The sequence below is a fragment of the Xenococcus sp. PCC 7305 genome (assembly GCF_000332055.1).
In the GTDB taxonomy this organism is placed as follows: Bacteria; Cyanobacteriota; Cyanobacteriia; order Cyanobacteriales; family Xenococcaceae; genus Xenococcus.
Genome location: NZ_ALVZ01000230.1, coordinates 1 through 57,671 on the forward strand (window position 1 = coordinate 1; position 57,671 = coordinate 57,671).

The window sequence follows — 57,671 nt, forward strand, 5'->3', positions numbered from 1 at the left end:
AAGTTCTGGCGTTGCTGATTTAAAACATGAAAGAATTTTGGACTAATCTTCTTTGCTTCTTTCTTTGCGTCTTTGCGCCTTTGCGCGAAACGAATTCATATCTGGATTCAGCAACGCCCTTAGTTTAAGGCGATCGCATTAAAATGGTAAGAGAAAGTTAAATTTGATACAAAATTCCCTTTTATTGTTATCCTGGTGTTGGAGATTAATCATTAGCTATTGCTAATCCAACCTGTAAGACAAAAGACAAAGACAGATTGAGTGCAATGACTGCTAATAGGGAACTAATCGCTATAGTTGTCTTGAACATTGGTGTTGGCTAGTATTTTCATCAAGTAGGGTAAATACCAGGGCCTTGAAGAATAAATACTAACCCCCCATCATTAAAATACTCACTACCCATACCCGTCAAAAAAATCTTCTCTTCATTCTCCAACAGTTCTAGGGTTTGAGTACGTCCTAAGGAATTCAATGAAACTAATCGAGTGCAGGTTTTCCCTCCAGCAAAAATCCGGATGGTATAACTTTCATAACGTCATCAAACAGCTAGATTTTACTCAAGTTCAATCGGAGAAATTTAGAGTTTGATTATCACAGTATTTTTTCAATTTCTGTCTCAGTCAACATCTATCATTTGCGGAATTCAATTAAATGTCACCATCTACCAGCACCGTCTTGGCACCAGAATCTAAGACCAAAGCGAAAAAGTCTTCTAAAGGATGCGGTTGTAGTTCTACTTCTGCTAAGACCCAAACGATCGATCCTAAAATTCAAGAAAGAATTGAAAAACATCCTTGTTATAGTGAGGAAGCACATCATCATTATGCACGGATGCATGTAGCAGTAGCCCCAGCTTGTAATATTCAGTGTAATTTCTGCAATCGCAAGTATGACTGCGCTAACGAAAGTCGTCCTGGAGTAGTTAGCGAACTACTAACTCCTGAAGAAGCAGCGCATAAAGTTTTAGTCATTGCAGGTAAAATTCCTCAAATGACGGTTCTCGGTATTGCTGGCCCTGGAGATCCTTTAGCAAATCCCAAACAAACCTTCCGTACCTTTGAATTAATTGCCGACAAAGCACCAGACATTAAGTTGTGCTTATCGACTAATGGGTTAATGCTTCCGGATCACGTGCAAAAAATCAAAGATCTAAATGTAGATCACGTCACCATGACCATTAATATGGTTGACCCTGAAGTAGGCACTAAAATCTATCCTTGGGTACGTTATAATCGCAAACGTTGGAAAGGACTAGAAGCAGCTCAGATCCTCCACGAACGTCAAATGGAAGGTATCCAAGCACTACAAGAAGCTGATATCCTCTGTAAGGTCAACTCGGTAATGATTCCAGGGATTAATGACGAACATTTGGTAGAAGTGGATGAAGTGATTCGTTCTAAGGGTGCATTCTTACATAATATTATGCCCCTAATTTCTGCCCCCGAGCATGGTACTTACTTTGGTTTAACTGGACAAAGAGGCCCCACCCCGAAAGAGCTCAAAGCTTTGCAAGATAACTGTTCAGGCAATATGAAAATGATGCGTCACTGTCGTCAATGTCGCGCTGATGCAGTGGGTTTGTTGGGAGAGGATCGTTCTCAAGAATTTACCAAAGAGAAATTCCTAGAGATGACTCCCGAATATGATCTCGGAAAACGCCAAGAAGTTCATGCAGGTATCAAACAGATTAAAGATGCTATGCAAGCGGCCAAAGCAGAGCGAGCAGCTAAAAAGCAAAAACAAGCTGGCAAGAAGATCTTAGTTGCCGTAGCAACCAAAGGTGGTGGTGTAGTTAATCAACATTTTGGTCATGCCAAAGAGTTCCAAATCTTTGAAGTTGATGGGGTAGAAGCCAAATTTGTGGGACACCGCAAAGTAGATCATTACTGTCAGGGTGGTTACGGTGAAGAAGCAACCTTAGACAATATTATTGGTGCTATCAAAGATTGCAAAGCTGTACTTGCTTCGAAGATTGGGGATTGTCCTCAAGGGATGCTGCGAGAAGCTGGCGTAGAACCAGTTCAAGGTTACGACACAATTGACAAGATTGCCTTGGATTACTACGAACAACAGTTTGCAGTTAGCGTTTAACTGATCAAGATATTAGCTATTAGTTGTTGGTCACTAGATACAAAACTAATAGCTGGCAACCAAGGACAAACAACAAGGGATAAAATTATGATTAATACTTTCGAGACAAGATCACAAGGCGATCGCTATAATTTTAAAGATTACCAAGAAGTCATAAAGCAAGAATATAGCACTATTTCCCCCACTCACAGTCTTTGTACTAATTGTTCCGACTATTACCCGGAACCTCCCTGTCAAAATGATTTAAATTCCCATAGTGGTTGTTTTCCCAGCCTCATTAGCCCAGACCTAAATTAAGCAGGAACAAGACCATGAATTATAATATTTCTTCTCAATGTATCGCTTGTGAGAATTGTGTGCCTTCTTGTCCTACCGGGGCAATTACCAAGAACGATTACGGCAAATTCTCCATTGATTCTAATCTCTGCAACGGTTGTGTCGGCTCTTATGCAGTCGCTCAATGCGTAGCCAGCTGTCCTACCGCTAATGGTTGCACCCCTAGCATTTCTAGTTTGATTCAATCGGCTCAAACAGCTAAAGCCAACTATTGGGATAACTGGTATTCAACTCATAATAAACTAAAATCTCGACTTAAAGCCAAAAGAGAAACTCAATATTGGCAGCATTGGTTTAATACTTATTCTCAAAAGTTAGATCTTTTGCTAAATACCTAAAAACCCCGAATTGATCATAAAAGTTACGGAATATTTAATGAGAAAAGAGCAATGAACGACTGCATTTATCTCGATAACAACGCCACAACCAAAATAGATGATGATGTTTTAGCAGCAATGCTACCCTATCTCAGTATCTATTACGGCAATCCTTCTAGCATGCATACTTTTGGCGGACAAGTTGGTCGCGCTGTTCGCCAAGCTAGATCCCAAGTTGCTTCTCTTTTAGGAGCAGAAGATTCAGAAATTATCTTTACCAGTTGCGGAACCGAAGGAGATAATGCAGCTATTCTTGCTGCGCTGAAGGCTCAACCCAAGAGAAAACATATTATCACTACAGAAGTTGAGCACCCAGCTATTTTGAATCTGTGCCGTAAACTAGAACGAGATGGTTACACGGTCACTTATCTCTCGGTTAATGAGCAAGGACAACTAGATTTAGATGAGTTGGAAGCTTCGCTAACCGGCAATACCGCAGTAGTTTCGGTAATGTATGCCAACAACGAAACAGGTGTGATTTTCCCTATCGAGCAGATTGGGCAAATAGTCAAGGAATATGGGGCTCTGTTTCATGTTGACGCGGTACAAGCTGTGGGTAAAATTCCCCTGGATATGAAAACTAGCACTATCGATATGCTGACTCTTTCTGGACATAAGATTCATGCTCCTAAAGGAATTGGTGCTTTATATGTGCGTAAAGGTGTCAGATTCCGTCCCCTACTCGTTGGTGGCCATCAAGAAAGAGGACGCCGAGGTGGCACAGAAAATGTTGCAGGGATAGTTGCGTTGGGGGAAGCCGCCAAGCTAGCAGAGCAGCATTTGGCAGGAGTAGCCTGGGAACAACAGTTACGAGACAAATTGGAGCGAGGTATTCTCAGCAGCATTCCCAATACTGTCATTAATGGCGACCCAGTTAATCGTCTGCCTAATACGACTAATATTGGCTTCAAATATATCGAGGGTGAGGCAATCTTACTTTCTCTTGACCAATATGATATCTGCGCTTCTTCCGGTTCTGCTTGTACCTCTGGTTCTCTAGAACCTTCTCATGTCCTAAGAGCTTTAGGACTGCCCTATAGCGTACTGCACGGTTCAATTCGCTTTAGTCTATCTCGCTATACTACCGAAGCAGAGATAGATCGCGTTTTAGAAGTTTTACCTAGTATAATCAATCGTCTCCGCGAACTTTCTCCCTTCAACAGTGATGATGCAGATTGGCTCAAGGAACAGGAAGAAGCCGTGCTCGCTAGATAAGCGGTGAGACCCCGCGCCGCCGAAAGGCGCAAGGGAATGTCTACCAAGAGACGCTCACCAAGAGAGAAAAACTGATAACTGTTCACTGTTAACTGATTAAGGTGGTAACTACAAATGTGGGACTATACAGATAAGGTAATGGAACATTTCCATAATCCTCGCAATCAAGGCAAGATTACGGAAAAGCAGGAAGGAGAAGAAATTGTCACAGGAGAAGTCGGCAGTATCGCCTGTGGGGATGCCCTTAAACTTCACCTCAAAATAGACGAAGACACTCAAACCATTAAGGATGCTACTTTTCAAACCTTTGGTTGTGCCAGCGCGATCGCCTCTTCTTCGGCCCTCACTGAATTACTTAAAGGGAGAAATGTCGAAGATGCGCTAAAGTTGACCAACAAGGAAATTGCCGAGTCTCTCGGCGGCCTACCCGAAGAGAAAATGCATTGTTCAGTCATGGGACAAGAAGCTTTAGAAGCTGCTATTTATAGCTACAAAGGTATTCCCCTCGACACTCACGAAGAAGATGAAGGAAATCTTATATGTCGTTGTTTTGGCGTCTCTGATACAAAAATCCGCAGGATTATTCGCGAGAATAACCTTAATACCGCAGAACAAGTAACTAACTATGTCAAGGCTGGTGGCGGATGCAGCTCTTGTTTACCCGATATCGACGATCTTATCTATGAAGTCACCCTAGAAAAAGAGAAAAGTGTCGAGGTAGCAGCAGCAATTGCCACGGCTAGTCAACCTGCCCCTAGCCCAACAGCCAAATCCCTAACTAATCTGCAAAAAATTACCTTAATCCAAAGGGTAATCGACGAAGAAATCAGACCAATCCTAGCCGAAGACGGCGGAGACATGGAACTATTTGACGTAGAAGGAGATATTGTTAAAGTCGTTCTCAAAGGCGCTTGTAGCGGTTGTGCCTCTTCTACCGAAACTTTGAAGCTCGCGATCGAAGCCACGCTCAAAGACAGAGTCTTACCTAGTTTAATTGTTGAATCAGTCTAGAACATTATCAAACAATGTATATAGCTAACCCCCATAGTCATGGAGAGCGATCTCCCCCAGAGTGCGCCTTAGGAACTAGATTTTATTAACTTTTCTACTCCATAATACCCAGTAAAGATCTCCTCCAGACTTGACTAATCTCGAATATTTTAGATGACCGCAACAGATAAGAATCGAGAATTCGCAGGGACGAAATTCCCCAGACTAAATATTACTAGACTTCACAAGTTCTTACTTTGTGGCATCTGAAATTCTTTCATTCACCTAATTTCCATTGACCTCTAACAAATTAAAGAGAGATAACCATGAGACAAATTGCATTTTACGGTAAAGGCGGAATCGGTAAATCCACAACTTCTCAAAACACTATCGCAGCACTATCAGAAACTCAAAGAGTCATGATTGTAGGCTGTGACCCCAAAGCAGACTCCACTCGTTTGATGCTGCACACTAAAGCCCAAACTACTATTCTTTCTCTTGCAGCAGAAAGAGGTTCTGTCGAAGACCTTGAACTCGAAGAAGTATTACTCACTGGCTATAACAACGTTCGCTGCGTTGAATCTGGTGGTCCCGAACCTGGTGTAGGTTGTGCTGGTCGCGGTATTATTACAGCAATTAACTTCCTAGAAGAAGAAGGTGCTTACGAAGATCTAGACTTAGTATCCTACGATGTATTGGGTGACGTTGTTTGCGGTGGTTTTGCGATGCCAATTCGTGAAGGTAAAGCCCAAGAAATCTACATTGTCACTTCTGGGGAAATGATGGCGATGTATGCAGCGAATAACATTGCTCGCGGTATTCTTAAATACGCTCAGTCTGGTGGTGTACGCTTAGGTGGTTTAATCTGTAACAGCCGTAAAGTTGATCGTGAAATTGAATTAATCGAAGCTCTAGCTGACAAACTAGGCACTAAAATGATTCACTATGTTCCTCGCGATAACGTGGTTCAAAGAGCAGAATTACGTCGGATGACTGTTATTGAATATGAGCCCGAGCATCCTCAAGCCCATGAATATCGTGCCTTAGCTCGCAAAATCGAGCATAACAAAGATTTGGTCATTCCTACTCCCATCACCATGGATGAACTTGAAGAACTTCTAGTTCAATACGGATTCATGGATTCTGATGCCGAATACCAAAAAGCACTTGCAGCAGATAAAGCTGCGGCTGTTGTTTAATTTCAGGAGATAGTGACCAGTTACGACAAAAGCTGGTCACTGATAACTGGTCACTGATAACTGATAACTGAAAAAGGGGAATATCATGACAACTGTAGAACAGAACAAAGAACTGATCAAAGAGGTACTAGAAGCCTATCCAGAGAAGGCTGCTAAAAAGCGCTCCAAACACCTCGATGTATATGAAGAAGGGAATTCTGATTGCGGAGTAAAATCTAACAAAAAATCCGTTCCTGGAGTAATGACCACTCGTGGTTGTGCCTATGCAGGAGCCAAAGGGGTAGTCTGGGGTCCTGTTAAGGATATGATTCATATCTCTCACGGTCCTGTAGGTTGCGGTTATTATTCCTGGTCGGGTCGTCGTAATTACTACATTGGGACAACTGGAGTAGATACCTTTGGTACTATGCAGTTCACTTCCGATTTCCAAGAAAGAGATATCGTATTTGGTGGTGATAAAAAATTAGCCAAACTAATTGATGAATTAGAAGTTCTGTTCCCTCTAAGCAATGGAACGACTATTGAATCTGAATGCCCCATCGGTTTAATTGGGGATGATATTGAAGCGGTTGCCAGAAAAAAAGCTAAAGAAACTAACAAACCAGTAGTTCCCGTGCGCTGCGAAGGTTTTAGAGGAGTTTCCCAATCTTTGGGGCACCATATTGCTAACGATACAGTTCGTGACTGGGTATTACCCAAAGCTGATGAATATCGTAAACTTCCTGAAGGATTTGAATCTAGTCCTTATGATGTAAATATCATCGGTGACTATAATATTGGTGGTGATGCTTGGCCTAGTCGTATGTTACTTGAAGCGATCGGCTTAAGAGTAATCAGTCAATTCTCTGGGGATGGTACATTTAACGAAACGGTAATGACGCCCCTAGCCAAGCTAAATCTAATCCACTGTTATCGGTCGATGAACTATATCTGCCGTCACATGGAAGAAAAATATGGCATTCGCTGGTTAGAATATAACTTCTTTGGCCCCACTCAAATTGCCAAATCTCTTCGTAAGATTGCGGCTCAGTTTGACGAAACTATTCAAGAAAATGCCGAACGCGTAATTGCTCAATATCAAGCTGATATGGATGCAGTTATCGAGCAATATCGTCCCCGCTTAGCAGGCAAAACTGTCATGATGATGGTTGGTGGACTACGTCCGCGCCACGTAATTCCAGCATTCGAAGACTTAGGTATGAAAGTAATCGGTACTGGTTATGAATTTGGTCACGGTGATGACTATAAACGTACCGCAGATTACGTCAAAGATGGCACAGTTATTTACGATGATGTGAGCGGTCATGAATTTGAAGAATTTGCCAAACAGCTCAATCCTGACTTAATTGCTGCGGGGATTAAAGAAAAATACGTCTTCCAGAAAATGGCTCTACCCTTCCGTCAGATGCACTCCTGGGATTACTCAGGTCCTTATCACGGCTATCATGGCTTTGCTGTTTTCGCTCGCGATATGGATTTAGCAATCAACAACCCAACTTGGGGTTTAATTGAAAATCCTTGGGATAAATAAAATAGTCATTGGTCATTAGTCAACGGTCACATTGATTATCACTCTTTATCGATAAACAACAAAAGACATCAGACTAATGACAAACCAGAGAAGACAAATAATATAAAAGGTAAAGTGTCATGACTCAGAACAATCAACAAAATCCTACCCTTCCTGAAAATTTAACACCCCCTGTAATTTCAGAGCCTGGTAAAATTCAAGACCATTTCGATTTATTTCAAACTGACCCCTACCAAGAAACTTTTGAATTTAAGCGTCAGTTTGAAGGAGCCCACAGCAAAGAAGAAGTAGCAAGAATTGCTGAATGGACAAAAACTTGGGATTATCGCGAGAAAAACTTTGCTCGTGAAGCCTTAACGGTTAATCCAGCTAAAGCCTGTCAACCCTTGGGTTCTCTCTTTGTTGCCGCTGGTTTTGAAGGAACCTTACCCTATTCTCACGGTTCTCAAGGTTGTGTCGCTTACTTCCGTACTCACCTCACTCGGAACTTTAAAGAACCTTTCCAAGCGGTTTCTTCTTCGATGACTGAGGATGCAGCAGTATTTGGCGGACTCAATAATATGGTAGATGGGTTAGCAAACTCCTATCAACTATATAAACCCAAAATGATTGCCCTCTGTACTACCTGTATGGCTGAGGTAATCGGAGATGACTTGGGTGCATTTATCCAAACTTCGAAAAACAAAGGTTCGATTCCCGAAGATTTCCCCGTCCCCTATGCCCATACTCCTAGCTTTGTCGGTTCTCACATCACTGGCTATGACAATATGCTCAAGGGTATTCTAGAATGCTTAACAGCTGATAAGAAAACCGAAACTACCAATGGCAAGTATAACTTTAACTTAGGCTTTGATGCTTATATTGGTAATATTCGCGAACTAAAACGCATTCTCCAATTATTCGACATTGATTACACTGTGCTTTCTGATAATGCCGATGCTTTTGATTCTCCCAACACTGGTGAATTCAAAATGTACAATGGGCTGACTACATTAGAAGACGCTGCTGATTCGATTAATGCCGAAGGCACTTTCTTCTTCCAGAAATACACTACTCCTAAAACTCAGGACTGGATCGAAAAAGAATGGGGACAATCAACCTATAATTTCCGTCCCTTTGGTATCAAAGGTACTGATGAGTTTTTGAGCAAGTTATCAGAAATCACTGGTAAGCCGGTTCCCGAAGAATTAGTGGCAGAAAGAGGTCGTGCTGTGGATGCTATGACTGATTCTCAAGCTTGGATCCATGGTAAACGTATTGCTCTTTACGGTGATCCCGACCATGTATTTGGTCTCGTTAATTTCTTGCTCGAATTAGGTGCAGAGCCAGTTCACATCGTCGTTACTAACAGTAACGCTGATTTTGAAGCAGAGCTACAAGCTGTATTGGATGCTAGTCCCTATGGTAAAAATTCCACTATCTGGGGCAAAAAAGACCTTTGGCATTTACGGAGTTTAATGTTTACTGAACCTGTAGACCTCTTGATTGGTAACTCCTACGGTAAATATCTCTGGCGTGATACTCATACCCCAATAGTTCGCATTGGCTATCCTATCTTTGATCGCCATCACATGCATCGCTATGAAACATTGGGTTATAAAGGTGCGCTTAACCTTCATAACTGGATTATCAACACTATCCTTGACGAACTCGATCGCCAGACTATCATTCCCGCGAAAACTGATATTTCTTTCGACTTGATTCGTTAATTGATGACTTATCCCTTGTCAGGGCGATTCGTCCTCAAAAAACCGCGAATCGCCTCTACCTGCCTAATTAACTAACAAGAAAAGCTATGAAACTAGGAGATGTAGAACTCGATCAAGAACCAACTTTCGAGCTCGATCGCAAAGTTAGAGTTCGCAAAAAAATCCGCAATGACGGCACTTTCCCTGGCAAGCAAATTGGGGAAACCCTAGCAAACAAAGGCGATGAAGGATATATCATTTCCATTGGAACCTATCTACAAACTGCATATATCTATTCGGTTCATTTTTTAGAAACTGGTAATGTCGTAGGTTGTCTGGGAAAAGAACTCGAACTAGTTGCAGAAAACTAAGAAAATTATGGCTACCCAAACTCACAACCACAGACCTTCCCTGTTTCCCCCCAAAAAATTCTCTTTCGATCTTTTCTATCCCCTACGTCGCTGGGTAGATAGCATCGAAGTTAAGAACGAAAGATTCGCTCATTTTCTTTGTAATCTCATTCCCTGTAGTTGCCCCTTTGAACGAGATCTGACCATCTTCGGGCGGACTTTCCATATTCCTGCTTTATGTAAACTAAATCCTTTATATAACGAAACTGTCGGTTTACGTCTTCGCGCTCTTATCTATTTAGAAGGGGACTGTGAAAAGGATATTACTAAATATATTTGTTAAAAGACGAAAGACGAAGAACGAAGGATGAACTACCCATGACAAAAGCAAAAATCGCTGACCTCCTTAACGAGCCAGGTTGCGAACACAATCACAAAAAAGGACAACAAGGCAAAAATAAAGCTTGTACCCAACAGGCGAAACCTGGAGCAGCTCAAGGGGGTTGTGCCTTTGATGGAGCTTCGATCGCCCTAGTGCCGATCACTGATGCCGCTCATTTAGTTCACGGACCGATCGCCTGTGCCGGCAATTCCTGGGGTAGTCGCGGTAGTCTTTCTTCGGGTGCTACTACCTATAAAATGGGTTTTACGACCGATATTAGTGAAAATGATATTATTTTTGGTGGGGAAAAAAAACTATATAAAGCGATCTCCCAAGTCATCAAGCGGTATGATCCTCCTGCTGTCTTTGTTTATTCTACCTGCGTTACTGCTCTTATTGGAGACGACTTGGATGCAGTGTGCGAAGCAGCTACTGATAAGTTTGCTACCCCGATTATTCCCGTTAATTCTCCTGGTTTTGTGGGCAGTAAAAATTTAGGGAACAGATTGGCTGGAGAATCCTTATTAGATTATGTTGTCGGCACTGCCGAACCTGAATATACCACTCCCTATGATATCAATCTGATTGGAGAATATAACATTGCCGGGGAACTTTGGGGCGTATTACCTCTATTTGAAAAAGTGGGCATTCGTGTTCTCTCCAAGATTACCGGAGATGCTACTTTTGAAGAGCTTCGCTACGCTCATCGGGCAAAACTCAATGTGATGATCTGCTCCAAAGCCTTGATCAATATGGGGCGCAAAATGGAGGAACGTTACGGCATTCCCTATATCGAAGAATCTTTCTATGGCGTTGCCGATATGAACCGCTGTTTGCGCAATATTGCCCAGAAAATAGGAGATGAAGCCCTACAGCAACGGGTGGAAACTGTAATTGCCGAAGAAACTGTCAAGCTTGATCTGACCCTGGCTCCTTATCGCGATCGCCTTAAAGACAAACGCATGGTCCTTTATACAGGAGGGGTCAAAAGTTGGTCGGTAGTATCAGCGGCTCAGGATTTGGGAATGAAAGTAGTTGCCACTAGTACCAAGAAGAGCACAGAAGAAGATAAAGCCAAAATCAGGAAATTATTAGGCAAAGACGGCATAGAACTAGCCAAAGGTAACGCTAAAGAGCTATTACAAGTGATTAAAAAAACTAAGGCCGATATGCTCGTGGCTGGAGGACGGAACCAATATACTGCCCTCAAAGCCCGCATTCCCTTCCTCGATATCAACCAAGAACGGCATAAACCCTATGCCGGGTATGTCGGGTTAATCGAAATGGCCAAAGAATTTGATCGCGCGCTCCAAAGCCCGATCTGGCAACAGGTTCGCCAACCAGCTCCTTGGGAGAAAGTAATGAGCAAATAAGTAATAAGTAATAAGTAATAAGTATTTATTTACTCTCGTTCCTCATCCCTCATCCTTCATCCCTCATCCTTTTAAAATGACTACTATTACCCGCAATAAAAAATCTGTAGCCGTCAATCCTCTTAAGCAGAGTCCCCCTTTGGGGGCAGCCTTGGCTTTCTTGGGATTAAAGGGTATTGTTCCTTTGTTTCATGGTTCTCAGGGTTGTACTGCTTTTGCCAAAGTGTTATTGGTTCGTCATTTTCGCGAGGCAATTCCCCTCGCAACTACAGCGATGACGGAAGTTTCGACAATTTTGGGTGGAGAGGAAAATATCGAACAGGCGATTTTAACCTTAGTAGAAAAAGCAGAACCTGAATTACTCGGCTTATTAACTACGGGGTTAACCGAAACGCGAGGGGATGATATGGATGGCATCCTAAAATCAATCCGCAAACGTCATCCCGAACTAGATTATTTCCCAGTTATCTATGTTTCCACTCCCGATTATAAGGGTGCGTTGCAAGATGGTTTTGCGGCTGCGGTTAATTCCATTGTCGCTAATGATTATGGTCAACCTGTGGGGGCGAACGATCCTTCTCCCCTACCCCAGGTAACGATTTTAGCGGGATCACTACTAGCACCTGGAGATGTCGAAGAAATCAAAGACATAGTTGAAACCTTTGGTCTCAAACCCTTAATTCTCCCGGATTTATCTGGTTCGGTAGATGGTCATCTAGATGATGATTACAATAGCAAAACCCCGGGGGGCACTTCTTTAGAAGAGTTACAACAATTAGAGCGATCGCTTGTCACCATTGCGATCGGGGAAAGTATGCGCCCGGCGGCGGAAACTCTCAAACAAAAATTTGGCACTGATTATAAAGTACTTCCTCGTTTAACTGGTTTAGAGGCAGTGGATAGCTTTATCTGGCAATTGGCTCAAATTTCCGAAGCCCAAAGCGACCCCCGTTTTTTAACCATTCGTCAAGTACCAGACAAATATAATCGTCAGCGTCGTCAACTTCAGGATGCGATCCTCGATACTCATTTTTATCTGGGGGGGAAAAAAGTTTCCCTAGCACTAGAGCCAGATTTGCTCTATCAGACTAGCTGGTTACTCAATGAAATGGGAGCAGAAATTCAAGCTGCGGTAACTACAACTAAGTCGCCACTACTCAAAGAACTACCAATTGATGAGGTGATAATTGGTGATTTAGAAGATCTAGAAGATTTAGCTCCTGGTTCGGATTTAATTATTACTAATTCCCAAGGGAAAAGGTTGGCTGACAAGCTGAATATTCCTCTGTATCGGATGGGTTATCCCATTTATGACCGCTTGGGTAATGGTTCTCGTTGTTTAGTCGGTTATCGAGGAACAATGCAGTTTTTATTTGATATCGGCAATATTTTTATTGACTTGGGCCATTAGTTATTTATTATTTGTTATTTGTTTTTATGTAAGTAAGAGAGCAAGGAAGATGAGTCAAGCCATAGCCCTGGAAAGCCCACCAAAGCTAAACAAATTACAAGATTCTTTTCTGCAAGAATTGATTCGACAAATTCGGTTGGCAGATAGTTTTGGTCAATATAATAATTGGTCTGATGAACTACTGGTCGAGCAACTAATAACTACTCGGTATCACCATGAAACTGCTGCTAATAATTTTAATCTTGAAACTCTCAATCAAATTCTAACTAAGGCTTTTTACCAGGCAATTGGCGCAATTATTGAGAGAAGAACCGGGCATAGTACTGAAGTTTTTATTAATTTGAGAAGTAAAGAATTTAGTTCAGCAGTTATTTCTTGCGGCGGAGTTTTAGTTTTATATTCACTGATTTGGGGCTATCGAAAATTGAGTTTTCTTTCCTTGTCAGAATTAGTCGAATCGGCTGAGACTAATATTCATAACGCAGTTTCCAAAGCTAGTCTTTACTTGAATTTTGTTTATTAGTATTTACATAACTAATGACTAATATTTAGGAGATTTTAAACTATGAAAGTTGCTTTTGCTACTCAGGACAATGTCCATATCAATGCTCACTTTGGTTGGGCCAAAAAAGTTGATATTTATGATGTTTCGACCGACGGTTATAACTTCCTTAACACTGTTGAATTTGGAGGAAACCTCAAAGAAGATGGCAATGAGGATAAATTAGTGCCCAAAATCAAGGCCGTTGCCGGTTGTACGATCGTCTATGTTTCTGCGATCGGAGGCAGTGCGGCATCTCGTCTTCTAAAAAACAAAATTACTCCATTAAAAGCTGAGAATAAAGACGATGAAATTACCGATGTGCTGAACATTTTGGTGAAAACATTGGGCAATCCGCCCCCTTGGTTGCGCAAAGCCTTAGGTAGCAATACTAAAAAATTCGATTTTGCCGATGAATAATTATTGACTAATTATTGACCAGATTGACTATTTCACGAAGAACAAGCAAGCAGACTTATTTACTACTCACTAAATTATGACTACTACAACTACTAAATCAGAAACTACTACCAGCATTGTTGATGAGAGTACCTTTCTCAAAGAGCTAGTGCTCCAAATCCGCGCTCAAGATCATTATGGTGTTTATCGTAATTGGAAAGATGAATTAGTGCTGTCCAATTTCGTGGTTAGCAAAGAAAAGAAAAGCCAGATTTCCGTTGAAGGAGATGTTGATTCGGCGACTCAATTAAGAATTATCTGTTTCTATCGCGCGATCGCAGTATGTATTGAAAAACAAACAGGTAAACTTTGCCAAGTCGTGATGGATCTTTCCCATGAAGGTTTTGGTTGGGCGATCGTCTGGACTGGTCGCTTGATGGTATTATCACGTACTTTACGAGATGCCCAACGCTTTGGTTATCCTTCCCTTGAGAAATTGGCTGCCCAAGGAGAAAGATTAGTCGATTCCGGCATTAAAGCGATCGCAAAATTTCCTGATGCTGCGGATGCTTAAATCGGTAAATACCTCGCGATAAACATTAAACAATTGATTGATAGTCAATAAAGAAAATGGTTCAAACTACAGTAAAACCACCAACCCCAGAAAACGTTGCGGATTTAAAAAAAACAATCAAACGTCTCAATAGTCGGGCGGGGCAAATGAAAATGGATCTCCATGATCTTGCCGAAGGTTTGCCTACAGATTACGAAACTCTAATTGAGGAAGCGACTAAAACCTATGATATTTATCGTCAATTAGCTGAGCTGAAACAACAACTTAAAAACTGGGAAAAACTATTATGATAAGTACCCCAAAATTAAGCAATACTATTGCTAGTTGGCAGTATTTTGTCGAACAAGAAAAAACTCAGCCAACGAATCGTGCCAATTTGTCCCGCATCTCGAAACAGATTTCCCGACTCAAGAAAGAACTAGATCAGAGTTTTCCCGAGTTTGGTGATCTAGAAGAAACTCTAGCTAACTATAATCTTTATCGAAAGTTAGACCGTTTACAAAAACAAATCTCTACATTATGAGGAGTAATTTTCAATGACCGCAACTGAAACAACCAAAACTATAGAGCAATTCCAAAAACTAACTGATGCAGAAGATTATCTACAATTTTTTGACATCGAATATGATCGCGATTTTGTGAATATTAATCGCCTCCATATTTTAAAACAGTTTTCCCTACTAATTAAGGAAGTAGACAAAGTTTTTTCCGATGTTACTGAATCCGAAAAATTGGAGAAGTATAAACTTGCCTTAGACGAAGCCTATCAGGTTTTCCTAAGTTCGAGTCCTTTGGAAACCAAGTTGTTTAAAGTTTTTCAAAGCAAACCAAAAAACTTTGTTTCCTTAGATGATTTGACTAAAAAAGCTAATTAATAGACAAAGGAAAAATGACTACTTTGACACCGAAGGAACTAGAACGTTATAGCCGACAAATTCAGCTTCCTGATTTGGGAGCGCAAGGACAACAAGCTCTGAAAAATACAACTGCTCTAGTTTCTGGAGTTGGTGGTTTAGGTGGGACTGTGGCTCTTTACCTGGCGGTTGCAGGTATTGGCAAGTTAATTTTGGTTCGAGGTGGTGGGTTACGCCTCGACGATATGAACCGTCAAATTTTAATGACTGATGACTGGGTGGGAAAATCGAGGGTTGCGAAAGCTAAAGAAACCCTCTCTCAAATTAATCCTGATGTGGAAGTAGAGGCGATCGCCGAATATATCACAGCCGATAACGTCGATGCTCTAGTTCAACGTTCTGATATTGCCCTCAGTTGCGCTCATAATTTTCCCGAACGAGATTTGCTTAATGCTGCCTGTGTCCGTTGGCACAAGCCAATGGTAGAAGCTGCCATGAATAGTATGGAGGCTTATCTAACAACTATTGTTCCCGGCCAAACCCCTTGTCTATCTTGTATATTTCCTGAAAAACCTGACTGGGATCGCCGCGCTTTTGGCGTACTGGGTGCAGTTTCTGGCACTCTTGCCTGTTTGGCTGCCTTAGAAGCGATCAAGCTCATTACAGGATTGGGCAAACCTCTTTTGGGTCAGTTACTCAATATGGATTTGGCCAATGTAGAGTTCAACAAATTTCACCTCTACAAAGACCCTGATTGTCCCGTTTGTGGCAATCAATCAACAAAAGCAGAGAGTGTAATTAATCATCAACTATTAACTGTTAATCACTAATTATTTAAAACCAAAGGAGAATCTTCATGACCGTTCACTTAACTGAAAAAGCAGCTTTCAGACTTCGTAGTTTCATTCGTGCTAATTCCGATGCCACCACCACGGAAAAAGGTGTTCGTGTAGCAGCAGTTGATGGTGGCTGTAGTGGCTTTGAATATGCCCTAGATATTGTCGATCGCCCTGAAGCAGATGATCTAATTTACGAACAAGATAAATTAAATATCTACCTCGATCGCAAAAGCGCACCTTTTTTGAATGGCATTGTCGTTGATTTTGTAGAAAGCCTAACTCAAGCAGGATTTACCTTTGAAAATCCCAATGCTACTGGTGGCTGCGGCTGTGGCAAGTCTTTCTCTGTGGCCGATGGGACTCCTGAAGCTGTGCCTTGTAGTTAATAAAGTATCTAAAAGAGGAGAAAAATCATCATGACTACTACTTATAAAGTTCGTCTTATCAAAGGAAAACGCAAAAAACCTCCCGAAATAGACGTGACTATTGATGTTCCCGAAGACGAATATATTATCGATGCCGCAGAAGAACAAGAGCTAGAAATACCTTCTTCCTGCCGTTCCGGAGCCTGTTCTAGTTGTGTCGGCAAAATTGTCGAAGGGGAAGTTGACCAAGAAGATCAAAGCTTCTTAGATGATGCTCAAATCGCCAAGGGCTATGTGCTACTTTGCGTGGCATATCCTAAATCAGATTGCACGATTAAAACCCATCAAGAAGCCTATTTGGTCTAAGGAAATAGTCATTGGTTGCTCGTTTTTGTGCTTTTTTGTTCGTGATTTAACTAAAAAAGTACAAGATAAGACCAATGACTAATTCAGCAATTGATTCTAGTTTATATCTCACTTAAATTGATAATGCTTAGTCGAGAACAATTGGCACAGGAATATATCAATATCATTAATCAATATTATCCTATGGCGGGTAGGTTATTAAGTCATTGTTTAGTGAAAATTATCAAGTTAAATTCTACATATAATCGTACCTATTATTATAATTTGGGTATTTATTATCCAGATAGGATTGGTAGGCATTTATTAGAGCAACAAGATGTTTTTAGAGATGCCGCAGAAAATATCGGTTTGAAGGAAGTTATTTTTTTTAATGCCAATTCTTTAATTCGGAATCCCAACTCAACGATTAAGCAGCAAGACTTTCGTTTTTGGTTGGATTTATGTTGGATCGCACAGCAGAAAGATTAATTCTTTTGAGGAAAGATCAATGTTTTTGACTAGTTTGCTTATTTTATCGATATCTATCGGGGCAATTGTCTCAGTAATTCATGGCCAGGACGAAATTCATCAGCTAGTTGCTTTTTTATCAGCATTAATTGCTATGATTTGTGCTTTTATTTTATCTCCTCTTTTGGTCAAGGGTTTATTATGTTTAGTATTTTTATCTGTTGGTCATAAAATCTTTCCTGTTCATCGCTGCTTCAAGTAATAGCCTCTTGGTCGCTATATTATTATCCTGACAAATATCAAAAAAAATATTACTAAATATTATTAAAACATCGATTTGTATCTGGTTTTACGGTTAATCAGATTCTTTTTTATTATTCTAAAATTAGTAATAAAAAAGGAAAATGGATTGCCACGATTGTCATCAAAGTTGCCAGCCCAAGAGAGCAAAACTGAGTAAGAAAATATTTGGTTTTGGCTCTAGAAAGTCGGCAAACAATACCCTATCTCGCGAGTCTCAAGCTACTATTGCCTTAGTCGGCTCACCCAATGTAGGGAAGAGTTTATTATTTAATCTTTTAACGGGTACATATGTTACGGTTTCTAATTATCCAGGAACTACAGTCGAAGTTGCCCAGGGCCAAAGAACCATTGCTGGAGAGAATGTAACTTTTTATGATACTCCTGGGATGTATTCTCTAATTCCAATTACCGAAGAAGAGCGTGTTGCCAGGAATTTAATCCTCAAAGAGAGCATGGATCTGGTGATTCATGTGGTCGATGCCAAGCATTTAGGAAGAATGTTGAATCTCACTTTGCAATTAATTGAGGCTCAATTGCCCCTGTTATTGGTCGTCAATATGATAGATGAAGCAGAAAAATTGGGTATTTGGGTAGATGAAAATCAATTAGCTTCCAAACTAAATATTCCTGTTGTCACGATGGTCGCAGCCCAAAAAGTGGGACTGAAAAAATTAATCGCTAAGGTGGCCGAGCATGTCCAATCAACTCCTCTATCCCTCACCTATTGAAGCGGCGCTCCGTCGCATCGAATCCTTACTCGGTGATGCAAACAATCAGATTTCGCGACGTGCTTTGGCTTTATTGTTATTGCAACAAGATCCGATAACGCGATCGCAATTGGAGAAAGAAACATTTTTTCCAGAGATTGAGAGAATTATTACCGAGACTCAGGCGAGTATGTCTGAGTCATTGACCTTTGAGATAGCTCAATCTAGGCATCAGCTAGCAATGGCAATTGAACAAGATGTGACCATTCAACACCCAAGGCAAAGAACTCTTAAATATGAATGGCTACATCGATTGACTGTGCATCCTGTTACTGGAATCCCGATTCTGGCTCTAGTTCTCTATTTTGGGATCTATCAGTTTGTCGGGGTATTTGGTGGCGGAACTTTAGTTGATGGGATTGAAGGTTTTTTTGAATCTCAAATTAATCCGATTGTCAATAATCTGGTTGCGGCAATCTTTCCTTGGCAAGTCATTCAGGATTTATTGGCTAATGATTACGGCATTATTACTTTGGGGATTCGTTACGCTGTGGCGATCGTTTTGCCCATTGTTGCAACTTTCTTCCTCATGTTTTCCCTCTTAGAAGATAGTGGTTACCTACCTCGTCTATCTTTATTAGTAGATAGATTGTTTAAAACTATTGGACTTTCTGGAAGATCGATTATCCCCTTAATTTTGGGTTTAGGCTGCGGTACGATGGCAACTCTGGTTACTCGCACCCTAGAAAGTAAACGAGAAAGAATTATTGCGACTTTGCTATTGGCGTTAACTATTCCCTGCTCCGCACAACTAGGTGTGATTTTAGGTTTACTTTCCCAAGAACCCACAGCTTTGTTTGTCTGGGCCACTGTAATGGTAATAATTTTCCTGGGTATTGGATTTTTAGCGGGAAAAGTTGTTCCAGGAAATGCTTCTTGTTTCTATATGGAAATTCCTCCGCTGAGATTACCGCGACCTCAAGCGATCCTGACTAAGACCTATGTTCGTCTTAAATGGTATTTTGGCGAAATTCTACCTTTATTTATTTTGGCTTCAGTCTTAATTTGGTTAGGCAAACTTACAGGATTATTCGATTTATTGGTCAGGGCATTAGAGCCAATAATGCTCTGGTTGGGATTACCCAAAGAAGCAGCACCGACTTTTCTCTATGGATTTTTCCGTCGGGATTATGGGGCAGCGGGAATGTTCGATTTACATTCTTCGGGAATTTTAGCTGGGCAGCAATTGGTTGTTGCAGCAGTTACTTTAACCTTATTTATTCCCTGTATCGCGCAACTGCAATTTATGTTTAAAGAACGAGGCATCAAAAACACAATTTTGATTGCTATTTTTGTGGTTTTCTTTGCCTTTGGCTTAGGCTATATACTCAATCAATTATTAACAATTATGGAGGTTGGTTTTTAAAATGCTTACTCAAGGTTTTACGGTTCAGTATTCTCCCTTAGATTTTTTAGCAACTAAAACTCAGGGCGTGATTATGGCAATTAGAAATAAAGATGAGCGAGTTGTCAAGAAATTGCTAGCGATGGGGGTTCATAAGGGAATGCATATTACTTTAGAACAAAGATTTCCTTCTTTTTTGATTAAAGTAGGTCGAACTAGAATCGCGATTGATCGCGATATTGCTCGTTCAATTAAGGTTAGGGTAATTGGTAAGTAGAAACGTTGCGTTGCACGGACGCGAAACTAATCCTTTAGGGCAATGTCTGTGCAAAATTTATGGTATTGGGGTTTAAAGTGATTATTAAGCAAAAAATATTGGGATTTTTAAGTATTAGTGTTTTGTCGTTGCTATTAGTGCTTAGTAGCGATCGCATACAGAATGTTCAACTGGGAAATCCCAGTCAAGCTAATTCTTCAACTCAATTAACTGTCTCAGCAGCAGCAAGTCTCAAGAATGTCATAGAAGCAATTGAGCCTTTATACGAGCAAAAATATCCAGAGACTAAAATCATTTATAATTTTGCTTCTTCTGGCTCTTTGCAACGCCAAATCGAACAGGGCGCACCAGTAGATATCTTTATTTCTGCTGCTGTCGATAAGATGGACAGTTTGGAAAAAAAAGATTTGTTGTTAACCCAAACACGCCAAGATTTATTAAAGAATCAAGTCGTTTTGGTTGCTCCTAAGGAAAATAGAAATAATAGTCTTCAGCTTGAGAGTTTTGCTGATTTAACTACTAATGACATAACGACAATCGCCCTAGGAGAACCAAACAGCGTTCCTGCGGGTCAGTATGCCCAGGAAGTATTAACCTCTTTTGAAATTGCCGATCAAGTAAATACGAAAGCTGTTTATGCCAAGGATGTTCGCCAGGTTCTCAATTACGTTGCCACAGGTAATGTAGATGCGGGGATTGTTTATCGCACCGATGCCCAAGATTCTGAGCAGGTACAAATAGTTGCCACGGCTCCTGAAATTAGCCATTCTCCTGTGGTTTATCCCGTTGCTGTGCTCAAGGACAGCGATCGCCCGGAGGCGGCAACTGAACTGATAGAGTTTTTCACTACTCCTGAGGCACAGGCAATATTTGAAAAGTATGGGTTTGATGTGGTCATTAATCATTAATCATTAACCATTGACTAAAAAAAACTCCCCAATTCCCCAATTCCCCAATTCCCCAAAATATATTTAAAGCTGCCCTCTGCCTTCAAATGACTAACCTAATTCCAATTTGGATATCTCTTAAAACAGCCACTACTGCCACGATAATTACTTTTTTCTTCGGGATTATTGCCGCTTGGTGGATGTTGAATTATCAGGGTAAATCTAAAGGATTAATTGAGGGTGCATTGACGGCTCCTTTGGTACTTCCCCCCACAGTAGTGGGTTTTTTATTATTACTAATATTGGGTAAAAACGGCTTTATTGGTCAATTATTAGATAATTTTGGTATTACCGTTATTTTCTCCTGGTATGCTACTGTTATCGCCTCTACAGTAGTTGCCTTTCCCCTCATGTATAAAACTGCCTTGGGAGCATTCCGGCAAATTGATTCTAATCTGCTGGCCTGCGCGAGAACTCTGGGAGCTTCAGAATGGACAGTTTTTTGGCGAATTATTTTACCTTTAGCCAAACCGGGCCTGATTGCTGGGACTTTGCTCGCTTTTGCTCGTGCTTTGGGTGAATTTGGTGCAACTTTAATGCTAGCCGGTTCAATTCCTGGGAGGACTGAAACAATTCCGATCGCAATTTTCTTTGCTGTTGAAGGAGGGGAAATGGATCGGGCGCTATTATTGGTCATTATTATGCTGGCAATTTCCTTAGGCGTAATTATGGCAACCTACCATTGGACAGAAGGGAGTAGAGGAAGCAGAGGAAGCAGGGGTCATTTTGGTTTTATAGACAAAGTCATTACTGATTTAGATCAGAGAAAACCGATTTCCCATCAACAAAAATCCTTAGATTATCCTGTGCCTAAAGCCAAAATTGAATTAACTGTTGATATCCAAAAACAACTACCGGGATTTCTCTTAGATGTTAGCTTCAAGACAGATCAAACTCCTTTAGGTTTGCTAGGTGGTTCTGGCGCGGGGAAGAGTCTTATTTTGCGTTGTATTGCCGGATTGGAGCAACCTGATCGAGGGCGTATTGTATTAAATGGTCGGGTCTTATTTGATTCAGCGCGAGGTATTAATCTCCCGCCACGCGATCGCGGATGCGGCTTTTTATTCCAAAATTATGCCCTATTTCCCCATCTCACTATTGCGGAGAATATTGCCTTTGGCCTGCCGAGAAGCCAATCTCCCAGAGCTATCAAACAAGAAGTAGAGCAGCAATTGATCGCCGTCGATTTACCAGGAATCAGCGATCGCTACCCCACGGAACTTTCAGGGGGACAGCAACAAAGAGTAGCTCTAGCCAGAGCAAAAGCAAGCAAACCAGGAATAATGCTTCTCGATGAGCCTTTTTCTGCTTTAGATACTTATTTGCGAGATAAACAGGAAAAACTGCTGAGAAATAATCTTATTACCTATCAAGGAGTAACTTTATTTATTACCCATAATCTAGAAGAAGCCTATCGAGTATGTCCCAATTTATTGGTGATAGATCGGGGTCAAGCGATCGCTCAAGGCACAAAGCAGGATATTTTTGAGCATCCTCGCAATTTTAAGACCGCGCAGCTAACCGGCTGCAAAAACTTTTCTCGTGCTGTTGCAATCTCAGACCGACAGGTGAAAGCGATCGACTGGGGTTGTATTTTCGAGGTAATCGAACCATTACCAACATCTTTGGAATATGTGGGAATTCGGGCTCATCAGTTAATCCTGACGAAATTCGAGGAAGCACCCTTATTTCAAGATGGAGTTTCGCTAACTGATTCAGAAAACGAGATCAATAATTTTCCTTGTTGGCTAGCAACTATTAGTGAGACCCAACACCGCATGACTTTATATCTTAAGTTAAACCAACCAGCTAATCATCCTGAAGATTATCATCTACAAGCAGAGGTTTTTAAAGACAAATGGGTGGAGTTGAAAGATCATCCTCTGCCCTGGAAAATTCAATTTAATCCTCTGAAAATTATTGTTATTTGACCAGGACTTCGTCTTTGAAGGCAGAAGGCAGAAGGCAGAAGGAGCAAGTATTAGGTTTTAGGTTGGAAAGAGTATTAACTAAATATTAATTTATGAGCTATTCTCAGCAAATGGTAGCCTCTATTGCTTTTAAGTTTGGCTTTTGTTTGTTCAATTTAGGTATGTGTATCTGAAGTGGAAACAAACATAGTGAAGATATGAAGCTTCACATATTCAATATGGGAATAAAAAGCTTGTAGCCAACTACCGAGAGAGTTTATCGGCATTAAATCCCCTTATAAGCAAGTAAGACTTCTACCTCTGCCCTTGCGCAGCTCTACCCGAAGAGTCTCTGCCCTCTGCCCTCTGCCCTCTGCCCTCTGCCCTCTGCCCTCTGCCCTCTGCCCTCTGCCCTCTGCCCTCTGCCTTCATTAGATTTTAGAAACTTCTCAACAGACAAGAAAATTTTATGTTTACAACAAGCAATGCTAGTAACTCAGCATTAAAAGAATTTCTTGCTCCCACCAATGATACTCAGCCGGGAAAAAGTTTTCCCCTAGGCGCGACTATCTATCCTGATGGAGTAAACTTTTGTATTTTTTCCCATGCTCAAGGAATTGAATTACTATTATTCGACGATCCCGAAGCACCTCAGCCTTCGAGAGTAATTGTTTTAGACCCGAAGGTCAATTGCAGTTGCAACTACTGGCATATTTTTATCCCAGGACTAAAATCAGGACAAGTATATGCCTATCGCGCCTATGGTCCATATCTACCAGAAAAAGGCTTACGTTTTGATGGGTCGAAAGTTCTGCTAGATCCTTATGCTAAGGCGATCGCTGGTGAGGGAATTTATGATCGCCAGATAGCTAGCCAACCAATTGATAATTGCGCTCAATCATTAAGAGGCATTGTCGTCGATACTAGTACTTACGATTGGCAAGGGGATCGCCATCCCCGCACTCCCTATGCTTCTAGCATTATCTATGAAATGCATGTCGGAGCCTTTACTAATCACCCCAATTCTGGCATCAGTCAGCAAAAACGAGGTACTTTTGCTGGATTAATCGAAAAAATCCCCTATTTACAAGAATTGGGCATTACGGCAGTAGAATTGCTGCCTATTCAATCCTTTGATGCCAATGATGCGCCCAAGGGACTAAAAAATTATTGGGGTTACAGTACCATCAACTTTTTTTCTCTGCATAATAGCTACAGTTCTCGTGCCGATCCTTTAGGAGCTCTAGATGAATTTCGCGATCTGGTTAAAGCTTTACATCAAGCAGGGATTGAAGTGATTCTGGATGTTGTATTTAACCATACTGCCGAAGGCAACCATCAAGGGCCCACAATTTCCTGGCGTGGTTTAGATAATCAAACCTACTATATCCTGTCAGAAGATGCGGCTAACTACCATAACTATAGTGGGTGCGGGAATAGTCTTAAGGCTAATCACCCAGTGGTCGGCCGCTTTATTATTGATTGCTTGCGCTATTGGGTGACGCAAATGCATGTCGATGGTTTTCGTTTCGATTTGGCTTCAGTTTTAGCCAGAGACGCCGCAGGAGCTTCTCTGTGGCACACTTCCATTATTACCGCTAATATTTTATGGGCGATCGAATCTGATCCTGTATTGGCGGGAACGAAGTTAATTGCTGAGCCTTGGGATGCTTCTGGACTCTATGGAGTAGGACGTTTTGTCGATTTAGGAGATTGGTTCTCCGAATGGAATGGGCCTTTTCGCGATGATGTCCGTCGTTTCATCAAAGGCGACTCGGGAATGGTGAGTTCCTTGGCTGCGAGGATTTTAGCTAGTCCTGATATCTATTCTCGCTCTGATACGGATATTAACCGCAGTATTAATTTTGTGACCTGTCACGACGGCTTTACTCTCAATGATTTAGTTTCCTATAATCAAAAACATAATCAAGCCAATAGAGAAGATAGTCGCGATGGGGCAAATGATAACTATAGCTGGAATTGTGGGATAGAAGGAGCAACCGAAGATCCTGAAATAGCCAAGCTCAGGCTAAAGCAGATTAAAAACTTTTTTACCGTGCTGCTGATGTCTCAAGGGACACCAATGATTTTGATGGGAGACGAAGTCAGAAGGACTCAGCAAGGAAATAACAATACCTATTGTCAAAATAACGAACTGGCTTGGTTTGATTGGAGTTTGACGGAGAAAAATCAAGGTTTATTTCGTTTTGTCAACAGTACCATCGCTTTGATTCAAGGATTGGAAGTTTTTCGTCTAGAAACACCATTAGCCACCGAACGAGGAAGTGAACCCTACTTAATTTGGCATGGGGTGAAGCTAAATCAGCCAGATGATTGCGAAGATTCTCATTATGTGGGCTTTACCTTAGCCTATCCCAAATTTGGCGAATGTCTCCAGGTTATGTTTAATGCCTATTGGGAATCTCTAACTTACGAGTTACCTCAATTACTTCCAGAACATAATTGGTATCGCATTATTGATACTTCCTTAACTGCACCAGAGGATTTTTGCGACCTGAAAACAGCACCTCTAGTAGCAGATCCCTATTATCAAGTTGCCCCTCGAAGTTCAGTAGTTTTGATGGCAAAATATGATACTTAATCAAATTGATCTAGGGGCGCGTTGCGATGCGCTCTGTAGGTTAGTAATGAAAAAGTTGATCTGCGATCTTATTGAACAGAGATCGCAGATCAGCTAACTAATAACTTAACTAAGAACCTAGATCGAAATTTACGTGAACCATATTCATCTCGCTTTTTAGGATAAAACCTAGTTTCCGGCATAAATGCTGCATGGTATAGTTTTCGGGCAGGATTTCTGCCTTAATACAGCTGAGTTTTTCCTGGCGACCAATATCAAGCAAAAAGTATAGTAACTCCGTACCCAGACCTACTCCCTGGTGGCGATCGCTAACTAACATGCCAAATTTCGCCTCATTAGTTCCATGGATTTTGCTCAAACGACCCACGCCCAGAATTTCTCGCTTTTGAGTATCGGGATCAAGGGACTCTGCCACTAAAGCTAACTCCCGCTCATAATCGATAAAACAAATACTGGTTAGTCTTTCATGGGAAATTCTGGTTTGAAACTTTATTAAATGAAAATACCTTAAATAAATACTTTCCTCCGAAACTGTTTGGTGAAACTCAACAATCAGGGGCTCGTCTTCAGGGCGAATAGGACGAATTGTGACCTTTTTACCATCTCTTAATGTCCAATGTTTGATATATTGGCTCGGATAGGGTCGGATAGCTAAATTGGGAAGACTATTACTATTGTCTTCTGCCTCAATGTCCTGGCTATCATGGAGCAATACCCGAGCATCCAATGCTAATAGGGATTCGCTCGATGCTAGTAGCGGATTAATATCAATTTCTTTAATCCAGGGATTTTCGACCACTAGCTGACTAAAACGCACCATCAACTTAGCTAGGGCCGTCAAATCTACAGCTTCCCGACCTCTAACTCCTTGGAGAGCCTCATAGATGCGAGTTTGTTTGATCATCCTCCGGGCTAAGGTTGTATTTAGAGGTGGTAATGCCAAGGCACGATCCTTGAAGACTTCTACTAATTGTCCTCCGGTGCCAAATAGTAAAACGGGCCCAAATTGCTCATCGATACTACTCCCAATAATGAGTTCGTAGCCATCTAGTTTGACCATTGGCTGCACTGTAACGCCCAGGAAAGAGGATGGGGCGATATTTTCCACAGAATCTTTAATCAAGTTATAGGCATTGCTAACAGCAGCTGCGTTACTTAAATTAAGCTGCACTCCGCCGACGTCAGTTTTGTGGGTGATAGTTTCGGAGTGGAGCTTGAGAACTACTGGATAACCAATTTCTGAAGCTATTGCTACCGCTTGTTCTGGTGAGGTTGCGATCTCTGTCGTTACGGTCGGAATACCATAAGCAGATAATAACTTTTTCGATTCATATTCTGTTAATAGAGTGCGCCCGGCATCTTTGGCTCCATCGATAATACCTGTTGCGGTAGTCCGACAAATTTTGCGATCTTCTTCTTCTGCTAGGATCGGAGTCTCATATAATCCTTTGAGATTATAACTATAGTGCCACATCAAGTTAAACAGATGAGCCGCAGTATCCGGATAGGGAATAGTATAGATTCCTGCCCGCTTGAGAATATGATCTCCATCGGCAACTTTTTCTCCTCCCATCCAGCTAGCGAGTAAGGGTTTACCCTTTAATTCTTTGGCCGTTTCCTGTAGTTGAAAGGCTATTTTGGTAGCATCAGTCATAGCCTGAGGAGTCAGGATCACAAGTAAGCCATCACTATTTTGATCTTCTGCTAAGATCTTGAGGGTTTTTGTATAACGTTCTGCTGTAGCATCCCCCAAAATATCGACAGGATTGTCGCGACTCCAATGATTGGGCAATACTTGATCCAATTTAGCAATCGTCTCGCTCGATAGTTGGGCTAAGGTTCCTTGATTTTTGATCACCGAATCAGTTGCTAAGACTCCTGGCCCCCCAGCATTAGTCAAAATAGTTAACCTATTACCCTTCGGACGAGGTTGTTTGGCGAGAAGTTCGGTCATATTAAAGAGGTCTTCAATCGTATCCACTCGTAATACCCCGCAACGACGGAAAGCTGCGTCTAAAACCTCATCACTCCCAGCTAAGGTCCCTGTGTGGGATGCGGCTGCTTTAGCTGCTGCTCCAGTACGACCCCCTTTAATGACAATAATTGGTTTGGACAGGGCGACTTCTCTAGCGGCGGAGAGAAAAGAGCGGGCATCTCCAATCGACTCCATGTAAATTGCAATGCTTTTTGTGGCAGGATCATCACCAAGATGATAAATCAAATCACCCCAACTCACATCTAACATCGAACCAATAGAGACAAAAGCACTAAACCCAACGTTCTCCTGGAAACTCCAGTCTAAAATTGCACTACATAAGGCTCCACTTTGACTTATAAACCCAACGTTTCCTGGCAGTGCCATGGCTCCAGCAAAGGTCGCATTTAAACCATAGCGAGGACTCATCAATCCCAGACAATTAGGTCCGATAATTCTTATTTGGCTACGACGAGCTATTGTCAAGATTTCTTGTTCTAGTTCAATGCCGATGGAGCCAATTTCTTTAAATCCAGCCGAAAGAATAATTACGCCCTTAACTCCAGCCATCGCACATTGCTCGATGATTTTAGGCACTGTAGCGGCGGGGGTCGCAATGATCGCTAAATCGACTAGTTCAGGAATGGCGGTTATATCCCTATAAGCTTTGATCCCCAAAACATTATTCCTTTTCGGATTGATGGGGAAGACCGTACCACCAAAAGGACTACTAATGAGGTTCCAAAGTAATGTTCTCCCTACACTTCCAGGACGATCTGTCGCCCCAATAACAGCTACAGTTCTCGGAGCGAAAAACGCATCTAGGGGGCGTCTCCGAGCATGGATGACATCTTGAGCTGTTGTAATAGCTAAATTCATAGAGTTAGTCATAAAAATTGCTTCAGGATTTTATAAAATAATACCCAATTTTTCCAATTAATTATAGATAATAAATCTGCTGCAAAATGCTGGGAATCAGCTTTTAATTTTTACTTAATATTTGTAATTTACCATTAGTTATGCAAGATACTAAAAATAGAATATTATCTTGTATAATGATTGTGGAGGGCGGTGAATGTCTTGTTTGTTAAGTGAAAACACCGACGGCTCAAGATAAATGGTATCTAAATATATTTTACTGTAATAGACTTTTCTGAATACCTTGTCTTGAGAAAGTTGAATGAATTAATTGTACTCAAATGTACTCATAAATTATAATTTAAGGTACTCAAGAATTTTACTTTCTCCAAATTACAATTACTATCTAAAACCTCGTTTTATTTCTCTAGAATCTAATTGATTGAACAAGTAAATCACATAATTCATTGGAAAATGAAAACAGGTAAATATAACAGCATAGGAGGTAGATCCCAATGATGCAACAATGGAAAGATTTCGTTTCAGGAAAATGGACAGAAGAAATCAATCTTCGCGACTTTATCCAGCAGAACTATACTCCCTATGAAGGAGATGATTCCTTCCTCGCCAGCACGACAGAAGTTACCCATAAACTATGGTCAAAAGTCAAAGATTTAATGGCCATAGAACAGGAAAAAGGCATTTTGGACTCAGATGTCAAAGTTCCTTCGACTATTACAGCTCATGCACCTGGCTATATTGATCAGAGCTTAGAAAAAATTGTCGGTTTGCAGACCGATAAACCATTAAAAAGAGCAATTATGCCCTTAGGGGGTATTCGAGTCGTTAAAAGTTCTCTAGAAGCTTATGGCTATGAGTTGGATGGGCAAACTAAAGAGATTTTCACTAAGTATCGTAAGACTCATAACGATGGAGTTTTTGATGCCTATACTCGTGAAATGAAGCTAGCAAGACATTCGGGAATTATTACTGGCCTGCCCGATGCCTATGGTAGAGGCAGAATTATTGGAGATTATCGACGAGTTGCTCTCTATGGCTGCGATCGCCTAATTGCCGATAAAAAATCACAATTAACCTCTCTAGAAATAGATACTATCGACGAAGAGATCATTCGCCTCAGAGAAGAAATTTCTGAGCAAATTCGCGCCCTCAAAGAATTAGTTCAGATGGCAGCCAATTATGGTTGCGATATCTCCCAGCCAGCAAGCAATGCCAAAGAAGCAATTCAATGGACATATTTTGGCTATTTAGGAGCGGTTAAGGAACAAAATGGCGCCGCCATGTCCTTAGGTCGAGTTTCTACTTTCCTTGATATCTATTGCCAACGAGATTTGGAAAATGGTGATGTCACAGAAACAGAAATCCAAGAGATCATCGATCATTTCGTAATGAAGTTGCGTATGGTACGATTCCTGCGTCATCCTGCTTACAATGAATTATTCTCTGGCGATCCCACTTGGGTAACCGAATCCATTGGTGGCATGGGAGAAGATGGCAGAACTTTAGTTACCAAAAATAGCTTCCGCTTCCTACACACTTTATATAACCTCGGCCCCGCTCCTGAGCCAAATTTAACTGTGCTCTGGTCGGAAAGATTACCGAAGGGCTTCAAAAATTTCTGCGCCAAGGTTTCTGCTGATACTAGCTCTATTCAGTATGAAAATGACGATTTGATGCGCGGTTACTACGGCGATGATTATGGAATCGCCTGCTGTGTCTCGGGAATGCGGATTGGCAAACAGATGCAATTTTTTGGGGCGCGGGTAAATTTAGCCAAGGCGCTACTCTATGCCATTAATGGCGGTAAAGATGAAAAAGCTGGAGACCAAATTGCTCCCATGTTTGCTCCCATAACTTCTGAGTATTTAAATTATGAGGAAGTAACAGCGAAGTTTGATCTGATGATGGGCTGGCTAGCAAAACTTTATGTCAATACCCTGAATGTGATTCATTATATGCATGATAAATATTGCTACGAAAAGCTAGAAATGGCTCTTCACGATCGCGATGTTTATCGAACTATGGCCTGTGGGATTGCTGGCTTGTCAGTTGTGGGAGACGCTTTATCGGCCATTAAATATGCCGAGGTAAAGGTCATTCGCAATGAAGACGGATTAGCGGTCGATTACGAAATCACTGGTGATTATCCCAAATTTGGCAATAATGACGATCGCGTTGATCAGATTACGGCTCAGGTTGTAGAGGATTTTATGAACAAAGTCCGTCAACATAAAACCTATCGGGGTGCTGTTGCTACTCAATCAGTTCTAACAATTACTTCCAACGTAGTTTACGGTAAAAAAACTGGTAATACTCCCGATGGGCGCAAAGCTGGACAACCTTTTGCTCCTGGAGCTAATCCGATGCATGGTCGCGACACTAAAGGTGCGATCGCAGCCCTCGAATCCGTTGCTAAATTGCCCTATGAACATGCCCAGGATGGTATCTCCTATACCTTCTCCATCGTTCCTGAAGCTTTAGGTAAAACTGAAAGCGATAAGGTCAATAATTTAGCGGGCATGCTTGATGGTTATTTCCACGATACGGGTCACCATATCAACATCAATGTTTTAAATCGCGAAACCTTACTTGATGCGATGGAACATCCTGAGCTTTATCCTCAGCTAACCATTCGAGTATCTGGATATGCGGTTAACTTTATCAAACTCACTCGTGAACAACAATTAGACGTAATTAATCGCACCTTCCACGAACGAGTTTAGATTGCTTTTTTGGATAGTAAGGTAGCCCATGCTTACCTTACTATTTAGGATAATTTGACGTTTTCTGCCATAAGTGATTCCCGTTTTAAGGTTGAAAGCGCGACAAAAATCCCAATTATTGCCAGCAAAGCCATCGGGTAAAACACATATTGGTAAGAACCAAAGACATCTCTAATCCGACCTGTTGCCAGAGTGCCGAGCAAAGCACCTGCCCCATAGGCAGTAAAGACAATGCCATAATTTCGGGCATAGTTTTCAGGGTTAAACAAAGTTAAAGTTGCAGTGGGGGCTAGTGCTAGCCAACCTCCCAAACAAAACCAAAAAATACAAAAGGCTGTTAAATAGATTAATATTTGACCTTCCTGAGCGTTCATCATCAAAATTGTGGCAATCAAAATCAGAGTATAAGAAGCAACAGCAAGATAGCGAGGTGGAAAGCGATCCGTTAACCAGCCAAATAGGGGACGGCTGAGGCCATTAAACAAAGCAAACAGAGAAACGCTACTAGCCGCTAGAGTTGGGTCCATTTTAATTATTTCTTGGGCTACGGAACTGGAGATTCCGATAGCACTCAAACCAACTAAAGTGCCGATAGCGTAGCAGAGCCATAAACCATAAAAAGAGCGAGTACGAAATATATGAGAAGGAAGATAGTTCTGATTAGTAGCATTTTGACGAATAATCTTGCCGCCTTGGGGTTGCCATCCCTGAGGAGGTAGCTTCAACGTAGTTGCGATCACTAAAATAATTACAGCAAAGCCAATACCCAAAATAAAGAGAGTTTGTTGTACTCCATAAATATCAATTAAAGCTTTAGCCAGCGGAGCTGTTACCACAGGAGATAGTCCAAAGCCAATAATTGTCATGCCAACAGCTAATCCTTTCTTTTCGGGAAACCAACTAGCCGCAACCACCATGGGAATGCCATAAACTATGCCAACTCCTGTTCCGACCAAAACCCCATAGGTAATAATTAGTACAGAAATATTGGTCGCAAAACTAGAAAGTATATAACCAAGACCCACAATCACCCCGCCGCAAATCGTAACGCGACGAGTGCCTAGGCGATCGAGAAACAATCCGGTAATGGGCATTAAAGCCGAATAAAACAGGAGCACGAAAGTATAAGGTAATAAGCTCTCAGTTGCGCCAATATCTAACAATATTTCTAAGGGTTTTCTGAAAATACTCCAAGAATAAACTGTTCCCAAACAGAGTAATAGGAGTATTCCCAAAACCAGAAGCAACCATCTTCCCTGTTCGGCGGGTAGTCCGAATAATTTTAAATTATCACTGTTATCTTTCAAATTCATTGTCCAACAATTTGCTTAATGTTAATTTTCTTTAACACAATATTTTGGCTTTTACCAAATTATCAATACTGACTAAAATTTAGTTAGGAGAAACATATTTTTTGAAGCTAGTTCTGGGGTGAATTTCTTTGACAATATCTGAAGGCTTATTATGGTACTAACGGTAAAAATAAGCTATAAAAACTTCAGAATTATTTCAGTTATTTAATTATTTACCACAATAAGCTAGTCTAGAAAAAATATTAAAAATCCCCAATATTTCTTCAAGTTTCGACTAGCTATTAAGAACATAAATTGACTCGTATAGGATCATTAAAAAAATCTTAAAAAATCTTCAAGCGTTGGCAGTTATGAAAATATTTTCTATAATTTATGAAACATCTTAAACCAATAAGTATTAAGAATTTTGTCAAGCTGGTAACAGAAAAAATTGTTTTATTTTTACATATAGAAACCCCTATTTTTACCATTGATGAATCTCATTTTTTCACCCTATATTATTTATGGCAATAAAAGCTGTTCGATCTAGTATCAGAGGAAGAATTCATTCAACAGAAACCTGTGGAGCAGTTGATGGCCCTGGGATTCGTTATGTAATTTTTACTCAAGGATGTCCCCTCAGATGTCTTTACTGTCATAATCCTGACTGTCGAGATCCTCAGGAGGGGCAAGAAGTTACCGTTGATGAGTTGATTTTGGATATCCAAAAATATCATTCTTATATGGAATTTTCTGGAGGAGGGGTAACCGTAACTGGAGGCGAACCTTTGATGCAGCCAGAGTTTGTGTCAGAGATTTTTTGTCGTTGTCAAGAGTTAGGAATTCATACTGCTTTGGACACTTCTGGTTATGTAGGGTTAACCACAGCAAAGCCCCTACTAAAACATGTGGATTTAGTGTTGTTAGACATCAAATCTATTGATCCCAAAATTTATCATCAGGTGACAAATGTTTCCCTAGAACCAACCCTTGAATTTGCTCGTTATTTAAGTGAGATTGATAAACCAGCTTGGATTAGATTTGTCTTAGTTCCAGGTCTTACCGATCCGACTCATAATATTCGCAACTTGGCCAAATTTGTCGCAAGTTTAACTAATGTAAAAAGACTGGAAATTTTACCTTTTCATAAAATGGGAGAGTATAAATGGGAACAACTAGGGTATAAATATGCGCTAAAAAATACTCCAGAAGCATCTCCCGAATTAGTTGCCACAGCGAAAAAGATTTTTCAAGAATATGGCATTTCTGCCATTAGTTAAATATCCACAACTAACATCCAACATACAGTTATGAAAGTAACCAATATCGAAGAACTCAATACTCTAATTCAGAAAGTCAAAGCTGCCCAAAGTAACTATGCTAGTTTTACCCAAAAACAGGTAGATATCATCTTTAAGCAAGCCGCCTTAGCCGCTAACGAGCAACGCATTCCTTTGGCAAAATTGGCTGTGAAGGAAACTGGCATGGGAGTTATTGAAGATAAGGTAATTAAAAATCATTTTGCCTCCGAATTTATCTATAACAAGTACAAGCACCAGCCAACCTGTGGTGTTATTGAATCTGATGTCCATTACGGAATTCAAAAAATTGCCGAACCAGTAGGAATTTTAGCAGGGATTGTCCCCACCACTAACCCAACTTCTACAGCAATTTTTAAAGCCTTAATTGCCCTTAAGACCCGTAATGCAATTATTTTTTCACCCCACCCTAGAGCCAAAGAATGTACTATTACAGCGGCTAAAACAGTTCTCGATGCTGCTGTGGCTGCGGGGGCTCCAGAAGATATTGTGGGCTGGATTGATGAGCCATCGGTAGAACTGTCTAAAGCTTTGATGCAACATCCGAGCATCAATTTAATCCTAGCAACCGGCGGCCCTGGTATGGTAAAAGCGGCCTATTCCTCAGGAAAACCATCTTTAGGGGTTGGTGCGGGGAATACACCTGCGGTCATTGATGAAACTGCTGAGATCAAACTAGCTGTCAGCTCAATTTTGCTGAGTAAAACCTTTGACAATGGCATGATCTGTGCTTCTGAACAATCAGTTATTGTCGTCGATGAAATCTACGATCGCGTCAAACAGGAGTTTGCTCTCCGAGGGGCTTATTTCTTAAATCCAGAAGAACAAACAAAAGTCAGTCATGTCTTAGTTAAAGACGGACATATTAATCCGGGAATCGTCGGACAACCTGTAGTGAAGATTGCTGAGTTGGCGGGAATTGAAGTTCCTCCCGGTAGCAAGGTTTTAATTGGCGAAATCGAGGGAGTTGGCGCTCAAGAACCATTTTCTATTGAAAAACTGTCCCCTGTTTTGGCAATGTATCGGGCTACTAATTTTACTGCCGCGACAGAAACGGCAGAAGCTTTGATTTTATTGGGTGGACGAGGACATACCTCTGTCTTGTATACTGCACCAAGCAATCATGAGCGTATTGACTATTTTGATTCCCATATATCCACTGGAAGGGTCTTAATTAATACACCTTCTTCCCAAGGGGCGATCGGCGATTTGTATAACTTCAAATTAGATCCTTCTTTGACTTTAGGTTGTGGAACCTGGGGTGGCAACTCTGTTAGTGAAAACGTTAGTGTTTGCCATCTGCTGAATATCAAAACCGTTTCTGAGAGACGGGAAAATATGCTCTGGTTCCGTGTGCCTCCCAAAGTATTTTTTAAATATGGCTGTTTGCCTGTTGCCTTAAGAGATTTAGCAGGCAAAAAACGGGCTTTTGTGATCACCGACAAATCTTTGTTTGATCTCGGAATGATTAAGGAAGTTACTGATGTTTTAGAGGAGATGAATATCGAACATCAGGTCTTTTATGATGTGCAACCTGATCCTAATCTTTCTACTATTGAAATGGGATTAGCTAGGGTCAATAGCTTTAATCCTGATGTTATTATTGCTTTTGGTGGCGGTTCGCCAATGGATGCGGCCAAGGTAATTTGGTTGATGTATGAGCATCCTGAGGTTGAGTTTGATGGGATTGCCACTCGGTTTATGGATATTCGCAAGCGGGTGTATGAATTACCGGCTTTAGGGAAAAAAGCTCAGATGGTAGCAATTCCTACGACTTCGGGAACCGGCTCAGAGGTGACTCCTTTTGCCGTGGTCACAGACGATCGCACAGGAATTAAATATCCTCTTGCTGATTATGCCCTCACTCCTAATATGGCGATCGTTGATCCTGAATTAGTGCTGCATATGCCGAAATCTCTAACCGCTTTCGGTGGTGTTGATGCATTAACTCATGCCCTAGAAGCTTATGTATCGGTTTTGGCAACTGACTTTACCAGTGGATTATCTCTAGAGGCGATCGCCCTACTGATTAAATATTTGCCTCGTGCTTATAATCTGGGGGCTAACGATCCTGAGGCTAGAGAGAAAGTGCATTATGCAGCGACCATTGCGGGGATGGCATTTGCCAATGCTTTCCTTGGAATTTGTCATTCCATGGCTCATAAACTGGGGTCAACCTTTCACATCCCCCATGGTTTGGCTAATGCTTTGATGATCACTCATGTCATTCGTTATAATGCCACCGATGCACCGTTTAAGCAGGCGATATTCCCCCAATATGAATATCCCCATGCAAAAGAGCGTTATGCGGAAATTGCCGATTATTTACATTTAGGTGGTCATACTGCTGAGGAAAAAGTAGAAAAATTAATTGAGGCCATCAATAATCTCAAGATTGCAGTTGATATTCCCCTAACGATTAAAGAAGTTTTCCAGGGAACAGAACAAGAGTTTTTCGACCAAGTCGAAGAATTAGCTGAGCAGGCCTTTGATGATCAATGTACAGGTTCTAATCCTCGCTATCCTCTGATTAAGGATTTACAAGAACTCTACACTGTGGCCTATCATGGTTACCAAGGAGATATCCCAGAGGATAATTCGGAAGGGAAAGCTCTAGAAGAAATTATCTTGTAGCAAATATCTGTGCAATCGAACATAGCTGAAACTTTTGCTCTTTAAAGTTCAGATAATATTTTTTACACGACTTGGCAATTTTACGGTCTAGTCAGGACTGGTGTTAGGTTTTAGGTAGTAGGTTTTAGGTAAAAAAGTCATATTTTGATTTAGGTCGCAGAATATTTTAGATATAAAGAGTTTTGGCGTTGCTGAATCCAGATATGAATTTGTTTCGCGCAAAGGCGCAAAGACGCAAAGAAAGAAGCAAAGAAGATTAGTCCAAAATTCTTTCATGTTTTAAATCAGCAACGCCAGAGTTTTTATGTCTATCATTGCTAGATTCACCGTTTTTCGGGATTTCCCTAACACCTAACACCCAACACCTAAAACCTTTTACTCGCAACTAACTTAATTTTGCCAAGTCGTGTTTGTTAGAAACTAAAACCAGTTTTGTCGTCGTTTATTAGCTTGCGAAACTGGTTTTTTTATTTGTCTTCTTTTAAATCGAAGGTAGAAGGCAGAAGGTAACTGGCATAGTGGTGAGTCTAATTCTCCCACTATGCCCTGTTCCACTTAAAGAAGTGGAGGAATTCAACCTAAAGGGATAAGTTAGAAGTAGTTTTATCCTTCTGCTCTCTCTCTTGGTGAGCGTTCCCTTGCGCCTGACGGCGGCGCGGGGTCTCACCGCTGCCTTCTGCCTTCAAGGGCGAAGCCCCGTTAAATTCAGTGGCTCGAAAAGAAATTCTATTTCGTAATTATTTATACTAAATTATCTTATAAAGTATAATTTTTATCTATAAACATAGATTGTTATTGATGCATAAATATCCGAGAATGGAGTCATAAAGCTCTTGCATTGGTAAAGTTAAAAATTCTTCTAAAAACTTAATTTTTTCTTAGCTTTTTGCTATGTTAAACCTACTCAAAATACCAGTGCTTTAGGTTAAAAATACCCATGTCTTAACCCATATGGAAGTGAGATTGCCTTTGCTATAGGGGTTTTGCTAATTTGAGTACACCCTTAATCAGTTTAATCCAAGCCTCAAAAATTCTTTTATTAATAATAATCTGGTATAAGTTTCTTAGGCTAGCCCAACAGTATTATCAATAGTCTTTTACGTTGCTCTTTGTTCTTTGTCTATCCTCAAATCATTTATTAACAAAAGACAAAAGACCAAATTACTAATAATCAAATTAGGAGAATTTTATGAAAATAGCAGTTTCCAAAGAACAGGAGCTAGGAGAGCTTCGCGTAGCCCAAGTCCCCAATACTGTATCTCGTCTAGTCAAACAAGGCTTTGAGGTTTGGGTAGAAGCAGGAGCTGGTGTTGGAGCCGGCTATGATGATGCTGCCTATGAAACAGCAGGAGCCAAGATCATTGACAACCCCGTTGTTCTATGGGAAGAAGCAGATATCCTGCTTAAAGTTCAGCCTCCTGGCAGGCGGGATGGTTGGGCGGAGATCGACATGCTGCGACCCGGGGCAACTCTGATTAGTTTTCTCGATCCTTTAAGCGATCCTTTGATAATACAACAGCTTGCCCAGCGACAGGTTACAGCCTTCAGCATGGAATTGATTCCTCGTACAACCCGTGCTCAAACCATGGATGCCTTGTCTTCGCAGGCGAACATTGCCGGTTACAAATCTGTGTTGCTAGCAGCCGCTAGTTTACCGCGAATTTTCCCTATGATGACTACCGCAGCAGGAACAATTCCTCCGGCTAAAGTTCTAGTTTTGGGTGCAGGGGTTGCCGGGTTACAGGCGATCGCAACTGCTCGAAGATTGGGTGCAGTCGTAGAAGCTTTTGATATTCGTCCGACAGTGAAAGAACAAGTTCAAAGTGTTGGTGGCAATTTTATTGAGATCGCCCTTGAAGAACCAACTGAAGCGGAAGGAGGTTATGCCCAACAAGTTGGGATGGATACCCAAGAGCTAATTTGTCAGGGTTTGAGCTCCTATGTTGCCAAGGCCGATGTGGTTATTACTACAGCTCAAGTACCAGGGAAGCCCGCACCTTTATTAATTACGGAAGAGACAGTTTCTCAAATGAAACCCGGCTCAGTAATTATCGATCTTGCCGCAGAAAGCGGTGGGAACTGCTCTTGTAGTGAAGCAGGCAAAGATGTTAACTATCAAGGGGTTAATATTCTTAGTCCGACGAATTTGCCGAGTACAGTACCAGTTAATACCAGCCAGATGTATGCCAAAAATCTTTTAAACCTGGTGGGCTATTTAGCCAAGGATGGCGAATTGCAGCTCGATTTTGATGATGACATCACTAGTAGTGCTTGCGTTACCCATGGTGGAGAAATTCTCAATCAAAGAATTAGAGAAGCATTATTAGTTATTAGTCATTAGTTATGTTGCGGGTTTTTGGTTATTTATTTAGGAGTGGGTCTTATGGAAGCAGGATTACTTACTGGCTTAGTCGTTTTTGTCTTAGCATCATTTGTGGGGTTTGAGGTGATTAATAAAGTCCCTCCCACATTGCATACGCCCTTAATGTCTGGTGCTAATGCTATTTCTGGTATTTCCGTGGTTGGGGCCTTACTAATTGCTGGAGTACCGGAGTGGAATCTAACAACTATTTTGGGTTTAATTGCGATCGTGTTAGCGACTGTCAATGTTGTGGGCGGTTTTTTGGTAACGGATCGCATGCTGCAAATGTTTAAGAAGAAGGAAATAGCCTAGGGGAATAGCATGATGAATACATATTTGAACACGGGAATTGAAATTGCTTATTTAGTTGCAGCATCTTTGTTTATTCTCGGATTGAAAAAATTAGGTTCCCCTGCCACAGCTCGTCAGGGAAATTTCCTGGCAGCAGGAGGGATGCTAGTTGCAATTATTGCCACTTTATTAAATCAGTCCGTACTCAATTATGAATTGATTTTAGTTGGGATTATTGCTGGCTCGTTGATCGGCGCGATCGCAGCTCAAAAGGTAGCCATGACGGATATGCCGCAAATGGTTGGTATCTTCAACGGGGTCGGTGGTGCGGCTTCTGCTTTAGTAGCAGTGGCTGAGTTTTGGCGCATACTTAACGCTGAGGGCACTGTTTCTTTAGATGCGACATTTATTGCAATCTTGGGTGTTTTAATCGGTGGGGTGACTCTCACCGGCAGTTTACTAGCCTTTGCTAAACTACAAGGCTTAGTTTCAGGGTCTCCTGTTACTTTTCCATTCCAACAACCTTTCAATGCTTTGCTCTTAGCGAGCTTCTTGGCTGGCAGCGTTTACTTATTAATCCAACCAGAAAACCCCGCAATTTTTCTAGCTTTAACCGCCATATCTTTACTTTTTGGTGTTTTATTTGTGCTGCCTATTGGTGGTGGAGATATGCCCGTAGTAGTTTCTTTGTTAAACTCATTTTCGGGTTTAGCTGCTAGTGCTGTAGGGTTTATTCTCTACAATAATATGCTGATCGTCGCAGGGGCTTTGGTTGGGGCTTCGGGGTTAATTTTGACCCAAATCATGTGTAAAGCCATGAATCGACCATTAACTAATGTATTGTTTGGCGCATTTGGTGGCGATAGTACTGCTGTTGGTGATGCAGGTGGTGCGGAAATCGAGAAGACCTACCGTTCTATTGACAGCGAAGAGGGAGCGATGATGTTAGGTTATGCCCGCTCGGTAGTAATTGTTCCTGGTTATGGTATGGCAGTAGCTCAAGCTCAACATGGGGTCAGAGAATTAGCCGCCCAACTGGAAAAAATGGGTGTGGATGTTAAATATGCAATCCATCCTGTCGCCGGGAGAATGCCAGGACATATGAACGTACTCTTAGCTGAAGCCAACGTTCCTTATGATCGCCTGTACGATATGGACGATATTAACACTGAATTTGATCGCGTTGATGTCGCTCTGGTAATCGGAGCTAACGATGTGGTTAATCCCGCAGCCCGTAATGACAATAGTAGCCCCATTTATGGGATGCCCATTATTGATGTGGATAAAGCCCAACATGCCATTGTAATTAAGCGTAGTATGAGAACTGGTTTTGCAGGGGTAGATAACGAACTATTTTACAAGGACAAAACCACCATGCTCTTCGGCAGCGCACAGGATGTTGTCTCGAAATTGGTGGGAGAAGTTAAACAATTGTAGTAATTGGTTATTCTTGACTAAGTTGGGGCGATCGAGAAGGAAGTCCCATTAATCCTAATTCAACAAAAGCAATAGGGCACATTTATTCTTAGGGGCAAGCATTTGTTTGCTCCTATTTTTTCGATAAAAATAATGGGTTGGCAGAACAAAATCACTAAACACGACTTGGCAAAATTAAGTTAATTGCGAGTAAAAGGTTTTAGGTGTTGGGTGTTAGGTGTTAGGTTAATCCCGAACAACGATTAATCCAGCAATTATAGACATAAAAGTTCTTTAGATCTAAAATATTCTCCGACCTAAATCAAAATATGACTTTTTTACCTAAAACCTACTACCTAATACCTAACACCTGTCCTGACTAGACCATAAAATTGCCAAGTTGTGCTCTAAAAAGTTTTTGATACAATTTCATATGGCTCAAATATACGGAAAGTTTCTGCTTTTTGTTTTACTTATGGCGGTTCTCAAAGTCATGAGGCACACTTTCTTGTTCCCTCATTCCCTGTTCCCCGTTCCCTGTTCCCGAAAGCTTAGATTTACTGTACCTCACGAGTATAAGAATTGCTATAGGGTAAATATCAAGCAAGTTTCCATCTAATAAGTAGTGAGTAACTGATGCAAATTCGAGAAGCAAATATCAAAGATTCCGAAGGAATTAAAAGTCTTCATCTTCAAGCATTCGATGATTCAGAAGCTAAATTGGTCTCGGATCTGGCTGTGAATTTATTACACGAAAAATCAACAATTAAGATAATCTCATTAGTTGCGATATATAAGGATACTGTAATCGGCCACGTAACCTTTAGCCCAGTCTTCTTGGATAGTACTGGTAAACATTTTGGTTATATATTAGCCCCATTAGCAGTATTACCAGCTCACCAAAATCAAGGAGCTGGTTCCAAAATTGTCAAACATGGCTTAGATACTATTTCTTCATTAGGTGCATTTATTGTTTTTGTTTATGGCGACCCCCAGTATTATTCTAGGTTCGGCTTTAAGAAAGAACCTGCTCAAAATTTCACTCCCCCCTATGTGCTTGAGTACCCCGAAGGTTGGCAGGCAATGAAATTGAATTCTGCTGTTTTTCCTGAGGGTAGTAGGTTAACCTGTGTTAATTCTCTCAATGATCCTCAACTATGGTGAAGTTTGCTAACTCAGTGTTTGAATTAATGCAATAGGCATGAAATGTCGAAAATCAAATAGGTGGTATAGAGAAGGGGCATCTTCTCTTGGATTAGGTGATGTAAGTCACTCTTTGAGCGCTATTGCTGTTTGATCCCAGAATCCCCATACCTTTAGGTCGAGGAGTATGTCAAAATGTGACTTGTTCAACTACCTTCGTTAAAGCAGATTTCATGTCTAGCAACCTACTAAGAACTCCTCTCTACGATGTACTCAAAGAGCAAAAGGCTCGCTTTGTTCCTTTCTCTGGCTGGGAGATGCCAGTTCAATTTACAGGATTAAAAAAAGAACATCAGGCCGTGCGCTCTACAGTAGGAATGTTCGATATTTCCCATATGGGGAAATTTACCCTAGTCGGCAAAGATTTAATTGCGGAACTGCAAGCTCTAGTTCCTTCCGATTTATCGAGATTAAAAACTGGGCAGGCTCAATATACTGTATTACTTAATGAGCAAGGCGGAATTATTGACGATATTATCTTTTACGATCAAGGTGAAACGGAGACAGGTGAACAAAAGGGTGTCTTGATAGTTAATGCAGGGACTAAAGATAAAGACAAAGATTGGATCTTGTCTCATCTCAAGACGAGTACCTTAGAAGATTTATCTAGCGATCGCGTTTTGATTGCCGTTCAAGGAAAAGAAGCCACCAAAACCCTACAAACTCTAGTAACAGAGGATCTTTCTGCTATTAAAAGATTTGGACATCAAGATGTAACTATTTCTGGCAAACCCGCTTTTGTGGCAAGAACTGGTTACACGGGTGAAGATGGTTTTGAGTTGATGATTGAACCCGAAGCTGGTCAAGAATTATGGCGATCGCTAGAAGCTGCGGGAGTGACGCCCTGTGGGTTAGGTGCTCGCGATACTTTGCGGTTGGAAGCGGCTATGTGTCTTTATGGACAGGATATTAATGAAAAAACTACTCCTCTAGAGGCCGGATTGGGTTGGTTAGTTCATCTTGATAGCAAAGGAGATTTTATTGGGCGATCGGTTTTAGAAGAACAAAAAGCTTCGGGCTTAAAGCGTCGTTTAGTAGGACTTGCCATGCAGGGCAAACATATTGCTCGCCACGATTACCCAGTGATTTTTGAACAAGAGCAAGTGGGAATTGTTACAAGTGGCACATCATCGCCTACTTTGGGTCAAGCGATCGCGCTAGCCTATGTACCCAAATCTCTAAGTAAAGTAGGACAGGAATTGGAAGTAGAAATTCGGGGTAAAAATTATCCGGCAACAGTTGTAAAAAAGCCCTTTTATCGTTCTGGAAACTAAAAAAACTTCTCTGGAAAAATCAATGTTTCTCTACATTGGTTTTTTCTCTTAGGAAATCATACTAAGGGATTTTAATCTTTTTTGAAAGCAAATTTGTAGGTTGTAATCGCATATTAATATATTCTTTCTCTAGTTAATCGTAACTTTATAAAAATCAGATTTTATTGGCAATTAATTTATCTTCCATTATTAAAATGACAGATAAAATACAGTGATAAATATACTGAATTTTTTATATGAATACAACTTTAGCTAAACCATCACCTTCTCTGGGTGTTTCCTGTTCTCGGAGTTTTTTAAGTTGGTTGCGATCGCAAAATATTTCCCTAGGTTTTACAACCTATCAATCTTCTCGTTTGATGCTAGTTGGCACCGATGACAAAGGGAAATTTTCGGGTTTTGAAAGATTATTTAATCGTGCCATGGGCATGTATGCAGTCAATAAAAATCGGCTGTATCTGGCGACTCGTTATCAAATCTGGCAAATGGATAATGCTCTAGAGCCTGGTCAGATTTATGATGGTTATGACAAGCTTTATATTCCTCGGATTGGTTATACCACAGGAGATCTCGATGTTCATGATTTGACAGTTGATAGCCAAGGACAAATTATTTTCGTGGCGACTCGTCTCAATTGTTTAGCCACAGTCAGCGATCGCAATAGCTGTACTCCGCTGTGGCATCCGCGTTTTATTTCTAAAATTATCAATGAAGATCGTTGTCATCTTAATGGTTTAGCAATGGTGAATGGGAAGCCAGGATATGTCACGGCTTGTAGCCGCACGGATATTTTTGATGGTTGGCGCGAAAAACGTCGCAAAGGCGGTTGTGTAATTGATGTCGCTTCCAAGGAGCCGATCACTACGGGATTATCGATGCCCCATTCTCCTCGTTGGTATCAAGAAAAGTTATGGTTGCTGAATTCTGGGACAGGAGAATTTGGTTTTATTGATTTGGCATCAGGGGAATTTGAGGCGATCGCCTTTTGTCCTGGTTATATGCGAGGTTTAGCTTTTTGGAAGAATTGGGCAATTATTGGTTTATCGAAACCGAGAGATCAAACTTTTTCCGGTTTGGCTTTACAGGAAAGATTGCAGAAAGAGGATGTGGAAGCTCGTTGTGGGTTGATGGTGATTGATCTGGGGACTGGCGCGATCGTTGATTGGTTAAGGTTGGAGGGGATCATTAGTGAGCTTTATGATGTACAGGTTTTGCCTGAAGTCACCAGGCCAATGGCGATCGGGTTTCAGAATGATGAGATTAGTCGTTTGTTAACTCTAGATCCTTTGAAGGGTTTAGAAGGGTAGAAAAATATGCGATCGCCTTTGGTAACTAGAGCGATTTCTCTGGAAATCCTCACTTTGCCTAAGTTGCATGGTGTTTTAGGCTAGCTAAACTTTGCTGGACAGCCTTATGATTTGGTTGTAACCTAAGAGCGCTTTGGTAAGCGGTTATCGCTTCTGCTACTTTCCCTTCTTTGCTCAACGCGTCTCCCAAGTTTTTATAGATTCCAAATGGGTGCTTAGGATTTAAGACAATTGCTTTTTGATAACTAGATATAGCTGCCAGTAAATCACCATTTTTGCGCTGAGCATCACCTAATAAAGAATAAATATCGGGCTGATTGGGCCCCAAGGTAACTGCCTCTTGAGATATGGCTATCGCTTCTGGGAAACGATCTAATTGATTTAGTATAGTAGTCAGAACTTTATAGACATTAAACTGCTGAGGATTCAATTTTAAAGAGCGATAATAAGAATTTATTGAGCTCTCTAGGTCGCCCTGCTTACGTTGCGCATTGCCCAAGCTGTTATAAGCTTTATCGGATTTGGGGTCTAGCTCTAGAGCTTGCTGAAAAAAGGCGATCGCTTCTTCTGGCTGCTCCATTCTAGATAAAGTGTTTCCCAGAGCCATACATACTGGGTATTGTCGGGGATTGATGGCTAAAGAATCAAGATAAGCTTGTCTGGCCGCCGGAAAATTCTGCTGCTGACTATGATCATTGCCCAGTTTTTTATAATAATTTGCCGATTGATTGACATTTAATGCGATCGCCATATCGTAACTTTGAACTCCGGCTTCTGTCTGACCACTCCTGATCTGAGCAGAGCCTAATTGGCAATGAAGCTCAGGGTTATGGGGATCTAACTTGATAGCTTCAAGACAAATTTTGATAACTTCTTCTGTCTGATTCAATCTATTTAGTGCCAATGCCAAATCTTGGTAAAACCAAAAATTTGCTGGTTCGAGTGCGATCGCTTTTTGATAGTTGGTTACTGCTTCAGCAAAATTATTCTGTTTCGTCTGGGCTTTTCCTAGCAAAAAATAAAGTTCACCATTACTCGTCTCCAACTCTAGAGCTTTTTTGTACGCAACTATCGCTGCGGATAAATTTTCCTGATCAGCCAAGGCAATCCCCAGGTTTTGATAGAGGGCAGCAGATTGTTGAGGATCAACTGCGATCGCTTTTTGATAGCTAATAATAGCTCTTGCCATATCTCCTTTCTCAAACTGAGAGTTACCCCGGCCAAGATAAACAGCAGCATTTTCTGGTTGCGATCTAATAGCGTTAACCACCTCGACTGGGACAATTGTTGTGGTAGAACCCTTCTGCTTAAACCAGGTTACTCCTTCTTCGACCAGATCCAGTTCTAACAAGTAACGACCCTCTGTTAACGGTGCGGTTACAGTCAAAGATAGTTCAATTTCCTCTCCTGGAGGCAAATCCTGGGATAAGTCTACTCTCCCATCAGACCATTGAATGAGATTCCCCTTCTCATCTAGCCAATGATTACCTAGAGTGATGCCACTAATTTGAGTTTCTTGCCATAAAACTGGGCTAATATTCTTGACTGTTACGGGAATGGCAACTGATTTTCCAGTTGCAAAATTGGTCAATTTAGGGAAAATCATCTGTGCTTGATATGCTCTCCTTGGTAAAAACTGCGGGGTAGCCGCCAATGATGCTTCCTCAATATAGGAATGTAATTTTTTGGTAAGCAATTGAATATTGGGTTCACTGAAATACTGCCCATGACTGCAAGGAAGCAAGTCAACGGATAATTCTCCTGTATAAAATTTGTGCCAGCCGAGTTCTGGCTTTTGGAAATATTTATAAGGGTTGAGATGGCTGTCGCGACCAAAAAATAGAGACACTCTGCCTGTATAGATTTGGGGGATAAACCTTTCTAGTAAACATAATAGAGTTATCTGTTTTCCTTGGCGTTGGAGTTGCTGGGCAATTTCAAAGATAATCAAGGTACTTTGACAGTTGCCGCCCAAGAGATAGGGCCCATTAGGGTCTATAGTTAAAATCTCTGCAACATAGTGACTTGCCAAAGCTTTGATGTTATCTGGAGTATATTTCATCAAGAGATGACCCGATCTCATCCCATAGGTCGGTCGGTCTGCTCCTAAATACTTTGCCAGTTGGGATAATTCTCGAAAACCCTGTAGGCACCAAAAAAGAGGTTGGGCTTGACCCTTAGTGTTCAGACCGATGATCAAAGAGTTTGGCTGGACTCTTTTGCCCTGCCATCCAGCAGTGTAGGCTAGTAATTGATGATAAAGTTCCTCACTCAGTTCTGGATGTTTTTCTACTTGTGTAGATGTTAGTGATTTTTTAGCGGTTGTTACTATTTCTTGATCGAGTATCTTAGCAAGCTCGGCAATCGTACCCAATTGAAAGAGTGCAGCCAGAGGTACTTTTCTCTTAAATACCTGTTCAATTTCTGCTATCAGACGCACAGATAAGAGGGAATGTCCCCCAAGGTCGAAGAAGTTATCATAGATGCCGACTTCATGATCTAACCATAATATTTTTGCCCAAATTTCTGCTAGTTTTTGTTCTGTAGAGTTGCGAGGTGCGACATAAGTTTCTGCCGCTGTTTGCCTGACTAGGTTAACTTTGGCTAGTGCACGACGATCTACTTTGCCACTAGGGGTTAAAGGCATTGCTTCTAGAGGAACTAGAGCAGAGGGAATCATATAATTGGGGAGCTTCTGCCTCAAGAAACCCCGTAGTTCTTCTAGAGAAGGAACCTGTTCTTGGGTGGGGATAATATAGGCGATTAGGCGTTTATCTCCGGGGCAATCTTCGCGGACTAATACGATACTTTCCTCTATATGGGAATGTTGTGTCAGGATGGTTTCGATTTCTCCTGGTTCGATACGATAGCCGCGAATTTTCACTTGATTATCGATTCTACCCAAGAATTCAATGTTGCCATCTCGCAAATAACGAGCCAAGTCCCCAGTTTTGTAAAGTCGTACCGAATTATCGAAGGGATTGACAATAAATTTCTCTTGATTTGAGTCTGGACGGTTGAGATAACCTCTGGCTAAACTAGATCCTCCGATGTAAAGTTCTCCAGAAACTCCTATGGGAACTGGTTGAAGCTGCGGGTCTAAGATGTAAATCTGGGTATTCGCGATCGCCCGCCCAATTGGTGGTAGATTCGACCAACTGGTTACCGGATCACCCAAAGTATATGCTGTTGCTACATGGGTTTCTGATGGGCCGTAATGATTACTGAGGCGGCAATGGGATAGACGAGTAAATAATTTAGCGATCGCAGAGGTGATCTGGAGCTGTTCTCCGGCAGTAATAACTTCTTGCAGATTTGTCGGGATAATAGGAGATCGCGCACTGACTTCTGCTAGTTGCTGTAGGGCAATAAAAGGCAAAAATATTCTTTCGATCGCCTCTTCTACAAGTATCTGCCACAAAGCATCTGGATCTTTGCGAATGGATTCGGTTGTCAATACCAAAGTCCCTCCAGAACAGAGGCTAGCAAAGATTTCCTGTAGGGAAACATCGAAACTTATGGGGGCAAATTGTAAAGTTTTGCGAGGTAATGGTTGCCGATGATTTTGCCAGTAAATGAGATTGCTTAGGCTGCGATGTTCCATCGCGACACCTTTGGGCTTTCCTGTCGAACCAGAGGTATAGATGATATAGGCTAAGTTGGTTAGGGTTGCTATATTTTTTGGGTTATCTGCACTTTCTCGGTCTATACTTTCCCAATGACTATCTAAAAAGACTAGATTGCTCTTATGGCATGGCAAATCTGCGGATAATTTTTCTTGAGTTAAAAGAACTTCTACCTCAGCATCGAATAACATAAACTCTAAGCGATCGCGAGGGTAGGTGGAATCTAAGGGGACATAAGTTCCTCCCCCTTTGAGGATCGCTAATAAGCCGACTATGAGCAATGGCGATCGCTCTAAAAAAATGCCAACCTTGCTTTCGGGCTGGACTCCGAGTTTTTTTAGGTAATGTGCGAGTTTATTAGCCCGATTATTGAGTTCTAAATAAGTTATTTCTCTGCGATCGCCATTGATGGCTATCGACTTAGGCCATTGTAAAGCGATCTCGTTGGGAGTTTTGGCAACTTGAGCTTCCCATAACTTATGGACGCAAAGCTCTTGAGGTAAAGTTTCTACGGTTTGGTTCCACCCTGTCAGTAATTGCTGGCGTTCGGAGGGGGTGACAAGAGGCAAATCAACTAGGCGTTGTTCGGGGTTGGCCACTATTGCTTGCAATAAAGTTTGAAAATGACCCAGCATTCTAGTAATTGTCGCAGCGTCAAAGAGATCACTACTATATTGAAATAGGCAATTAAGTCCTTGGGCTGTTTCGGATATCGATAGGGTGAGATCGAATTTGGCAATCTTCGGCAGGTTTCCCAATCCAGAAACGACAAACTTTGCTTCCTCTGCGCTTAATGTGGCGGCTAAATTAGGAGTATTGACCAGGTTGAACATCACATCAAACAAAGGGTTACGGTTGAGGTTCCGTTCTATGCGAAGTTCCTCTATCAGTTTTTCAAAAGGGAGATCTTGATAGGTATAGGCTTCTTGGGCTATTTGACGTACTTTTCTCAGTAATTGTCTAAAGGTGATCTCCCCTGTAAATTTGGTGCGTAATGCTAAGGTGTTAGCAAAAAAACCAATGATTCCTTGAATTTCCTTGCGGTTGCGGTTGGCAATAGGAGTGCCGACTATAATATCCTGAGCTCCCGTGTAGCGATAGAGAAGAGTTTTAAAGACTGCTAGCAAGGTCATGAACAAGGTTGCGCCTTCTTGTTTCCCTAGAGCTTTGATTGCTTTACTTAGTTCGGTCGCTATCGTGAAACGTTTCACCGCACCTTGATAGGTTGCAATAGCAGGACGAGGGCGATCGCTTGGGAGTTGGAGAATCGGGATTTCCCCGCCTAGTTGTTTTTTCCAGTAAGTAAGATGGGATTCAATAACTTTTCCTTTCAGCCAGTTTCTTTGCCAATAAGCAACATCGGCATATTGGATGGTCAGAGGTGTGAGAGGGGGAGGTTGTTTGCTAACACAGGCTTGGTAAAGTTTATTGAGCTCCTGCATAAAGATCGGACGCGACCAACCATCATAGATAATGTGATGCATAGCTAGGAGCATGACATATTCTGTCTCGCTGAGATGCAGAAGTTTGACTCGCCAGGATATTTCTTTGGTGAGGTCGAAAGGTTGGGTCTCTTCCGCTTTTATATATTCTCCTATTTGAGCTTTTCTTGCGGCTTCGTCTAGTTGAGAGAGATCGATAATTGGCAACTTGAACGCCTGATGGGTTGCGATCGCTTGAATTGGTGAGCCATCGACAATGGGAAAGGTTGTACGTAGGGTTTCGTGACGTTTTGCTAGTTGATTAAAACTTTGTTCTAAGGCAGATATGTTGAGTGAGCTGATAAGTTTTGAGGATACTAAGCTTTGGTAGGCGATGCATTGAGGATCTAACTGTTGAATGAACCACAGTCTTTCTTGGGCAAAAGAGAGGGGAATTTTTTGTTCTCTAGAGATTGGTTTAATTGGAGGTGCTTGACGTTGAGACTTAATAACAGAGTGAATAGTTGACCAGAATTCTTGTTGTGATGTTTGGGAAGAGCGTTTGTTTTCTTTTGACTTAAGTCTTGCTGAAGAAGGTAACTCCATAGGTCAATTGGTTGATAATATTATTATTTTTAATTTTTTTATCTTAAATAAAATAAATTTATTTGAGATCGAAGTTTTTAGATATCGATTTTATCCAGAAAAATATTCCATGTCAAAGAATAACAAAGGAGCTTTAAAATATTGAAAATAGCTTAAAATTCATTAGATAAGTTTGACAATGCAAAAAATAAAGATTAGCTTGTAACTTTACCGAGCAGGGAAATAAATAAAATAAACAATCTCTTGACACAACAAATAAAGAATAGGTAATGCTAAACAAGTAATAATGCATTGTGGTAGTCAATAAGATACCAAATCAAACCTATGTGATTTTCGACTCTAGATCTAAAACTCGAAAACCACCTTATTAAATACCTGCACCCTAATTAAAAATACTCGTATCCCGATCCCAATTAAATCCCTCAAGACCTTTAAATTATTGGGCTGAAGACTTTGAGTACAAGCCTAATAATATTAATGCAAATGGCTCAAACTCTTATTTTTCAAGCGGTCTGGTATAAATCAATGATTGGTAATTGATAACAAACCCAGATAGAATATTATGAGTGCACAGCCTATTTCTAATGAAGTCGCGCTGAGGATTGCCTTAGCCGCTAAGGTATTGCCTAATACATCCGTCAAAGATTTAATCGAAGCTCTACAAACCAATCTTGACTATGAAATTACCGAAGAAACTCTTGGTAATCTTACAGTCACCCAATTAAAAAGGTCTTTTGGCAATATTTATGAAGTTGATAGCGAATGGGAAGGCGAAGATGCCGACAATAGCGATATAGCAAATTTTAAAGAAGCAGTAAGAATATTGTGGGGAGAAAAAGGTCAATGCGAGCAAGAATTGCCGATCAAACCATATCAAGAAGGAGATATGCCCAACTCGATTAGAATTGCCGTGGCATCTAATACGGGGGAACAGTTGGACGGGCATTTTGGTTCTTGTCATCGCTACCTAATTTATCAGCTATCAGTAGATGAAATTAGATTGATCGCTGTCCGCTCGGCAATAGAGGCCGATCTTAGTGAAGATAAAAATCAATTCCGAGTCAATTTAATTAAGGATTGTCCAATTCTCTATGTTTCATCCATCGGTGGCCCGGCTGCGGCGAAAGTTATTCAAGCCTATATCTATCCTATGAAAATAGAAAAAGGTGGTGCGATCAGAGAAATATTGGCAGACTTACAAAATGCGATCGCGACTTCTCCTCCACCCTGGTTAGCCAAGATTCTAGGAGTCGGTACAGGTAAAAGGGTGAAAAATTATACGGCTGTTAGTTAGTTAGCTATGAGCCATTGGTTACTCAAGACAAAGAACGCATTATGACCATCAAACAAAATAAAGAGCGTATCCTCGAAATTCAGCGGATAACTGGGCTAAGACCAACCCATTTTGCGGATTTGGTTCGTGTTGCTCAACTGATTTACGATCCTAGTGGGGGAGTATCAGGGAAGATAGTTGAGGTTGATTGGTTAAGTTTTGGTATTCCGAGAAAGGTTGCCAGCAATTTGCGATCGCTAGGGGAGAAATATCAATATGAATCTCCTCATGTCGAAATTGACCTAGTTTGGGATGAATTAACTCCAGAAACTCGTAGTTGGTTTATCGCGCACAAAAGTGTTTTATGGGAGATTGAAGAATCATTTCCTGCCTTGGATGAAGATTAAAACTACTAACCACTAACAATTAAAAATTATGCAAGTCTTAGGAGCGATTAATAAATTTGAGCAATGCGTCCTCAACATCTCTTTGATCAATATTTGCAATCAAGAGAGTCATGTTGGTCAGGAAATGCGCCAAAAATATAACCAATGGCAGGGAGAAAGAGACGAAACGGTTTATAATCCTTGGTTGGATCTCCATCAGTTTACGATCTATTTACCGCACCCCGATCAAGAGTACGAAAACATTACTTTAGAAGCAGGTTTAACCAAAGGTTACAACGTCGAAGTACAGCCAGTTCAGAATCCTAGTCAATTACCCTATAAAATTCCCCGAGGTGCACATTTTGTTGTGGTACTGCAACAGCAAAAGTTGGCATCCGACTTTAAAATTGTCGCCACAGGGATGTTTATTCGTCCCCTAGGAGTTCTAAGTCTCGATCTGATTGTGGATTCTGAGCTTGGGGAATATCAATCGATTATGATCAAACATCCCATTATTCGGGAATATCCCGAAGGTTTGGAAGACAAGCTGAATTTATTTCTTGCAGGAGAGCTTCCCAGTGAAGAACTGCCCCAAATAGTTAGATATGTCGACCAAGCTTTTAATCAAGACTATAGACAGCCTTCTTGGCATAACATCTATTTAGCGGCTACAGGATTTGCCGGATGTTAATGGTTGTTCATCTTTACAATTTATGAATGCTTTTTATTAGGAATCAGGCATGGCTACTCATAATGTGACTTTAATTAATTACAGTAAAAATTTTCAGCAAACTATTGCAGTTCCCGATGATGAGTATATTCTTGGGGAAGCTGCGGAGGCCGGGATCAAAGTTCCCTTTGAATGCGTGGTCGGTGCTTGCGCTACTTGTCAGGGCAAGATTGTCTCTGGCACAGTGGATCAATCAGAACAAATGTTTTTAAGTGATAAACAAATTGCTGAAGGGTATATTTTAACTTGTGTGGCTAAACCCACTTCTGATTGCACTATTGAGGTCGATCTAGATTCTTACCTATAAAATGTGAGTTCGATGAGTATAAAATTTACTAGTTGTGAATAAGGATTTGGGGATTTGGGGATTTGGGAAAAAGCCTATTACTTTGTTGTTCAACTTGGGAAATTTAATCCAAAAAAAATTCGTCGAACTGACTTTATAGAAGATGATTAGCCCCAGAGAAATCTACAATCTTTTGTTAGATTCTAGTCACACAGAAACTAAAATCAGAGAAATCATTATTGGTTTAACTTGGACCTTATGTAATGCAGAAGGAGTTGGTTTATGTATGAGTCCAGCTATTCCCACCCGCACCTTGCCTTGGTCAGGAACTTTAGTGGATCGCCCATGTAATGAATTGTCGCTGTGGATTCGTTCTTGGGACAATTATCAAGCCACAGTAGGCATGGCAGTGATTAATGCGGCGATTAATTCTAGTTCTGATTTACCTGCTAAAGCAGAGCCGATATCTCTTCCAGGTTCCTCCAATTTAGCAGTTTTTGAGCATTTTCTGCCGTTGATTCGGGGGCAAAAGGTGGCGGTTATTGGTCGCTATCCTGGGTTATCTCGTTACGAACAAGAAGTCTCAATGACTGTCATTGAACGCAAACCAAATTTTCAAGATTTGCCCGATCCGGCTGCGGAATACATCTTACCCGAAGCCGATTGGGTTTTTCTTACAGCGACTTCCATTCCCAATAAAACTTTTCCTCGTTTGGTGGAACTGTCCCAAAATGCCAAATTGGTCTTGATGGGCCCGACTGTTCCTTGGTTACCCGATTTGGCAGACATGGGAATCGATTATTTAGCAGGAGTTGCAGTAACTAATTCCTCTGCCTTGAGACAAACTGTTGCCGAAGGTGGTGGGGTGAGGATTTTTGAAACGGGCATTCAGTATCGAGTTTTGGAACTGTCGAAAGAAGTAATAAGTAATAAGTAATAAGTAATAAGTAATAAGTAATAAGTAATAAGTAATAAGTATTACTATCAACAGAGGTCAAGATTTTGGATAACAAACGCTTAATTATCTATCACAAGCAAGCTGCCAGTGCACGTATTCTATTTTTTGCCTTAAATGGTTCGGTTTGTCATTGTAATGGTTTACCTGCTGAGTCAAAAATAGTTGACAGCTGTATTGAAGGAGATCGAGTTATTGACTATCCAGAAACCTTAATTCCCAGTCTTAAGGAACGATGGAAACTATCTAGCGATATTCTAGAGATGGAAAAAACATTTATGGCGATCGCAGAGAGTGGAGATTTAGCGATCAATATCTATTTGGCTCGTTTCACGACGGTCGATCCTCCTCGCGAACAACTAAAACATCTAGGCGGCAAGTTTATTCCTATTGTTGATGCTCGCACCTTTCCCCCAGTCGAATTAAAATTATTGGGCTTGGTTTATTCATTTTTGATGGACTAATCAAAGTTGTTTCTGGGAAAGAACAAACCATTGACTTAGGGGCGCATCGCGATACACCCCCACAGTAATTAAACCTTAGATATTTCTACATCTGCTGAAGTTACGAACCATGTATCAAGATTTTGGGGACTAATTGGTTCTTTTAAGACCACTATATAGAGGTCATCTTTTTTTTCATGAGAAATCAAGTAATAAGTTTGCTTTTCCTCTACTTGATACCAAGCTGTGCCATTCCCCTCAGGATCTTGTTCCTTTAAAACATCTATTCCATCCTCACTAACCATAAAGGCCGTACCAGAAGAACTAGTAACCTGCAACTTTCGGTTGATCTGCCAACGTTTTTCAAAGCCATCTTTTAAATTTTGCGGAATCGCTTCGTGGACAAAAGCTAGAGCTTCTTCTTGGTGGGGACTTATTGAATTTGAGCCTTTATAGGAACCAGGTAAATTTTTAAATTCAATGGGGGATTCTTGGGGATTGTTTAATCCCTGCCATCCCGGACGCCATTTGCTCGTGAACTGTTCGATAATTGCTGTTCCATCATCAATATTTGATTCAATATTATTTTGCAGCCATTGCAAAGCATCCTGTTGGATTGCTTGTTCTTTTGGAGAATTATATTTGGCATAAGATACAAACGCATCTCTTAGGAAACTGGGATTTAATGTCTTGGAAGTAACCATGATAAGTTGTCCTCGGATTTAGGTTAAAGGTTGACAGCTTGACTATGACTAATTGTCATTAGCCAAAAATAGATAGCATTAATACCTTTCTAAATTTGAAACTCAATTTTACCCGTGAATCGAGGTGTTTTTGACACGATTTATAAGAGAGAAGAAAAAGCGAAGAGCATAAAAAAAAGAGCTTAGTGTTACCAAACTTAAGCCCTTAATAACTTAGACTTTTTTTTAAGTTATAAAAAACAATCTTTCCATATCAATCTCATATTCTGCCAGAGTTAGGAGATTGCAACCCTTGCCAGAAAATATGGCAAATTAATTAGATAGAAGTCTTTTTTTTTCAAAATCTTAACCGTTTCTTTCTATCACAAGTATTAAGGTAATACTCAAGGATAAGAAATAGAAACTATTTAGGAGAATATTTGTGTTCTCTACAATTTAACAATACTAATAATAGAAAAGCGAAACAGCCAATTACAATACAAATTAATTTTTATTTAACTAAAAACAAGTTGTATAAAAGCCATAAAGAACACAGTTTTACGTCTCTCGCTAATTTAAGAAAGTCTATAGTTACAACTCAGAAATATTTATACCTTAATTTCTTCCCAAATTAGTTCCACAACAGCAAAATTACCATCAATCTTTCTCGTTTCTGCTTCGGAGCGAGTGTAGTACAAAGGAGCGTAATGAACTTGCTGACGTTTCAACAAATATTTAGGGATAATTGAAAACCAACAACCTTTAATCCTTTCATTGAGATTATATTCAAAGTAAAAACGCTCTTTCGATTGAGATGATGTTGAAAAAATCCAATAGATTTCTGGATGATCTCGATCTATATAAGTTTAAAAGATGATTGAATAATGCTTTCAGTAGGCTGTTGCACATCTGTTGTTTTCTGGTTCATCTTGGTTTTCCTCAAATTTTCAATTATTTGGGTGATTGAGCAGATGGTGCGATCACGCAGTGCCAGCGAAGCTGATCCCTTGACCAATTAGTTTCCTCGTCTGCTCGATAGTTAGTTTTGGCTCAGCCCAAACTACTTCCCATACACTCCCTGAGCCAAGCAGCTCAAGATAGTTATCAATTCCCGGTTTTACTAAACTATCAATTATGAGTCTTGATAGCACGCAGGGTCTGTTAACTTGATGGAGGGTTACTATATTACTATAGTTAAAATCGTTTTCGTACCGTCAATCAACTCTTGCTCGATAGATTCGATTCTCATCGGCTTTGTACAACTTATCTTGAACTAACTCACAACTTATTTGCCCAAGGGAAATCTATAGAACAAGTTCTGGAGGTAATTATGCCCTCATAAATGTTTTTTTCTGTTTTTACTTAGAAACCTTCCAAGTCGTATCACTAAATCAACAAATTCTGGGTAATTGTTCTCCGCTTTGCATATCTACAATACGCCTTGAACCAATTTTACTTTTGAGAACTACTAAAGAGTTGTTATCTCGAACAACTTGACCAATAATTTCTGCATTGTTATCGAAATGGGAGCGCATAATATCCAAAGCGCGATCGCGATCTTTTTGGGGAATGAAAGCGACAAACCTACCTTCGTTGGCAACATAAAGAGGATCGAAACCCACTATTTCACAAGCTCCCTGCACATCTTCTCTCACAAGAATCGAATTCTCATCAATTTCGATGCCGACCTGAGCAGCAGCAGCAATTTCGTTTAAGACACTGGCTAAGCCACCGCGAGTCAAATCCCGCAGACAATGAATTTCAATGTCGGCTGCGAGTAACTCTAAAACTAAATCGGCTAAAGGTGCAGAGTCGCTTTCAATAGTGGTTTCAAATTCTAATCCTTCTCTGACTGCCATAATAGCGATCCCATGTCGTGCCAAATCCCCATTGAGTAGCAATAAATCTCCTGGTTGTACGGACTGAGGAGAGATCGCCTGATTATGTTCGATAATCCCGACTCCAGTAGTATTAATGAAAATACCATCACCTTTGCCTTTGTCCACTACTTTAGTATCTCCAGTCACAATCTGTACCTTAGCGATGACTGCTGCTTGCTGCATCGACTGTACTATTTGCCACAAAGTTTCTATTGATAATCCTTCTTCTAAGATAAAACTTGTGCTGAGATAAAGCGGACGTGCTCCCGACATTGCCAGATCATTTACCGTACCATTAACTGCTAAAGAACCAATGTCTCCACCAGGAAAAAACAAAGGATTAACCACATAAGAATCGGTGGTAAAAGCTATTTTGTTGCCTGCAAGCTGTAGCGTTGCTGCATCATGTTGAATTGTATTTGCTGTTCCAAAAGCCGTTAAAAACATTTGGATCAATTGCTGCATCAACCGGCCCCCACCACCATGGGCTAGCAGAATATGAGGATATTTTTGCAAAGAAATCGGACAAGTGAGATTAAAATTTTGGTGATCGTTCATAATATTGGCCTGTCTAATCTTTAGCTAACTGTCGATAACGATAGTAAGCAGCGCAAGCACCCTCAGAAGAAACCATGGGCGCACCCAAAGGCTTTTCAGGAGTACAATGTTTGCCAAAAGCTGAACATTGATGGGGTTTTTTAATTCCCTGAAGAATTAATCCACTGATACAATCTAAAGATTCTGATGTTGTTCCCTTTTCCAGCTTAAATTTGTTTAAGGCATCAAATTGACTGTATGATTCTTGCAATCTCAAGCCACTATGGGGAATAAGACCAATGCCACGCCATTGACGATGAGCAGTGGCAAATACTTCTGCAACTAATTTTTGTGCAGTCTTGTTCCCCTCAAAACTAACAGAACGACTATACTGATTTTCCACTTCTGTTGTATCTGCTTCTAATTGTTTAACGCACATATAAATTCCCTGAAGAATGTCTAGGGGTTCAAATCCAGTTACTACAATAGGTATCTGATATTTTTGGGCGATCTCATTGTATTCTCTATATCCCGTTATCGTGCAAACATGACCAGCAGCTAAAAATCCTTGAACACAGTTATCAGGAGAAGATAAAATCAGTTCCATTCCTGGGGAAACGAGGACGTGAGCTACTAACAGAAAAAAGTTCTTAATTCCTAATTTCTCGGCTTGATATACTGCCATTGCTGT

The 57,671-nt window shown here is 40.9% G+C and carries 50 protein-coding genes (1 of these 50 running past the window's edge); 44 read left to right on the forward strand and 6 right to left on the reverse strand.

Features of this window, described 5'->3' with window-relative positions; genetic code table 11:
• Window positions 1-651: 651 nt before the first annotated feature.
• The 29 genes from nifB to glgX all read left to right on the forward strand — a co-directional run bounded on the left by nifB (window position 652) and on the right by glgX (window position 25,479).
• On the forward strand, window positions 652-2,091 hold the full coding sequence (gene nifB / locus XEN7305_RS23640) for a nitrogenase cofactor biosynthesis protein NifB (RefSeq protein ID WP_006512065.1): 1,440 nt from the start codon (window positions 652-654) through the stop codon (window positions 2,089-2,091).
• 87 nt (window positions 2,092-2,178) lie between these two features.
• Window positions 2,179-2,388, forward strand: a complete 210-nt coding sequence (locus XEN7305_RS23645; RefSeq protein ID WP_006512066.1) for a hypothetical protein — start codon at window positions 2,179-2,181, stop codon at window positions 2,386-2,388.
• A 14-nt stretch (window positions 2,389-2,402) separates the two neighbouring features.
• Window positions 2,403-2,765, forward strand: coding sequence for a 4Fe-4S dicluster domain-containing protein (locus XEN7305_RS23650; RefSeq protein ID WP_006512067.1), 363 nt, complete (start codon window positions 2,403-2,405; stop codon window positions 2,763-2,765).
• A 51-nt stretch (window positions 2,766-2,816) separates the two neighbouring features.
• Window positions 2,817-4,019 carry a cysteine desulfurase NifS gene (gene nifS, locus XEN7305_RS23655; RefSeq protein WP_006512068.1) on the forward strand — a complete coding sequence of 401 codons (1,203 nt, stop codon included), beginning with the start codon at window positions 2,817-2,819 and terminating at the stop codon, window positions 4,017-4,019.
• 114 nt (window positions 4,020-4,133) lie between these two features.
• The gene (nifU, locus tag XEN7305_RS23660; protein WP_006512069.1) at window positions 4,134-5,030 is read left to right on the forward strand and encodes a Fe-S cluster assembly protein NifU; all 897 of its coding nucleotides are present in this window, start codon (window positions 4,134-4,136) and stop codon (window positions 5,028-5,030) included.
• 305 nt (window positions 5,031-5,335) lie between these two features.
• Window positions 5,336-6,208, forward strand: a complete 873-nt coding sequence (gene nifH, locus XEN7305_RS23665) for a nitrogenase iron protein (RefSeq protein WP_006512070.1) — start codon at window positions 5,336-5,338, stop codon at window positions 6,206-6,208.
• Window positions 6,209-6,293: 85 nt separating this feature from the next.
• On the forward strand, window positions 6,294-7,739 hold the full coding sequence (gene nifD / locus XEN7305_RS23670) for a nitrogenase molybdenum-iron protein alpha chain (RefSeq protein WP_006512071.1): 1,446 nt from the start codon (window positions 6,294-6,296) through the stop codon (window positions 7,737-7,739).
• Window positions 7,740-7,858: 119 nt separating this feature from the next.
• Complete coding sequence (gene nifK, locus XEN7305_RS23675) at window positions 7,859-9,448, forward strand: nitrogenase molybdenum-iron protein subunit beta (RefSeq protein WP_006512072.1); 1,590 nt, start codon at window positions 7,859-7,861, stop codon at window positions 9,446-9,448.
• 86 nt (window positions 9,449-9,534) lie between these two features.
• Window positions 9,535-9,798, forward strand: coding sequence for a nitrogen fixation protein NifZ (locus XEN7305_RS23680; RefSeq protein WP_006512073.1), 264 nt, complete (start codon window positions 9,535-9,537; stop codon window positions 9,796-9,798).
• A gap of 7 nt (window positions 9,799-9,805) precedes the next feature.
• Entirely contained in the window at window positions 9,806-10,120 is a 315-nt protein-coding gene (locus XEN7305_RS23685) for a Mo-dependent nitrogenase C-terminal domain-containing protein (RefSeq protein WP_006512074.1), read from the forward strand.
• Window positions 10,121-10,155: 35 nt separating this feature from the next.
• Window positions 10,156-11,532: a nitrogenase iron-molybdenum cofactor biosynthesis protein NifE gene (nifE, locus tag XEN7305_RS23690; RefSeq protein ID WP_006512075.1), complete on the forward strand. Its 1,377-nt coding sequence runs from the start codon at window positions 10,156-10,158 to the stop codon at window positions 11,530-11,532.
• 76 nt (window positions 11,533-11,608) lie between these two features.
• Window positions 11,609-12,943 carry a nitrogenase iron-molybdenum cofactor biosynthesis protein NifN gene (gene nifN, locus XEN7305_RS23695; protein WP_006512076.1) on the forward strand — a complete coding sequence of 445 codons (1,335 nt, stop codon included), beginning with the start codon at window positions 11,609-11,611 and terminating at the stop codon, window positions 12,941-12,943.
• Window positions 12,944-12,992: 49 nt separating this feature from the next.
• Window positions 12,993-13,466: a DUF269 domain-containing protein gene (locus tag XEN7305_RS23700; protein WP_006512077.1), complete on the forward strand. Its 474-nt coding sequence runs from the start codon at window positions 12,993-12,995 to the stop codon at window positions 13,464-13,466.
• A gap of 42 nt (window positions 13,467-13,508) precedes the next feature.
• Window positions 13,509-13,904, forward strand: a complete 396-nt coding sequence (nifX, locus tag XEN7305_RS23705) for a nitrogen fixation protein NifX (RefSeq protein ID WP_006512078.1) — start codon at window positions 13,509-13,511, stop codon at window positions 13,902-13,904.
• A gap of 76 nt (window positions 13,905-13,980) precedes the next feature.
• Window positions 13,981-14,457, forward strand: a complete 477-nt coding sequence (locus XEN7305_RS23710; protein WP_006512079.1) for a NifX-associated nitrogen fixation protein — start codon at window positions 13,981-13,983, stop codon at window positions 14,455-14,457.
• Between the two features lie 56 nt (window positions 14,458-14,513).
• Window positions 14,514-14,747 carry a CCE_0567 family metalloprotein gene (locus XEN7305_RS23715; RefSeq protein ID WP_006512080.1) on the forward strand — a complete coding sequence of 78 codons (234 nt, stop codon included), beginning with the start codon at window positions 14,514-14,516 and terminating at the stop codon, window positions 14,745-14,747.
• Window positions 14,744-14,980: a hypothetical protein gene (locus XEN7305_RS23720; RefSeq protein ID WP_006512081.1), complete on the forward strand. Its 237-nt coding sequence runs from the start codon at window positions 14,744-14,746 to the stop codon at window positions 14,978-14,980. Before XEN7305_RS23715 ends, XEN7305_RS23720 begins: the two co-directional genes overlap by 4 nt.
• A 13-nt stretch (window positions 14,981-14,993) precedes the next feature.
• Window positions 14,994-15,332 carry a nitrogenase-stabilizing/protective protein NifW gene (gene nifW, locus XEN7305_RS23725; protein ID WP_006512082.1) on the forward strand — a complete coding sequence of 113 codons (339 nt, stop codon included), beginning with the start codon at window positions 14,994-14,996 and terminating at the stop codon, window positions 15,330-15,332.
• A gap of 14 nt (window positions 15,333-15,346) precedes the next feature.
• Entirely contained in the window at window positions 15,347-16,141 is a 795-nt protein-coding gene (locus XEN7305_RS23730) for a HesA/MoeB/ThiF family protein (RefSeq protein WP_006512083.1), read from the forward strand.
• A 26-nt stretch (window positions 16,142-16,167) separates the two neighbouring features.
• The gene (locus XEN7305_RS23735) at window positions 16,168-16,536 is read left to right on the forward strand and encodes an iron-sulfur cluster assembly accessory protein (RefSeq protein WP_006512084.1); all 369 of its coding nucleotides are present in this window, start codon (window positions 16,168-16,170) and stop codon (window positions 16,534-16,536) included.
• A 30-nt stretch (window positions 16,537-16,566) separates the two neighbouring features.
• Entirely contained in the window at window positions 16,567-16,881 is a 315-nt protein-coding gene (locus XEN7305_RS23740) for a 2Fe-2S iron-sulfur cluster-binding protein (protein WP_006512085.1), read from the forward strand.
• A gap of 123 nt (window positions 16,882-17,004) precedes the next feature.
• The gene (locus XEN7305_RS23745) at window positions 17,005-17,349 is read left to right on the forward strand and encodes a hypothetical protein (protein ID WP_006512086.1); all 345 of its coding nucleotides are present in this window, start codon (window positions 17,005-17,007) and stop codon (window positions 17,347-17,349) included.
• Between the two features lie 19 nt (window positions 17,350-17,368).
• A complete protein-coding gene (locus XEN7305_RS23750) occupies window positions 17,369-17,590 on the forward strand; it encodes a hypothetical protein (protein WP_006512087.1) in 222 nt (73 codons plus the stop codon).
• Between the two features lie 142 nt (window positions 17,591-17,732).
• The gene (locus tag XEN7305_RS23755; protein WP_006512088.1) at window positions 17,733-18,359 is read left to right on the forward strand and encodes a FeoB small GTPase domain-containing protein; all 627 of its coding nucleotides are present in this window, start codon (window positions 17,733-17,735) and stop codon (window positions 18,357-18,359) included.
• A complete protein-coding gene (locus XEN7305_RS23760) occupies window positions 18,325-19,764 on the forward strand; it encodes a ferrous iron transporter B (RefSeq protein ID WP_006512089.1) in 1,440 nt (479 codons plus the stop codon). The genes XEN7305_RS23755 and XEN7305_RS23760 overlap by 35 nt, the downstream gene beginning before the upstream one ends.
• 1 nt (window position 19,765) lies before the next feature.
• Complete coding sequence (locus tag XEN7305_RS23765) at window positions 19,766-20,020, forward strand: FeoA family protein (RefSeq protein WP_006512090.1); 255 nt, start codon at window positions 19,766-19,768, stop codon at window positions 20,018-20,020.
• 59 nt (window positions 20,021-20,079) lie between these two features.
• Window positions 20,080-20,928 (forward strand): molybdate ABC transporter substrate-binding protein, encoded by an 849-nt coding sequence (gene modA, locus XEN7305_RS23770; RefSeq protein WP_006512091.1) that lies wholly within the window; start codon window positions 20,080-20,082, stop codon window positions 20,926-20,928.
• Window positions 20,929-21,014: 86 nt separating this feature from the next.
• On the forward strand, window positions 21,015-22,898 hold the full coding sequence (modB, locus tag XEN7305_RS23775) for a molybdate ABC transporter permease subunit (RefSeq protein WP_006512092.1): 1,884 nt from the start codon (window positions 21,015-21,017) through the stop codon (window positions 22,896-22,898).
• A gap of 448 nt (window positions 22,899-23,346) precedes the next feature.
• The gene (gene glgX, locus XEN7305_RS23780; RefSeq protein ID WP_006512093.1) at window positions 23,347-25,479 is read left to right on the forward strand and encodes a glycogen debranching protein GlgX; all 2,133 of its coding nucleotides are present in this window, start codon (window positions 23,347-23,349) and stop codon (window positions 25,477-25,479) included.
• Between the two features lie 109 nt (window positions 25,480-25,588).
• Here glgX and XEN7305_RS23785 read toward each other — a convergent pair whose 3' ends face one another.
• Complete coding sequence (locus XEN7305_RS23785; RefSeq protein WP_006512094.1) at window positions 25,589-28,345, reverse strand: bifunctional acetate--CoA ligase family protein/GNAT family N-acetyltransferase; 2,757 nt, start codon at window positions 28,343-28,345, stop codon at window positions 25,589-25,591.
• 482 nt (window positions 28,346-28,827) lie between these two features.
• Here XEN7305_RS23785 and pflB point away from each other — a divergent pair, with 482 nt between their 5' ends.
• Entirely contained in the window at window positions 28,828-31,056 is a 2,229-nt protein-coding gene (gene pflB, locus XEN7305_RS23790) for a formate C-acetyltransferase (protein ID WP_006512095.1), read from the forward strand.
• Window positions 31,057-31,100: 44 nt separating this feature from the next.
• Here the strand turns inward: pflB and XEN7305_RS23795 are convergent, their stop codons facing one another.
• Complete coding sequence (locus XEN7305_RS23795; protein WP_006512096.1) at window positions 31,101-32,369, reverse strand: OFA family MFS transporter; 1,269 nt, start codon at window positions 32,367-32,369, stop codon at window positions 31,101-31,103.
• 503 nt (window positions 32,370-32,872) lie between these two features.
• On the opposite strand from XEN7305_RS23795, the gene pflA reads away from it, so the two are divergent.
• The 8 genes from pflA to XEN7305_RS23835 all read left to right on the forward strand — a co-directional run bounded on the left by pflA (window position 32,873) and on the right by XEN7305_RS23835 (window position 44,154).
• Window positions 32,873-33,628 (forward strand): pyruvate formate-lyase-activating protein, encoded by a 756-nt coding sequence (pflA, locus tag XEN7305_RS23800; RefSeq protein WP_006512098.1) that lies wholly within the window; start codon window positions 32,873-32,875, stop codon window positions 33,626-33,628.
• A gap of 30 nt (window positions 33,629-33,658) precedes the next feature.
• A complete protein-coding gene (gene adhE, locus XEN7305_RS23805) occupies window positions 33,659-36,301 on the forward strand; it encodes a bifunctional acetaldehyde-CoA/alcohol dehydrogenase (RefSeq protein WP_006512099.1) in 2,643 nt (880 codons plus the stop codon).
• Window positions 36,302-37,490: 1,189 nt separating this feature from the next.
• Window positions 37,491-38,642 carry a Re/Si-specific NAD(P)(+) transhydrogenase subunit alpha gene (locus tag XEN7305_RS23810; protein ID WP_006512100.1) on the forward strand — a complete coding sequence of 384 codons (1,152 nt, stop codon included), beginning with the start codon at window positions 37,491-37,493 and terminating at the stop codon, window positions 38,640-38,642.
• 42 nt (window positions 38,643-38,684) lie between these two features.
• Window positions 38,685-38,975 (forward strand): NAD(P) transhydrogenase subunit alpha, encoded by a 291-nt coding sequence (locus tag XEN7305_RS23815; RefSeq protein WP_006512101.1) that lies wholly within the window; start codon window positions 38,685-38,687, stop codon window positions 38,973-38,975.
• 12 nt (window positions 38,976-38,987) lie between these two features.
• Window positions 38,988-40,391: an NAD(P)(+) transhydrogenase (Re/Si-specific) subunit beta gene (locus XEN7305_RS23820; RefSeq protein ID WP_006512102.1), complete on the forward strand. Its 1,404-nt coding sequence runs from the start codon at window positions 38,988-38,990 to the stop codon at window positions 40,389-40,391.
• 615 nt (window positions 40,392-41,006) lie between these two features.
• Window positions 41,007-41,534 (forward strand): GNAT family N-acetyltransferase, encoded by a 528-nt coding sequence (locus XEN7305_RS23825; protein ID WP_006512103.1) that lies wholly within the window; start codon window positions 41,007-41,009, stop codon window positions 41,532-41,534.
• 212 nt (window positions 41,535-41,746) lie between these two features.
• Window positions 41,747-42,847 (forward strand): glycine cleavage system aminomethyltransferase GcvT, encoded by a 1,101-nt coding sequence (gene gcvT, locus XEN7305_RS23830; protein WP_006512104.1) that lies wholly within the window; start codon window positions 41,747-41,749, stop codon window positions 42,845-42,847.
• Window positions 42,848-43,083: 236 nt separating this feature from the next.
• The gene (locus tag XEN7305_RS23835; protein ID WP_006512105.1) at window positions 43,084-44,154 is read left to right on the forward strand and encodes a TIGR03032 family protein; all 1,071 of its coding nucleotides are present in this window, start codon (window positions 43,084-43,086) and stop codon (window positions 44,152-44,154) included.
• Window positions 44,155-44,212: 58 nt separating this feature from the next.
• Here the strand turns inward: XEN7305_RS23835 and XEN7305_RS27080 are convergent, their stop codons facing one another.
• On the reverse strand, window positions 44,213-49,807 hold the full coding sequence (locus tag XEN7305_RS27080) for a non-ribosomal peptide synthetase (RefSeq protein WP_006512106.1): 5,595 nt from the start codon (window positions 49,805-49,807) through the stop codon (window positions 44,213-44,215).
• 562 nt (window positions 49,808-50,369) lie between these two features.
• Between XEN7305_RS27080 and XEN7305_RS23845 the strand changes: the two genes are divergently transcribed.
• The 6 genes from XEN7305_RS23845 (at window position 50,370) to XEN7305_RS23870 (ending at window position 53,901) form a co-directional block, all read left to right on the forward strand.
• Window positions 50,370-51,101, forward strand: coding sequence for a dinitrogenase iron-molybdenum cofactor biosynthesis protein (locus XEN7305_RS23845; RefSeq protein WP_006512107.1), 732 nt, complete (start codon window positions 50,370-50,372; stop codon window positions 51,099-51,101).
• Between the two features lie 41 nt (window positions 51,102-51,142).
• The gene (locus tag XEN7305_RS23850; RefSeq protein WP_006512108.1) at window positions 51,143-51,487 is read left to right on the forward strand and encodes a hypothetical protein; all 345 of its coding nucleotides are present in this window, start codon (window positions 51,143-51,145) and stop codon (window positions 51,485-51,487) included.
• A 28-nt stretch (window positions 51,488-51,515) separates the two neighbouring features.
• The gene (locus XEN7305_RS23855; RefSeq protein WP_006512109.1) at window positions 51,516-52,157 is read left to right on the forward strand and encodes a hypothetical protein; all 642 of its coding nucleotides are present in this window, start codon (window positions 51,516-51,518) and stop codon (window positions 52,155-52,157) included.
• Between the two features lie 49 nt (window positions 52,158-52,206).
• Window positions 52,207-52,503 (forward strand): 2Fe-2S iron-sulfur cluster-binding protein, encoded by a 297-nt coding sequence (locus XEN7305_RS23860; RefSeq protein WP_006512110.1) that lies wholly within the window; start codon window positions 52,207-52,209, stop codon window positions 52,501-52,503.
• Between the two features lie 142 nt (window positions 52,504-52,645).
• Window positions 52,646-53,419: a DUF364 domain-containing protein gene (locus XEN7305_RS23865; protein WP_006512111.1), complete on the forward strand. Its 774-nt coding sequence runs from the start codon at window positions 52,646-52,648 to the stop codon at window positions 53,417-53,419.
• Between the two features lie 65 nt (window positions 53,420-53,484).
• Complete coding sequence (locus XEN7305_RS23870) at window positions 53,485-53,901, forward strand: hypothetical protein (RefSeq protein ID WP_006512112.1); 417 nt, start codon at window positions 53,485-53,487, stop codon at window positions 53,899-53,901.
• A 68-nt stretch (window positions 53,902-53,969) separates the two neighbouring features.
• On the opposite strand, the gene XEN7305_RS23875 is transcribed toward XEN7305_RS23870, so the two are convergent.
• The 3 genes from XEN7305_RS23875 to hypD form a co-directional block, all read right to left on the reverse strand.
• Entirely contained in the window at window positions 53,970-54,584 is a 615-nt protein-coding gene (locus tag XEN7305_RS23875; protein ID WP_006512113.1) for a hypothetical protein, read from the reverse strand.
• 1,370 nt (window positions 54,585-55,954) lie between these two features.
• The gene (gene hypE, locus XEN7305_RS23880) at window positions 55,955-57,001 is read right to left on the reverse strand and encodes a hydrogenase expression/formation protein HypE (protein WP_006512114.1); all 1,047 of its coding nucleotides are present in this window, start codon (window positions 56,999-57,001) and stop codon (window positions 55,955-55,957) included.
• A 13-nt stretch (window positions 57,002-57,014) separates the two neighbouring features.
• On the reverse strand, window positions 57,015-57,671 hold the 3' portion of the coding sequence (hypD, locus tag XEN7305_RS23885; RefSeq protein ID WP_006512115.1) for a hydrogenase formation protein HypD. It continues 441 nt past the right edge of the window; the window shows 657 of its 1,098 coding nt (coding positions 442-1,098); the start codon falls outside the window, past its right edge — the gene reads right to left on this strand; its stop codon occupies window positions 57,015-57,017.

Bases quoted from the DNA above. Each gene is read 5' to 3' on its own strand.
- XEN7305_RS23855 (WP_006512109.1), top strand. From the start codon at position 51,516: ATGCAAGTCTTAGGAGCGATTAATAAATTTGAGCAATGCGTCCTCAAC.
- nifN (WP_006512076.1), top strand. From the start codon at position 11,609: ATGACTACTATTACCCGCAATAAAAAATCTGTAGCCGTCAATCCTCTT.
- modB (WP_006512092.1), top strand. From the start codon at position 21,015: ATGACTAACCTAATTCCAATTTGGATATCTCTTAAAACAGCCACTACT.
- pflB (WP_006512095.1), top strand. From the start codon at position 28,828: ATGATGCAACAATGGAAAGATTTCGTTTCAGGAAAATGGACAGAAGAA.
- XEN7305_RS23815 (WP_006512101.1), top strand. From the start codon at position 38,685: ATGGAAGCAGGATTACTTACTGGCTTAGTCGTTTTTGTCTTAGCATCA.
- nifH (WP_006512070.1), top strand. From the start codon at position 5,336: ATGAGACAAATTGCATTTTACGGTAAAGGCGGAATCGGTAAATCCACA.
- nifU (WP_006512069.1), top strand. From the start codon at position 4,134: ATGTGGGACTATACAGATAAGGTAATGGAACATTTCCATAATCCTCGC.
- XEN7305_RS23875 (WP_006512113.1), bottom strand. From the start codon at position 54,584: ATGGTTACTTCCAAGACATTAAATCCCAGTTTCCTAAGAGATGCGTTT.
- nifD (WP_006512071.1), top strand. From the start codon at position 6,294: ATGACAACTGTAGAACAGAACAAAGAACTGATCAAAGAGGTACTAGAA.
- XEN7305_RS23860 (WP_006512110.1), top strand. From the start codon at position 52,207: ATGGCTACTCATAATGTGACTTTAATTAATTACAGTAAAAATTTTCAG.
- nifS (WP_006512068.1), top strand. From the start codon at position 2,817: ATGAACGACTGCATTTATCTCGATAACAACGCCACAACCAAAATAGAT.
- XEN7305_RS23765 (WP_006512090.1), top strand. From the start codon at position 19,766: ATGCTTACTCAAGGTTTTACGGTTCAGTATTCTCCCTTAGATTTTTTA.
- XEN7305_RS23700 (WP_006512077.1), top strand. From the start codon at position 12,993: ATGAGTCAAGCCATAGCCCTGGAAAGCCCACCAAAGCTAAACAAATTA.
- glgX (WP_006512093.1), top strand. From the start codon at position 23,347: ATGTTTACAACAAGCAATGCTAGTAACTCAGCATTAAAAGAATTTCTT.
- nifB (WP_006512065.1), top strand. From the start codon at position 652: ATGTCACCATCTACCAGCACCGTCTTGGCACCAGAATCTAAGACCAAA.
- XEN7305_RS23750 (WP_006512087.1), top strand. From the start codon at position 17,369: ATGTTTTTGACTAGTTTGCTTATTTTATCGATATCTATCGGGGCAATT.
- adhE (WP_006512099.1), top strand. From the start codon at position 33,659: ATGAAAGTAACCAATATCGAAGAACTCAATACTCTAATTCAGAAAGTC.
- XEN7305_RS23740 (WP_006512085.1), top strand. From the start codon at position 16,567: ATGACTACTACTTATAAAGTTCGTCTTATCAAAGGAAAACGCAAAAAA.
- nifX (WP_006512078.1), top strand. From the start codon at position 13,509: ATGAAAGTTGCTTTTGCTACTCAGGACAATGTCCATATCAATGCTCAC.
- XEN7305_RS23735 (WP_006512084.1), top strand. From the start codon at position 16,168: ATGACCGTTCACTTAACTGAAAAAGCAGCTTTCAGACTTCGTAGTTTC.
- nifW (WP_006512082.1), top strand. From the start codon at position 14,994: ATGACCGCAACTGAAACAACCAAAACTATAGAGCAATTCCAAAAACTA.
- XEN7305_RS23820 (WP_006512102.1), top strand. From the start codon at position 38,988: ATGAATACATATTTGAACACGGGAATTGAAATTGCTTATTTAGTTGCA.
- XEN7305_RS23760 (WP_006512089.1), top strand. From the start codon at position 18,325: ATGTCCAATCAACTCCTCTATCCCTCACCTATTGAAGCGGCGCTCCGT.
- hypE (WP_006512114.1), bottom strand. From the start codon at position 57,001: ATGAACGATCACCAAAATTTTAATCTCACTTGTCCGATTTCTTTGCAA.
- XEN7305_RS23845 (WP_006512107.1), top strand. From the start codon at position 50,370: ATGAGTGCACAGCCTATTTCTAATGAAGTCGCGCTGAGGATTGCCTTA.
- nifE (WP_006512075.1), top strand. From the start codon at position 10,156: ATGACAAAAGCAAAAATCGCTGACCTCCTTAACGAGCCAGGTTGCGAA.
- XEN7305_RS23730 (WP_006512083.1), top strand. From the start codon at position 15,347: ATGACTACTTTGACACCGAAGGAACTAGAACGTTATAGCCGACAAATT.
- XEN7305_RS23680 (WP_006512073.1), top strand. From the start codon at position 9,535: ATGAAACTAGGAGATGTAGAACTCGATCAAGAACCAACTTTCGAGCTC.
- XEN7305_RS23645 (WP_006512066.1), top strand. From the start codon at position 2,179: ATGATTAATACTTTCGAGACAAGATCACAAGGCGATCGCTATAATTTT.
- XEN7305_RS23810 (WP_006512100.1), top strand. From the start codon at position 37,491: ATGAAAATAGCAGTTTCCAAAGAACAGGAGCTAGGAGAGCTTCGCGTA.
- XEN7305_RS27080 (WP_006512106.1), bottom strand. From the start codon at position 49,807: ATGGAGTTACCTTCTTCAGCAAGACTTAAGTCAAAAGAAAACAAACGC.
- XEN7305_RS23755 (WP_006512088.1), top strand. From the start codon at position 17,733: ATGGATTGCCACGATTGTCATCAAAGTTGCCAGCCCAAGAGAGCAAAA.
- XEN7305_RS23865 (WP_006512111.1), top strand. From the start codon at position 52,646: ATGATTAGCCCCAGAGAAATCTACAATCTTTTGTTAGATTCTAGTCAC.
- nifK (WP_006512072.1), top strand. From the start codon at position 7,859: ATGACTCAGAACAATCAACAAAATCCTACCCTTCCTGAAAATTTAACA.
- XEN7305_RS23710 (WP_006512079.1), top strand. From the start codon at position 13,981: ATGACTACTACAACTACTAAATCAGAAACTACTACCAGCATTGTTGAT.
- gcvT (WP_006512104.1), top strand. From the start codon at position 41,747: ATGTCTAGCAACCTACTAAGAACTCCTCTCTACGATGTACTCAAAGAG.
- XEN7305_RS23825 (WP_006512103.1), top strand. From the start codon at position 41,007: ATGCAAATTCGAGAAGCAAATATCAAAGATTCCGAAGGAATTAAAAGT.
- XEN7305_RS23720 (WP_006512081.1), top strand. From the start codon at position 14,744: ATGATAAGTACCCCAAAATTAAGCAATACTATTGCTAGTTGGCAGTAT.
- XEN7305_RS23795 (WP_006512096.1), bottom strand. From the start codon at position 32,369: ATGAATTTGAAAGATAACAGTGATAATTTAAAATTATTCGGACTACCC.
- pflA (WP_006512098.1), top strand. From the start codon at position 32,873: ATGGCAATAAAAGCTGTTCGATCTAGTATCAGAGGAAGAATTCATTCA.
- XEN7305_RS23715 (WP_006512080.1), top strand. From the start codon at position 14,514: ATGGTTCAAACTACAGTAAAACCACCAACCCCAGAAAACGTTGCGGAT.
- XEN7305_RS23685 (WP_006512074.1), top strand. From the start codon at position 9,806: ATGGCTACCCAAACTCACAACCACAGACCTTCCCTGTTTCCCCCCAAA.
- XEN7305_RS23745 (WP_006512086.1), top strand. From the start codon at position 17,005: ATGCTTAGTCGAGAACAATTGGCACAGGAATATATCAATATCATTAAT.
- XEN7305_RS23850 (WP_006512108.1), top strand. From the start codon at position 51,143: ATGACCATCAAACAAAATAAAGAGCGTATCCTCGAAATTCAGCGGATA.
- modA (WP_006512091.1), top strand. From the start codon at position 20,080: ATGGTATTGGGGTTTAAAGTGATTATTAAGCAAAAAATATTGGGATTT.
- XEN7305_RS23785 (WP_006512094.1), bottom strand. From the start codon at position 28,345: ATGACTAACTCTATGAATTTAGCTATTACAACAGCTCAAGATGTCATC.
- XEN7305_RS23650 (WP_006512067.1), top strand. From the start codon at position 2,403: ATGAATTATAATATTTCTTCTCAATGTATCGCTTGTGAGAATTGTGTG.
- XEN7305_RS23835 (WP_006512105.1), top strand. From the start codon at position 43,084: ATGAATACAACTTTAGCTAAACCATCACCTTCTCTGGGTGTTTCCTGT.